This is a genomic window from Frigoribacterium sp. PhB24 (genome assembly GCF_003755185.1).
Lineage (GTDB): Bacteria > Actinomycetota > Actinomycetes > Actinomycetales > Microbacteriaceae > Frigoribacterium.
Window position 1 is genome coordinate 109,159 of the sequence record NZ_RKIC01000013.1, and the last position, 55,890, is coordinate 165,048.

Consider the following 55,890-nt stretch of genomic DNA (forward strand, 5'->3'; position numbering starts at 1 on the left):
ACGAGAGGGCGTTCAACTACTTCCTGGGGATCGCCACCCTGGCCTTCTTCACGTCGTACGTCCTGCAGACCATCGGCCTGCTCATCGCCGCGGTCAAGGGGCGCGTGCCCGAGGCCGAACCGGGCACCTTCACCCTCGGACGAGCCCGCATCCCGATCCTCATCGTCAGCCTGCCCATCTTCCTGGCCGTCGAGGGTGCCCTTCTCTTCCTCCCGGCCTTCGCCGGCAACGGCTTCGTCTTCGCGGGCATCGTGGCCCTGGCGTTCCTCTGGTGGATCATCGTGCTCCGCAAGCGACTCAGCACCGGATTCGCCGGGCCGAACTTCGCCCAGAACCACACGCAGGCGATCCCGACCGCCGAACTCGGTCACTGACCTCTTCGGGGCCGCTGTCGGTTTGGTCGACTCGTGTTGTGTGGGTTTTTCGGGCCGCGTGAGCGACGCGTGAGTCGATCGTCTCGAACTCGATCGGAGTGAGCCGGCCGGCACCCGAGAGGTATCGCATGACGTTCGTGCCGTCTCGGCTTGCTCCGAACACCTCACCCCGAGGAGGCGCGGTGCCAGCATGCAGGGAGCCGCGCAGACCTTGCCCGGCGTGGCCACCCCGGGCGACCCGCCGGCACCGTGCTCTTCACGCCCGAGCCCGCCTTCACGGGAACGGCGACGCCGGTGCCCCACGGGGTGGCCGACGCAGCCGAGGCGACCACCGCCTCCACCCTGACGCCCTCGGTGACCGAGGTCGCGAGGCCCGACACCTCGATCGTCGAGCAAGGAGTTCCCCGGCGTCTCGCCGTAACCGAAACCGACGGAGGCGCGGTGTCGGTCTCCCCCGCCACCCTCCGTCTCGTAGACCCCTCCGGTGTCGACGCCGCCACCGTGGTGGTGTCCGGTGAGGGCACCTGGACGGTGGACGTGCGGAGCTGGTGTTCACGCCCGATCCCACCTTCGTCGGCACGGCGACACCGGTGTCGTACCGGGTCGACACCGCCGCGGGCGACACGGTCGAATCGACGACGGCACGCGGCAGGTGCAGCCCGCCACGGGCCAGGTCACCTTCACGCCCTCCCCCACCCTCGTCGGCGACCCGCCCCCCTCACCTTCATCGCCGAGCGCACCGACGGGACTGGGGTGACGGGCCGCCACGTGGTCGACTACGTCGCGGCTGCCGGTCCAGCCCCGACGCCGGGGCCCGCGGCCGGTGTGGACGCCGCTGCTTCCGAGTTCGAGCGCCGGGCCGCGCCCTTCGCGGGGCAGGAGGCGCCCGCGGAACAGCCGGACCGACCGGCCGGTAGCGTCACGGTCATGGGGATCTGGTCTCGACTCGTCGGCGCGGCGTCGAACGACATGCCCGCGGAGCTCGTCGTCGTCATTGACCGCGAGAGCGTGTCGATGGGCGACGACGCCCAGTCGCACCGCAGCGAGCTGCGGCTCCAGGCCGGGTCGCTCCTCAGCGACTTGGTCGAGCGCAGCAGCCCCGACGTGCGCGTGCAGGGCTGGTCGTGGGTGGCCGTCGTCGACAGCACCGTCGTCGCGGTGTGGTCGGTCGACCACGGCGTCGTCCTGCTCGTCCCCGACCGGCCCCTCACAGTTTCGGACCCTGACGGGATCGTGCAGGTGCGCTTCCGCTTTCTCGGCCAGCTCGATCCGACGTGGCTGCACGCGCGCCTCGCCCAGGGCGCGCCGCTCGACCGGGAGGCGCTCACCGCCGAGCACGCTCCGCTCGCCCGGGCGGTGCTCGAGCACGAGCGCCGGGAGCGAGAGGCCGCGACGACCGCACGCCTGCTCGGCCCGACGTGCGTGCGGGCGCTGGAGCACCTCGGGGCGGTCGTCGACCTCCATTCCGACGTGCTCTGCCGGTTCGATATCGGCGGCGTCGCCTGGCAGGTCGAACGCCGCGACAGCATGACGGTCGTCTTTGGCCGGGGGCGCCAGTCGCCCCTGGCGTCGCTTCGCCCGGTCGGCCTCGCGGAACGCTGGGTGCTGGCGGTGCTCGCCGTCGACCGGCGCACCGCCGACGGCCTTGACCCGCTACCCGACGCGCCCGTGCGCGCCGGGGCCGAGCCAGTGCAGCTCATGGTCGCGGGCAGGGCCCGTGCCGTCGAGGGCTCGTCGGGCGCGGTCGTCGCGCAGCTGAGGGACGCACGAGACGTCGGGTCCCTCGACCTCGTCCTGGGCCGCGACCTCGACGAGGTGGTGGCCCTGTTCAGCCTCTCCGGCCCGGGTGCCTGAGGCACGCGTCGCGGCTCAGCCCGAGGCGCCACCGGCCGGTCCGACTGGGGGTTCGGTGAATTGCGCGCGTATGGTGATGGCCGCATCAGCGCTTGCTACTCGGGTGTTAGCCCCGGACCTCGAATTCGACCGCCTTCGCCGGTCCATCGCGGCACGGTGGTCACAGCGACAACCTGGGCAGCATTTCGACAAACTACGTCGCAGACGACGAGAGGAGCGTCAGCTGGGCATGTCCACGAAGCGGGAGAACATGCCGTGGAAGGCGACCGTGATGGTGTCGGTGGGACCGTTGCGGTGCTTGGCGACGATGAAGTCGGCCTCGCCCTGGCGGGGGTTGTCTTTCTCGTAGGCGGACTCGCGGTGCAGCAGGATGACCATGTCGGCGTCCTGCTCGAGCGAACCGGACTCGCGCAAGTCGCTGATCGCGGGCTTCTTGTCGGCACGCTGCTCGGGGCCACGGTTCAGCTGCGACAGCGCGATCACCGGCACCTGCAGCTCTTTCGCCATCAGCTTCAGCGCACGCGAGAACTCCGACACCTCTTGCTGACGGCTCTCGACCCGCTTGCCCGACGTCATCAGCTGCAGGTAGTCGATCACCACGAGCTTCAAGTTGTGCTGCTGCTTCAGCCGGCGGCACTTCGCCCGGATCTCGACCAACGTCATGTTGGGGGAGTCGTCGATGAACAACGGCGCATCGTTGATCCGCCCCCGCACCTGCGCGATGTTCGTCCAGTCACGCGCGTCGACCGTTCCTTTACGCATGTTCTGCAGCGGCACACTCGACTCCGCCGACATCAGACGCATCGCGATCTCGCTGCGCCCCATCTCGAGCGAGAAGAACACCGACGCCTGCCCGTGCTTGATCGACGCCGCCCGCGCCAGGTCGAGCGCCAACGTCGACTTACCGAGCGCCGGTCGCGCCGCCACGATGATCAGCTGGCCCGGGTGGAACCCGTTCGTCAGGGCGTCGAGCTGCGCGAACCCCGTCGGCACACCCGTCATCTGACCGTCACGACCCTTGGCCGCCTCGATCTCGTCGATCGCGACCGTCACCGCCTCGTTCAGCGGCACGTAGTCCTCGGTCTGCACCCCACCGGCCACGTTGTAGACCTCGGCCTGCGCGTTGTTGACCAGGTCGACGACCTCGCCCTCGCTCGCGTAACCCATCTGCACGATGCGGGTGCCCGCCTCGACCAGACGGCGCAGCACCGCCTTCTCGGCGACGATGGACGCGTAGTACCCCGCGTTCGCCGCCGTGGGCACGACGCCGGTGAGGGTGTGGAGGTACTCCGCGCCTCCTGCCCTCGACAGGTCGGCGGACTTCATGAGCTCGTCGCTGACCGTGATGACGTCGGTGGGCTCGCCGTGCGAGTACAGCCCCAGGATCGCGTCGTAGATGACCTCGTGCTTGGGCACGTAGAAGTCCATGCCGCGGACCGTCTCGATGACGTCGGCCACGGCGTCCTTGCTCAGCAGCATGCCGCCCAGCGCGCTCTGCTCGGCCAGGAGGTCGTGCGGCGGGACGCGGTCCATGTTGACGGGGCCACCACGGTCGCGATCGCGGTTGTTCGACGCATCGGGAGCGAGACCGAGATGGGCGATCGACATGGGTCCTCCAGCGAGAATCGGGTGGGTGCGGGCAGCACCGAAGACGCTCAAGGCAGTTCTACGACAGACCCCCGACATCCCCTTGCCGAACCACCGTGACCCACCCCTGATGAGCGCGGGTACACCTTATGGACACCGAGTTCTCCACAGCAAATGCACCTGTGGATAACTCTGGGGAGAACCGGTGAGCAACGCCGGACAACCCTGGGGAGAACTGTGGATCACGCTGTGGACAAAGAGATACTTCAGTCACATTAAGGGCCTGTGACCTGGGCTTTCGCGATTCCACACCTGTGTGGAGAAAATTGTCTAAACCGGGGGTTGAGACATCCGATTTGACATCCGCCTGTGCACAAGGGATTTGACTTCGGGGCACGAGAACCGATACCGACGCAGCCAGTGTTCAGCTTCTGGTAACCCCCCGAAGGCGGGCCCTGGGAAGAGCCTGGTCAGGGCGGTATCGGGGTCCGGCACCGCGCCTCCTGTCGGTCTCGGACGACGAAGAACCACGACGGGGACGATGCACCACGCCGGAGGGTGGTTCATCGTCCCCGTCGTGGTTCAGGGGAGCAGGTGCTCAGAAGGGGACGCCGCAGCGCAGCACGACGTTGGCGTACGGGGTCGCCTCACCCGTCCGGACGAGGAGGCGCGCCCCACCCGACAGCCGCTTGAGCTCGTCGTGCGACACGTAGGCCACCTCGTCGAAGCGGGACGTGATCCAGCCGCCGGCCTCGCGGCCCTGGCTCTCGTCGGCGGCCGTGCAGGCCTCGAACACCACGTCGGCCGTCAGTGCGTCCAGCACGTCGGCGAAGGCGGGCAGGCCGTGGACGACGGCGAGGTCGACCACCGGGACTCCAGGGGGGAGGGGGAGTCCGCAGTCGGCGACGACGACGAGGTCTCCGTGGCCGAGTCCGCTGACGGCGTGGTTCAGCTGGGCGTTGAGGAGGCCTCCGCGCTTCACGAGGTCACCCCCGCAGAAGCCGCCGGCAGCTCGTCGTCGAGCGTCGGGTACGACGCCTGCGTCCCCACACCCGTCACCGAGTACGCCCCGACGCGCACGGCGTCCCGAGCGGCCTCGAGCAGTGACGAACCCGCGGCCAGCCCGGCGGCGAGGGCGCCGACGAAGGCGTCACCTGCCCCGGACGAGTCGACGGCCGCGACGCGAGGCGAGGCGACGAGCACGGTGCCCGACGCGTCCGACACGATCGCCCCGGCGGCACCGCGGGTCATGACGACCGAGGTGACTCCCTGGGCGCGCAGGGAGGCGACGACCGACTCGTCGTCGACCCGCGCCTCCTCGTCCGATCCGTCCGAAGCCGCGCCCGCAGCCGAGCCAGCGCCCCACGCGGCCAGCAGCAGCCGCCCCTCGTGCTCGTTGACGACCAGCGGATCCGCGGCCTTCACCACGTCCGCCGGCACGTCGATCACCGGGGCGAGGTTGAACACCACGCGCCCTCCGGTGTGCTGCACGGCGGCGGCGATGCCGTCCACGGGGATCTCTCCCTGCAGGACGACCACCGCCGCGTCGGCCAGCACATCCGCATGCCCGTCGACGAACGACGCCGAGACCGCACCGTTGGCCCCGGGGACGACGACGATCGTGTTCTCGCTGTCGCCTCCGACGCTGACGATCGCCAGGCCGGTGGGCCCGGGCACGGTGTCGACGCCGCTGACGTCGACACCGCTCGAGCGGAGGTAGGGCAGGGCGTCGTCGGCACGTCCGTCGTCGCCGACCGCACCGATCATCACGGTGCGGGCGCCGCGACGAGCCGCCGCGACGGCCTGGTTCGCGCCCTTGCCGCCGGGGGAGAGGGTCATCGACGAGCCGATCAGCGTCTCGCCGGGCAGGGGTAGGCGATCGACGGTCACGACCTGGTCGACGTTGATCGACCCGACCACGACGACCGTGCCGGTCATGCCGACCCCGCCGGCGCCCTGCGATTCAGAACCACTCATTCGGTGAAGTCACCCACGTTCTCCTTCGTGACGGTGATGACCTCGACGGCCTGGTCCGAGGGGCCGTCGTCGCCGCTGCCGCCCTTGACGGCCTTGACCGCCTGGTCGACCGCGAGGGCGCCGAGCTCGGCGGGCTGCTGCGCGATGGTGCTCGAGAGCGTGCCCGCCTCGATGGCCTTGAGGCCGTCCTCGGTGCCGTCGAACGCCGCGACCTTGACGTCGGTGCCGGCGCGCGAGCCGAGCGCCTGGATCGCTCCGAGGCCCATCTCGTCGTTCTCGGCGAAGACGCCCACGGCATTCGGGTGCGCCTGCAGCAGGTTGGTGGTCACGTCGAGCGCGGTGGCGCGGTCGAAGTTCGCGGTCTGCTGCGCGACGACGGTGATGTTCGGGTACGCGGCGATGCCCTTGGTGAAGCCCTCACCGCGGTCGCGGCTGGCCGAGGTGCCCGCGACGCCCTGCAGGACGATGACCTCGCCCTGCTCGCCGATCGCCTCGGCGAGGGCCTTGGCGGCCTGCTCGCCACCGGCGACGTTGTCGCTCGCGACGAACGACGCGACGTCGGCACCGTTGACCGCGCGGTCGACGGCGACGATCGGCACGTCGGCCTGGTTGAGCGCCTTGGCGGCGGGGCCGGCAGCGTCGCTGTCCACGGCGTTCAAGATGACGGCGTCGGCGGTCGAGGCCGCGGTCGCCAGCTGGTTGGCCTGGGTGGCCGAGTCGTTCTGGGCGTCGACGATCTCGAGGTCGACGTTCTGCTTCTTCGCCTCGGCGGTCGCGCCGTCACGCAGCTCGACGAAGAACGGGTTGTTCAGGGTGCTGAGCGACAGGACCACCGTGGGGCGGTCCGCCTCTCCGGCGGGGGTGCGGTTGCAGCCGGCGGTGCCGGTCGCGACCAGGGCGGCGATCGCCGTGACGGTGGCGGCCTTGCGGAACGAGGTCAACTTCATCGTGTGTCCTTCGGGTTGGGTTGGGGTGGGTGTTCAGAAAAACAAGGAGGCGCGGGTCGGCCGGCTGAGGCCCGTCGCCTGGGCTGCGCTGCAGCCCCAGGGCCGGGCCCCGCAGCTGCCGCCGCTCCGCTGAGACGCGACGCCGCCCGTCCGGGCCGCACCGCGCCTCCTCGGCTCGGAGGCTGTCGGTGCGACCTAGCTGCTGCGCGTCTTGCGGCGCAGCACGTCGACGCCCACGGCGAGGGCGATGACGAGGCCGATGACGACCTGCTGCCAGAACGACGTGACGTTCAGCAGGTTGAGGCCGTTGCGGATGACGACGAGCACGAGGGCGCCGATGATGGTGCCCGAGATGCGGCCGACGCCGCCGGCCAGGCTCGCGCCGCCGATGACGACCGCGGCGATGGCGTCGAGCTCGTAGCCCGAGGCCGCCTGCGGCTGGGCCGAGTCGAGGCGCCCGGCGAGCAGCAGGCCGGCGAGGGCCGCGAACAGGCCGGCCAGGCCGAAGACCGTGACGACGATGCGCTTGACCGGCAGGCCCGAGAGGCGCGCGGCCTCGGCGTTACCGCCGACGGCGTACATCGAGCGGCCGATGACGGTGCGGTTGAGGATGAACGACGCGACGATCGCGGCCAGCACGAGCACGATGATCGGCACGGGCACCGGCCCGATGTTGCCGCCGAGGAACGACACGGCCGGGGGAGTCGCGATCGGGCGACCGTCCGAGACGACCAGGGTCAGGCCGCGTGCCACGCTCAGCATGGCGAGCGTCGCGATGAACGACGGCAGCTTGCCGTACGCGCTGGCGAACCCGTTGACCAGGCCGGCCACGAGGCCCGTGCCGAGCCCGAGCGCGAGCGCCAGGCCGCCGGGCAGCCCCGCCGTGGCGAAGAACCAGCCCGAGACCATCGCCGACAGGGCGGCGACCGAGCCGACCGAGAGGTCGATGCCGCCGGCGACGATGACGAAGGTCATGCCGAACGCCAGCACGGCGACGGTCGACACCTGGATGCCGATGTTGAGCAGGTTGCGGCCGGTCAGGAAGTCCGGGGTCGCGATGAACAGCGCCAGGCACAGCACGACGAGCCCGACGAGGGCCCCGTTCGCGGCCAGGAAGGTCTTGATGTCGAAGGAGCGTCGCTGCGCCTTCACGGTGGTGGTGGTCATGGGTGTCGTCCTCGGGTCCGTGCTTCTCGGGTCAGTTCGTCTCGACGACGTCGCGTGCCGCGAGCGTCATCAGCGTGTCTTGGGTGGCGTCGGCCGCGGCGACCTCGCCCGCGACGACTCCGTCGCGCATCACGAGGATGCGGTCGCTCATGCCCATCACCTCGGGCAGTTCGCTGCTGACCATCACGACCGCGCCTCCTGCGTCGGTGATGCGGTTCACCAGCTCGTAGATCTCGACCTTCGCGCCGACGTCGACGCCGCGGGTCGGCTCGTCGAGCAGCAGCACCGACGAACCGGCGATGATCCAGCGGCCGAACACGGCCTTCTGCTGGTTGCCGCCCGACAGCGAGCCGATCTCTTGATCGATGTCGCGCATGCGGATCCGCAGGGTCGAGGCGACCTCGTCGGCCTTGGCGCGCTGACCGGCGAAGTCGACCAGGCCGGCCTTGGCGCTGCTGGCGAGCGTCGCGTAGCCGAGGTTGTCGTTGACGGAGGCGCCCAGCACGAGCCCCTGCGCCTTGCGGTCCTCGGGAACGTGGCCGACACCCGCGGCGATGGCCCCGGCGACGTCGCCCTTCTTCAGGCGCTTTCCGCGCACGGTCACGGAGCCCGAGTCGTACTTGTCGACCCCGGCGATCGCACGGACGACCTCGGTGCGACCGGCGCCGACGAGGCCGGCGATGCCGAGCACCTCGCCCGCCCGCACCTCGAACGACACGTCGCGGAAGACTGACCCCGTCAGGCCCCGCACCTCGAGCACGACGGGGGAGTCGCTCTCGCTGCCGGGGGTGCGCGGGTACTGGTGCTCGATGTCGCGTCCGACCATCAGGCGGACGAGCTCGTCCTCGCCGGTCGACGCGGGCACCTCGGCGACGAACGCGCCGTCACGCAGTACGGCCACGGTGTCGCCGATCTCGGCGATCTCGTCGAGGTGGTGGCTGATGAACAGCATGCCGACGCCGCGGGCGCGCAGCTGCTCGACGACGCGGAAGAGGATCTCGGTCTCGTGCCGGGTCAGCGCCGCGGTCGGCTCGTCGAGGATCAGGATGCGCGCGTCGATGCTCAGCGCCTTCGCGATCTCGACCAGCTGCTGGCGGGCGATGCCGAGCTCGCCGACTTTCTGGTCGACGTCGACGTCGAGACCGATCAGGTCGAGGGCCGCACGGGCGCGCTTCTTGAGCTCTTTGCGGTCGACGAGGCCGAACCGCGTCGGGAACCGCCCCATCATCACGTTCTCGGCGACACTGAGCGAGGCGACGAGGTTCAGCTCTTGGTGGATCGTCGCGATACCGAGCTTCTCGGCGGCGTGCGTGTTCGGCAGGTGGACGGCCTCGCCGTCGACCAACACACGGCCGGCGTCGGGCTGGTACACGCCCGACATCATCTTGATCAGGGTGGACTTGCCGGCGCCGTTCTCGCCGAGCAGCACCTGCACGCGGCCGGGCCGGACGTGCACGGTGACGTCGTCGATGACCCGCACGGGGCCGAACGACTTGCTGACGTTCTCGAGCGTGAGCAGGGGACGATCGTCGTCGATCGAATGGGGCATGGGTCAGTTCCTGCCGAGGGGTCGGGGTCGGGTGGGGTGCGTCGGGTGCGTCGGGTGCGTCGGGTCTGTCGGGGACGAGGAGGCGCGGGTCGCGTCGCCCCCGGAGGCGCGGCTCGTCGACTCGCGCACGATCAGTTCGCTGGGCAGCACGACCGATTCGGGGGTGAACCCGTCGATGACCTCGTGCAGCAGCTGCACGGCGATGCGGCCCATCTCCTCGACGCTGTGCGAGATGACGGTGAGCGCCGGGTCGAGCAGCGAGAACCACTCGATGTCGTCGAAGGCGATGACCGAGACGTCGGCGCCCATGCGCTTGCCCAGCCGGTTGAGCATGGCGATGGCTCCGACGGCCATGAGGCTGTCGGCCGCGAGCAGCGCGGTCGGCGGCTCGTCGAGCTCGAACAGGGCGTGCACGGCGGCCGACCCGCTGGCGGACTGGAAGTCGCCGACGTAGACCAGGTCGGGGTCGGTGCTGAGGCCCAGCTCGGCGGCCGCGGCCGTCCACGCCTCGAGCCGCTCGCGCCCGGTGGACACGCTCTGCGGCCCGGCGACGTACCCGACGCGCTCGTGGCCGAGGTCGACCAGGTGCTGCACGGCGGCCCGGATGCCGGGGCGGCTGTCGGTCGTCACGCTCGGGACGTCGACGCCCGGGATCGTGCGGTCGACGAACACGGTCGGCACCTCGCGCGCGAGCAGCGAGTCGATGCTGGCCGAGTCGGTCCCTTGCGGGGCGACGATGACTCCGTCGACACGGCGTGAGATGAGGGTGTCGAGGTAGCGGTCCTGCTGCTCACGGTTCTCGTTGGCGTTGCCGAGCAAGGTGACGTAGCCGAGTTCGAGCAGCGACTGCTCGATGGTGTGGGCGAGGTCGGCGAAGAACGGGTTGCGGACGTCGGAGACGAGCAGGCCGACGGTGTCGGAGCGGGTCGAGCGCAGCGCCCGCGCCTGGGCGTTCGGACGGAAGTCGAGGTCGCGAGCGGCTCGTTCGACCTGGGCCCGGGCCTCGGGCGACGTGGCGGGGTTGCCCGACAGCACCCGTGATGCCGTCGCGGCCGAGACGCCGGCGCGCTGCGCCACGTCCCTGATCGTCACGGTGTTCATCGGCTCTACCTCGTCGTAGTGGTGCTGGTCGCAGGTCGTATCTGCACGTGGAATCGATTCCATGGAACCGATTCCACGACAGTAGACGACCGGCCCCACCCTGTCAACGCGAAGCCCCGAGGAGGCGCGGTCCCCGCCCCAGCCTTCCCGCGCCTCCTCGTCCCCCGCCTGCCAGCCCAACCCATGAACCCCGTTGCAACGGGGTTCATTGTCCGGAACGGGGTTCATCGCGACCCGCCCTCCCGGCACGCACGAGAGCGGCGGCCCCCCCGGGGGGGACCGCCGCTCTCGCGTACGGCAGGCGCCGAAGCGCCGAGGTGCTACTTGGCCGAGACGACCGTCAGCGTGATCGTCGCGATGACGTCCTCGCGCAGGCGGAGGGTGGCTTCGTGCTCACCCGTCACCTTGATGGTCGTGGGGATCTCGACCTTGCGCTTGTCGATCGTCGCGACGCCCTGGGCGGTCACGGCGTCGGCGACGTCGGCCGGACGGACCGAGCCGAACAGACGGCCGTCGGCACCGGTCTTCACCGTGAGGCGGATCTTCTGGGCCTCGAGGCGCTGCTTGAGGTCGTGGGCCTCTTCGATCGTCTTGAGCTCGCGGGTCTCGCGAGCCGTACGGATCTGAGCGACCTGCTTCTCGCCACCGCGGCTCCACGCCACGGCGAAGCCCTGAGGCACCAGGTAGTTGCGGGCGTAGCCGTTCTTGACGTCGACGACGTCACCGGCGGAACCGAGGCCGGAGACCTCGTGGGTCAGGATTACCTTCGACATGGTGGTCCTTCCGATCAGCGGCCGGAGCCGGCGTAGGGGAGGAGCGCCATCTCACGGGCGTTCTTCACGGCACGGGCGATGAGGCGCTGCTCCTGGACGGAGACGCCGGTGATGCGACGGGCGCGGATCTTTCCACGCTCCGAGATGAACTTGCGAAGGGTCGCGACGTCTTTGTAGTCGATGACACCGACGCGGATCGACTTCGCGGGAGCGGCGTTCTTGCCGCCCTTGCCGCGGAGGGGCTTGCGGCGGTCGCCGCTGCTCTTTCCAGCCATTGGTTTCTACTTTCGATGAATGAAGAAGTACTTGAAGGGGAACGACGACGCCTCGAAGGGCACTGAACCCTAGAAGGGCACTGGGCCTTAGAAGGGCGTCTCGTCGTTGTAGGTGCCGTTGCCACCGGGGGTGTTCCACACGTCGCCACCAGAGGTGTTGCCACCCTGCTGGCCGCCGGCGGGCTGACCCCACGGCTCTTGCGCCTGACCGCCGCCGACCTGGGCCGGCTGGCCACCACGGTTGCCGCCGCCGTTACCGCCCCCGAAGGAGCCACCACCGGCAGCACCGTCGCGGGACGAGGAGGCGCGGGTCACCTGAGCGGTCGCGTAACGCAGCGAAGGGCCGATCTCGTCGATCTCGAGCTCCATGCTGGTGCGCTTCTCGCCCTCTTTGGTCTCGTACGAGCGCTGCTTGAGCCGGCCCTGAGCGATGACCCGGCTGCCCTTGGTGAGGCTGCTGGCCACGTGCTCGCCGAACTCGCGCCACACGCTGGCACGGAGGAAGAGCGCCTCGCCGTCCTTCCACTCGTTCGACGCGCGGTCGAACGTGCGGGGGGTCGACGCGATGGTGAAGTTCGCGACCGCGAGCCCGTTCTGCGTGTACCGCAGCTCGGGGTCACTGGTGAGGTTTCCCACCACTGTGATGACGGTCTCGCCTGCCATCGGACTACTCGGCGGCCTTCTCGGCGGCGGGAGCAGCCGGAGCGGCGGCGGCGTTGGCGGCCTTGCGGGCGGCCTTCTCGTCGCTGACCTTCTTGGCGGCGGCGACCATGGCGATCGCCTCTTCGGCACGCAGGACCTTGGTACGCAGCACGGCCTCGGAGAGACCCAGCTGGCGGTCGAGCTCGACCGTGGCGGCCGAGTTCGAGGTCAGGTTGACGACGGCGTAGATGCCCTCGGTCTTCTTGTTGATCTCGTAGGCCAGGCGACGACGTCCCCAGATGTCCACGTTGTCGATCGTTCCGCCATCGTTGCGGATGACGTTGAGGAACTTGTCCAAGCTCGGGGCGACGGTGCGCTCATCGATCTCGGGGTCCAGGATGACCATCAGTTCGTACTGGTGCATGACTAACCCACCTCCTTCGGACTTAACGGTCACAGACGGTCTGTGACAGGAGGGTATTCATGTCGCGGCGCCGGCCGTGAGGCAGACGCAACCTTCCCAGCGTAGCCGAGCGCGCCTCCTGAATCAATGCCGCCGCAGCGGCCACCGGCCGTGCAGAGCCGAGGAGGCGCGGGACGACACCCGCAGGACGGGTTACGCGCCGGCACCCTCGCGTGCGTTCCACCAGGCGAGCAGCCGCTCGGTGGCGACCTCGGCCCCGAGCGGCCCCTCGTCGGTGCGCAACTCGAGCAGGAAACGGTAGGCCTCGCCGACCTCGCGGCTCGGGCCGATGGCGAGCACGCGTTGGATCTCGTCGCCGTTCAGGTCGGGCCGCAGCGAGTCGAGCTCTTCCCGTTCGCGCAGCTCGGCGATGCGGGCCTCGAGGTCGTCGTAGGCGAAGCCGAGCCGGTCGGCCTTGCGCCGGTTGCGCGTCGTGACGTCGGCGCGGGTCAGCATGTGCAACCGCTCGAGCTGGTCACCGGCGTCGCGGACGTACCGGCGGACGGCCGAATCGGTCCAGGCGCCCTCGGTGTAGCCGAAGAAGCGGAGGTGCAGCTCGATCAGGCGGTACACGGCGGCGATGGTGTCGTTGTCGAAGCGCAGCGCCTTCAGCCGCTTCTTGGCGAGCTTGGCGCCGACGACGTCGTGGTGGTGGAAGGTGACGACCCCGCCCGGCTCGAGACGACGCGTGGCGGGCTTGCCGCAGTCGTGCAGCAGGGCCGCGAGGCGCAGGGTGAGGTCGGGGGCGTCGCCCGGGTGGCGCTCGCGCTCGTAGCCGATGGCCTGGTCGAGCACGGTGAGGCTGTGCTCGTAGACGTCCTTGTGGTGGTGGTGCTCGTCGACCTCGAGGCGCATGGCGGCGAGCTCGGGCATGACGTGGTCGGCCAGACCGGTGTCGACCAGCAGCCGGACACCGTCTCGGGGGGTTTCGGTCTTGAGCAACTTCGTCAGCTCGTCGGCGACCCGCTCGACCGAGACGATCGACAGGGTCTCGGCCCGCGCCGTCATCGCGTCGCGCACCTCGTCGGACACGGTGAAGCCGAGCTGGGCCGTGAACCGTGCGGCCCGCATCATGCGGAGGGGGTCGTCACGGAACGAGTCGACCGCGGTGCCCGGGGTGGCGAGTCGCGCCCGCAGCAGGTCGTCGACACCGCCGGACGGGTCGACGAGCACGCGCTCGGGCAGGCGCAGCGCCATCGAGTTGACGGTGAAGTCCCGACGGACGAGGTCGCCCTCGAGGGTGTCGCCGAACTCGACGACGGGCTTGCGGGTCTCGCCGTCGTAGACGTCGCTGCGGTACGTGGTGATCTCGACGGTCTCGCCGTCGACGCGGGCGGCGATGGTGCCGAACGCGCGGCCGACGTCCCAGTGCGCCTCGGCCAGCGGCACGACGATCGCCAGGATCTCGTCGGGGTCGGCGTCGGTCGTGAAGTCGAGGTCGTTGACCGGGCGACCGATGAAGGCGTCACGCACGGGGCCGCCGACGAGGGCCAACTCGTGACCTGCCGCGGCGAACGCGGCGGCGAGCTTCTCGATGCGGGGGGTGGCGGCCAGATCGTCCAGTCGCTGCAGGGCCCGTGCGACGCTGTCCATGACGAAACAGCTTGCCACAGCCGAGGAGGCGCGGGCTGAGTCCCCGACGGCGCCTCGCGACCCCGTCCGCCCACCTCGCAGGCGCTTCGCCGCTGCTTCTTGGTCGGCGTTGCCTAGACTCGGCATGCTCGAACGGCCCCTGTCGCCGTCGACACCTGACGCCTATGAGACTCTTCTTCGCCCTGATCGCCGCCCTGTTGGCGGTGTTCGTCGTGTCGGCGGGTCTGCCGGCGACGGCGGCACGGGCGGCGTCCGCCCCCTCGGGCGACGGTGTCACGATGACCGTCGAGCCGGCCTCCGACGGCGTGCTGCGACCCGACGACGACCTCACCCTCGGCGTCACGGTGACGAACGACGCCGACGCCGACCTCGCGGCGACCACGGCCCGGGTCTACCTCGACCGAGAACCGTTCACCACGCGGACCAAGCTCGCGTCGTGGCTCGACCCCGACGACGTCTCGGGCGACGACTACCTCGGGCGGCAGCTCGTCGAGGTCGACGTGCCGGCGGTGCCCGCCGGGTCGTCCGTCGCCCTCGACACCGTCGTGGTCCCCGCCGATCGCCTGGGCCTGACCGGTCGCGCCTTCGGTGCGCGAGCCCTCGGGGCCCGCGTGCTCGACGCGTCGGGCAGCCAGGTGGCTCAGACCCGCAGCAGCGTGGTCTGGTACCCCGCCGACAGCTTCCAGCCGACCCGCGTCGCGGTCGCCGTGCCGATCACGACGCCCGAGAGCGAGACGGGCGTCCTCGACGCCTCCGCCCTGGCCGCCTACACCTCGGACGGCGGGGTGCTGCGCCGCGAGCTCGACGCCGTGGCCGGCACGGGGGCGACCCTTGGCGTCGACCCGATGATCGTCGCGTCGATCCGCCTGCTCGGCACCGAGGCCCCGCAGTCGGCCGTCGACTGGCTCGCCGAATTGCAGGCCCTGCCGAACGACATGTTCCCCCTGGCGTACGCCGACGCCGACCTCGCCGGGCTCCGACAGGCCGGCGCGACGACCGTCCCCGCGGTGACCTCGCTCGACACGCTGGTCGAACCCGATCGCTTCGAGGGCATGCCGGCGGCCACCGACGCACCCACCGAGGCACCGACCGACCCGACACCGGGGGCGAGTGGCGGTCCGGGCACGGGCGTCGCCGGCTCCGACCCCACGGCCCTCCCCACCGACGGGGCCACGGACGCGCCGACCGACGAGCCCACGCCCTCCGGGACGCCGGCCGACGGGGTGGTTCTGCCGACGACCGCGCAGCTGTTGGACTTCCCGTGGACGCAGCGCGACGTCGTCTGGCCGCGGGAGTCGTCCGTCGTGTCCGCCGACCTGACGGCGTTCGCCGCCGGCCCCTACACGTCGACCATCCTCTCGAGCGGCAACGTGGACGTCGACGGCGACTCGACCGAGAACTCCGCGGTGACGGTCGGTGGCGTCGCGGCCGTCGTCTCGGACGACCCGCTGTCGGTCCTCGTCACCCAGGCGGCCGAGGCGACGACCCTCGCCGAGTGGCAGGCCACGATGGCCCGGCTCTCCGCCACCGTCGCGACCGTCGCCTACGAACGACCGAGCGACGCCCGCACCGTGTTGACCTCGCTCGAGCGCGAGTGGCCGTCGACCGGGCAGTTCCTCACACGGACGCTCCAGGCCGTCGACGGCCTGCCCTGGGTCAGCGGCGCCACGCTGACCGACGTGCTGGCGAGCACCCCGTCGACGGCGACCGTCGTGGACCGTCCAGAGAGCGATGCCCGTCTCGACCGGTTGCGTGACCTGGTGGCCGCCGACGAGAGGGTCGTCGACTTCTCGACCGCCCTCGCCGAGCCACAGCTCGTCACCGAGTCGGCCCGACTGCGCACGATGGCCCTGGCCTCGCACGCCTGGCGTGACAACGTCGACGGCTTCCCCACCGAGGTCGCCTCGGCCGTGGCCGACGCGACCGCGACGTCGGGTCTCGTGGCCGTCGTCCAGGGCTCGCCGATCTCGATCCTCGGCGACCGCTCGGCCCTCCCCCTCTACCTCGAGAACAAAACCGACTCGGTCGCGACGGTGTCGTTGAACCTGACGCCCTCGAACTCCATCCTCTCGATCGAGCGCAGCCCCATCGAGGTGACGATCCAGCCGCAGTCCCAGACGCGGGTCAGCGTGCCCGTGCAGTCCGTCGCCAACGGGACGGTCTCGGTGCAACTCCAGCTGGTGAGCCTCTCGGGCGTGGCGATCGCGACCCCGGTCGACATCCCCCTCTCGGTGCAGGCCGGGTGGGAGACCGCCATCACCTGGATCTTCGGCGTCGCCTTCGCCGCCCTGTTCGTGGGTGGCCTCTACCGCACCTTCCGCAAGCGCCGCCGCGTGCGCGACGAAGCCCTGTCCTCCCGCGGCGGCCCGTCATCCGATGCGGCCGACCCGCCGCCCGTCCAGGAGTCCATGTGAGCAACCAGGGCGGTCTCGGTCGCGCCAGCATCCTCCTCGCGTCCGGGACGATGGTCTCGCGCGTCCTCGGCTTCGTGAAGGCGGCCGTGCTGGCCGCCGCGATCGGGCAATCGGCCAGTCGGGCGGCCGACTCGTTCGCCCTCGCCAACCAGCTGCCGAACAACATCTACGCGCTGATCGCGGGTGGCCTGCTCAGTGCCGTGCTCGTGCCGCAGATCGTGCGGGCGGCGACATCCGACGACGGAGGGCAGCGGTTCGTCAACAAGATCGTGACCCTGGGCACGATCGTCTTCGCGGCCGTCGGCCTGGCCGGCACGCTGCTCGCCCCCGTGCTCGTCCGGCTCTACGCCCAGCAGAGCTCGGACGGTGGGGCGGGGTTCACCTCGGACCAGCTCGCCCTGGCGACCGCCTTCGCCTACTGGTGCCTGCCGCAGATCTTCTTCTACGCCATGTACTCGCTGCTGAGCGAGGTGCTCAATGCCCGGCAGGTGTTCGGGCCGTTCACCTGGGCACCGGTGCTCAACAACGTCGTGGCCATCGCCGGCCTCGTCGTCTTCATGGTGATGTTCGGCGGGGCCGTCGAGAACTCCGCGGTCGACGTCTGGACCGGTGATCGCATCTTCGTCATCGCGGCCACGGCCACCCTGGGCGTCCTGGCTCAGGCGGCGTTCCTGCTCCTGTTCTGGCGCCGTGCCGGCCTCGGCTTCCGCCCCGACTTCCGGTGGCGCGGCGTCGGCCTCGGTGCCACGGGCAAGGCGGCCGGCTGGCTGTTCGGCATGGTCCTCGTCACCCAGCTGGCGGGGCTGGTGCAGAGCCGAGTCGCCACCCTGGGCAGCGAGGTGGGTGCCTCGAACGCGGTGCTCGCGAACGCCTGGCTGCTCTTCATGCTGCCGCACGGCATCATCGCCGTGTCGATCGGCACCGCGTACTTCACGCGCATGAGCGGCCACGCCTCGCGGGGCGACCTGCGGGCCGTCCGCGCCGACATGTCGCAGTCCCTCCGGGCCATCGGCATGTTCATGGTGTTCGCGGCCGTCGCCATGTGCGTCGTGGCCTACCCGTTCGCCCGGTTCTTCGAGGTCGACTTCGCCGGGTCGACCCGCACGGCCGAGGTGATCCTCGGCTACATGCCCGGTCTCGTCCTGTTCAGCGTGCTCTTCATCGTGCAGCGGGTGTTCTACTCGATGCACGACCAGCGCACGCCGTTCTTCCTCCAGCTCGTCCAGTCGGGCATCTTCGTCGCGGGCGTGGCGGTCTCGGCCGCGGTGGTGGCCCCGGAGCACATCGCGATGGCCATCGCCATCACGACGTCGATCGCGGGCTCGAGCCAGGCCGTCGTCGCGCTCTGGGTGGTCAAGAAGCGCCTGGGCGGCATCGACGGCCGCTGGGTGCTGCGGCGCTACGTCCAGTTCTTCGTCTTCTCGCTCGTCGCCGGCGCGGTGGGCCTCGTCGTCGTGACCGTCCTGGGCGGTTTCTCGGCCGACGGCTTCGCGCAGTCGGGCCGCGTACCGGGTGTGCTGACCGTCGTCGTGGCCGGTGCCGTCATGGGGCTGGTCTACGGAGCGCTGCTCTGGTTCGCACGGATCCCCGAGCTGCGGGTGCTGACCACGCCGGTGACGACACGTCTGGCACCCGCCGTCTCGCGCCTCCTGCGCCGCTGACCGCCCCTGCCAGGCCCGCGGGAATGCCCCGTCGGTAGGATGCGTTCCACCAGACGATCGAGGGATCCGACCGCCCGAGCCACCGCTCGCGGGTCGTCTTCCCGCTCGTGAAGTTCTCCTCCAGGAAGGTGCCCATGCGCCAGGTCATCATCATCGGTTCCGGCCCCGCCGGCTACACGGCCGGCATCTACGCCGCCCGGGCCGGTCTGCGCCCCCTCATCGTCGCGAGCTCGGTCGAGGCCGGCGGCGAGCTCATGAAGACCACCGAGGTCGAGAACTTCCCCGGCTTCCCCGACGGCATCCAGGGCCCAGAGCTCATGTTCAAAATGCAAGAGCAAGCCGAGAAGTTCGGCGCCGAGGTCCTTCTCGACGACGTCACCGCCGTCGACCTGACCGGCGACGTGAAGAAGGTCACGCTCGGCAACGGCACCGTCGAAGAGAGCCTCACGGTGATCTTCGCCACGGGCAGCGCGTACCGCAAGCTCGGCCTCGCGGACGAAGAGCGCCTGAGCGGCCGCGGCGTCAGCTGGTGCGCCACCTGTGACGGCTTCTTCTTCAAGGAGAAGGCGATCGCCGTCGTCGGCGGCGGTGACTCCGCGATGGAAGAAGCGACGTTCCTCACCCGCTTCGCCTCGAAGGTCTACGTGATCCACCGCTCGAGCAGCCTGCGCGCGTCGAAGATCATGCAAGACAGGGCGCACGCCAACGACAAGATCGAGTTCCTCTTCGACAAGCAGGTCACGGCGATCCTCGGCGGCGAGAAGGCCACCGGCGTCACGCTGACCGACACGGTCGACGGCAGCACGAGCGACCTCGACCTCGACGGCCTGTTCATCGCGATCGGCAACGACCCCCGCGTCCACTTGGTGCACGGTCAGGTCGACCTGACCTCGGACGGCACCATCGCCGTGCAGGGCCGCAGTTCGAAGACCAACCTGACCGGCGTGTTCGCCGCGGGCGACGTGATCGACGCCACCTACCGGCAGGCAGCCACCGCCGCAGCCTCCGGCACCGTCGCGGCGCTCGACGTCGAGCACTACCTGGCCTCGCTCGACCAGACCTTCCTGGCCGAGCAGACCGTCGGATCGGCCGAGGGCGTCGAGACGTCCGAGTCCGTGGTCGCCTGACCCGCGCCTCCCGACCCCCACCAGATCACCCTGACGAAAGGAACACCATGAGCAGCGCCAAAGCAGTGACCGACGCGTCCTTCGAGGCCGACGTCCTCAACTCCGACAAGACGATCCTGGTCGACTTCTGGGCCGAGTGGTGCGGCCCGTGCCGCGCCGTGTCGCCGATCCTCGACCAGATCGCCGCAGAGCACGGCGACAAGATCGAGATCGTCAAGCTCAACGTCGACGACAACCCGCAGACCGCCATGAAGTACCAGATCACGTCGATCCCGGCCATGAAGGTCTACCGCGGCGGCGAGGTCGTCAAGACCGTCATCGGCGCCAAGCCCAAGCCGGCCCTCGAGGCCGACCTGGCGGAGTTCATCGCGTAGTCGACACCGACACCACGACGAGAGCCCGCCCAGCACACGCTGGGCGGGCTCTCGTCGTCCCCGGCCCGGACGGGCATAGTCTTGACCGCATTACCCTCTGACAGAACAGGGACACCGATGAGCGACAAGGGCACCAACCTCGATCCGTGGTACGACTCGTACGCCGACCGTACGGCCGGCCTCAGCGCCTCCGAGGTCCGAGCCCTGTTCGCCGTCGCCTCCCGCCCCGAGGTCGTCTCGCTGGCCGGCGGCATGCCGTACGTGTCGGCCCTGCCCCGAGAGCTGGTCACCGGAGCCATCGACCGCGTCATGGCCGACGGGGGAGCGATGGCGATGCAGTACGGCAGCGGTCAGGGCACCCCCGCCATCCGCGAGCACATCATGCAGATCATGGCGATGGAGGGCATCCGCGGCAGCGCCGACGACGTGGTGGTCACGACGGGCTCACAGCAGGCCCTCGACCTCGTCACCCGCCTCTTCGTGAACCCCGGTGACGTCGTCCTCGCCGAGTCACCCAGCTACGTCGGTGCGCTCGGCGTCTTCAAGGCGTACCAGGCCGACGTCGTCCACGTCTCGATGGACGAGCACGGCCTCGTGCCCGAAGCCCTGCGCGAGGCCATCGCAGCCGTCAGGGCCCGTGGTGGTCGCATCAAGTTCCTCTACACGATCCCGAACTTCCACAACCCGGCCGGCGTCACGCTCACCTGGGCCCGTCGGGTCGAGATCCTCGAGATCTGCCGCTCGGCCGGCATCCTGGTCCTCGAGGACAACCCGTACGGTCTGCTCTACTTCGACCAGCCGGCCCCCCAGGCGATGCGCTCGATCGACGACGAGGGTGTCATCTACCTCGGGTCGTTCTCCAAGACGCTCGCGCCCGGATTCCGGGTGGGGTGGGCCCTCGCTCCGCACGCCATCCGCGAGAAGCTCATCCTCGCGAACGAGTCGGCCACCCTGTCGCCGAACTCGTTCGGGCAGTTCGTCATCACCGAGTACCTCGACCAGGCCGACTGGCGCGGGCAGATCGAGACCTTCCGCGCGTTGTACCGCGAGCGGCGCGACGCGATGATCTCGGCGCTGGGGGAGTACCTCCCGTCCCTCACCTGGAACGTCCCCGACGGGGGCTTCTTCGTCTGGGTCGGGTTGCCTCCCGAGCTCGACTCCAAGGCCATGCTGCCCCGAGCGGTCAAAGAGCTCGTGGCTTACACGCCCGGCACGGCGTTCTTCGCCGACGGCGACGGCCGACAGAACATCCGCCTCTCGTTCTGCTATCCGACGCCCGAGTCGATTCGCACGGGGGTCGCACGCCTCGCCAATGTCGTCAACGGCGAGATCGACCTGCTGCGCACGTTCTCCCCCGCGAGCCTGCCTCAGCCCGTCGCGCGCCCCCAGAGCGTCGCCGTGCCACCCCCGAACACCATTTGACCAGCACTTTATGCAATCTGCTGCCCCATAGTGCAGATGTCGACCCACCTGACATGAGGAAGAGACCCGGACCCCACCATGGCAACGAGTGAGCTGCGAACCGTCACCGTACTCGCCGGAGGGATCTCGCACGAACGCGACGTCTCCCTCCGATCCGGGAGGCGCGTGGTCGACAGTCTCGTCACCTACGGCATCGAGGTCGAGCTCCGCGATCCCGACGCAACCTTGCTCGGACACCTGGCGACGACTCGACCCGACGTCGTGTGGCCCGCGCTGCACGGTGCCAGCGGAGAGGACGGAGCCCTGCGCGGTCTCCTCGAGGCGCTCGACGTCCCCTTCGTCGGAAGCACGGCTGCCGCCGCACGATTGGCCTGGGACAAACCCACGGCGAAAGAGCTCGCTCGACGCGCCGGTGTGTCCACGCCACGGGGCATCACGTTGTCGCACGACGCCTTCCGTGAGCTCGGCGCAGTCGGCGTGCTGGCGGCGATCGCCGAAGAGCACCCGGTGCCCGTCGTCGTGAAGCCGGCGCGAGGCGGGTCGGCCCAGGGTGTCACGGTCGTCGACGACATCGGCGCCCTGCCCAGGGCCATGGTCGACGCGTACACCTACTGCGACGACGTCATCGTCGAGCAGAAGATCACCGGCACCGAGGTCGCCGTCGGTGTCATCGACACGGGCGACGGCCCCATCGCCCTCCCGGCCGTCGAGATCGTGCCCCGCCAGGGGTTCTACGGGTTCGAGGCTCGCTACAACGCGGGGGAGACCACGTTCTACACACCCGCTCGACTCGCCCCGTCGGCTGCAGAAGCCGCCGCGCACGCCGCTGTCGCCGTCCATGAGGCCCTCGGGTTGAGGCATCTGTCGCGTGTGGACCTCATCGTCGACGCGACAGGGACGCCGTGGTTCCTGGAAGTCAACGTGTTGCCCGGCCTGACCGAGACGTCGCTCGTCCCCATGGCCCTGGAGTCCGCAGGCTACGAACTCGGCATGTTCTACGCCGCCCTCGCAGAGAAGGCCGTGGCTGACCACCACCGCTGATGAGCGCCGAGTCAACGTTTCACGTGAAACGTTGGCAGGGTGCTGCGGGGCCTCGATCACGACAGCTCGATGTCGAAGTAGTGAGAGGCGCGATACCTACCGTTCAACCGATGCAGTGATGTCTCACCACCCACTGACCGAGATTATGGGACACCACAAGATCTCGACGACCTGGTTCAGCCACCACGGACCACGTGTGAAGACACCCCCCTCGCACCCAATGACATCAGCTGCCACCCAACGACCATACTGCACGCGAATGGCCCTTGACCGGGTATTGCTCTACTCCGCTTGATTGACACTGATGGGTCTGGAATCAGGCGTCCACAGTCACGACAGTAGGTGCGGCTTCTCTCCGACTGACGAATGGTCTCGACTCCGCGTTCCAGTTCGAAGTCGCAGGCCGATGGACGGCAGCGGAGTAGGAGTAGCAGCCGGATCTACGGAGACGGTCAACCGATTCACCGCCCCCGGGCACCACTCGACGCCCATCGGCATGCTTCGTTCGGTCCGTGCCCCGAAGGGTGATCGGCTGATGCCCCCTCTGGCACTCGACACGGCCGTCCGCACTCTGCACCTGCCGGTGGCTAGAGGCAAGAGTCTCGGCTGACCGCAGGACTCGTCACTGACCCGTCATGCGTCAGGCCTGCACCTCGGACCTCGGGCCGTGTCCGACACGGTATCGACCGCCTGGGGTACGACACCCCCGACAGAGGAGGCCTCGGCACATTGGCAGCCGGATAACTGAAGGCGAATTAGAGACTGGGACCGGAAGGCGAGCCAGGACTCAGCTGCCCAGATCCCGTTTCACGTGAAACATCGCCCCTGTGGCACACCTTCGGCCATGGACACGTGCATCCTGCCGCAGAGCGACAGGAGTGCGACGTTTCACGTGAAACCGTCCAGATAGGGGGTAGAGGTGGGAACTAATCCTCCTGCTCGTGTCCCAACTGGCCCAGAATGCGATTCAGATCTTGCATGGAGGCGAAGTCGATGGTGATGGAGCCCTTTCGGGCACCCAGTGACACTTTGACCCGCGTCTCGAATCGATCACCGAGACTCTCCGCCACCTCGTCGAGGTGAGCCTGGTGTTTACCGGGCGTCCCCGTGCGAGTGGTCTTGGGTTTTGCGCTGCCCCCCGCCGCGATCGCCTCGGCCGCGCGAACGCTCAGGTCTTCGTTAACGATGCGGTCTGCCAAGCGAGCCATCAGCACCGGGTCACCCGTGCTCAGAATGGCTCGAGCATGGCCCGCCGTCAGAACTCCGGAGGCGACCCGACGCTGGACGGCCGCCGGCAGCCGCAGCAACCTCAGCGTGTTCGTGATCTGGGGACGACTTCGACCGATACGCGTCGCCAATTCGTCCTGCGTGATGCCGAAATCGGCAAGAAGTTGCTGATAAGCCGATGCTTCTTCGAGCGGATTCAGTTCGGCGCGGTGCAAGTTCTCGAGCAGCGCGTCCCGCAACATGGCATCGTCAGCCGTGTCCTTGACGATGGCCGGGATCGTCGCGAGCCCGAGTTCTTTCGTGGCCCGGAGGCGCCGCTCACCCATCACCAGCTCGTACTGTGCCGCGCCCTTGCCGGCCTTCTTGACGGGACGAACGACGATCGGCTGCAGCACCCCCACCTCGCGAATGGACGTCACCAGCTCAGCGAGTTCTTCGGGACGGAACTCCGCCCGCGGCTGCTGCGCGTTCGGAGTGATGTCCAGCGGGTTGAGATTCGCCAGCCGGGCACCCGGCACGGCGATGAGCTCGTCTGCCGTCTGCTGTGCCGTGGGGAAGAACACGTCGACCGGGCGGTCCTGGCTCTCGTCGGAGACGGGGATGAGGGCGCCGATTCCACGCCCAAGACCGGTTCGCTTGGTTGCCATTACTGGGGTGCTCCTCGACGTGCTAGTTCGGCGGCCGCCTCGAGGTACGAGATCGACCCGGGGGAGTTGGTGTCGTAGCTGATGACCGTCTGGCCGTATCCGGGTGCTTCACTGATGCGAACGGAGCGGGGGATCAGCGTATTGAGAGCCTCAGCAGGAAAATGCTCGCGCACGTCGGCGACGACCTGCTGAGCGAGGTTCGTCCGTCCGTCATACATCGTCAGCAGGATGCTCGAGACCTTCAGCTTCGGATTGAGGTGCTTCTCGATCAGTTGGATGTTCCGCAGCAGCTGGCTCAAACCCTCGAGCGCGTAGTACTCGCACTGGATCGGGATGAGGACTTCACTGGCGGCGACGAACGCGTTGATGGTGAGCAGTCCGAGCGACGGTGGACAATCGATGAAGACGTAGTCGTATCGTTCACCGGCCTTCTCGGTGGTGGCGAGGTACTCCGAGAGAGCTCTGCTCAGTCGCTGCTCGCGGGCGACCAGCGACACGAGTTCGATCTCGGCGCCGGCGAGGTGGATGGTCGCAGGAATGCAGAACAGAGTCTCGAACTCGGGGCTCTTCTGCACGACGTCCGCGACCTGGCCGTCGTTCACGACGACGTCGTACACGCTCGGGGTCTCGGCTCGGTGTTCCACGCCGAGGGCTGTCGACGCGTTGCCCTGGGGGTCGAGATCGATGACCAGAACCCTGGCACCACTTCTCGCCAGAGCGGCCGACAGGTTCACGGTGGTGGTCGTCTTGCCGACGCCACCTTTCTGGTTCGACACGGTGATGACACGCGTCGAAGCCGGTGCCGGCAGTGGCTCGCGGGACAACGCCTGCTTACGGCGATTCAAGTCGGCAAGTTCTCGAGCCAGGGGAGTGCTTCTGTCGTCGTCAGCCGAGGAACTCACTGAAGGGGTCTCCGTATCGCCATGTTTCACGTGAAACGACCTACCCGGAGGAGTGACCACACCACGCATGAGCGGCTCGGTGGTCATCGGGGATCGAAGACCGAGTCTATCGGCAGGGTCCGACAAAGAAAGGGAACTCAGATCCGCGTGGCCCGCGTCACCCTCGACACGATTACCTCAGCAAAGTGATCGATGCATCAAAAGACCTGGACAGATGCACTTTCCGGTCACCGCTGTTGCTCATCTAGTCGAGGGTCGCGATGAACACCCGGGTCGTCTCGTCCACGAGCCCCACGCCGAGCTCTCGGGCCTCGACGTCGATCAAGTGATGACGGGCGATGACCTTGCGAGCCGCCGCGATCTCGTCGTCGACCCGTGCGCCCTTCATCAACAGCAGTTGCCCACCCGTCTTCACCAAAGGAGCTGTCAACGGGATCAACTTCGAGAGGGCGGACACGGCGCGAGCCGTCGCCTGATCGAGCCAGCCGTCGAGTTGCACGTCTTCGGCGCGAGCGCGGACGACCTCGACGTTGTCGAGTCCCAGGCGCTCGGCCTCGGCCGTCAACCAGTCCACACGTCGCTCCATGGGCTCGATGAGCACGAGCGTGGAATCCGGCCGCGCCGCCGCGAGCACGAGCCCCGGCAATCCGGCACCCGATCCGATGTCGCCGACGCGTCCGGGGACGAGCAGCGGTGCCAGCAGGCCACAGTTCACCACGTGACGCGTCCAGAGCCGGGGCAACTCGAGCGGACCGATCAGGCCGAGTTCTTCGCCGTACTGGGCGAGGTCGGCCACGTATCGGCGGACGACGTCGAGCCGGTCACCGAAGATCGTCGACGCGACGGCGGGCTCGGCCTCGAGGCTCTGCGGAGAGGTCACGGCAGCAGGCTCAGGGACGCGTGATGACGGTGTGGCGGTCGCGGCCTTCGCCCTCGGACTTCGAGGTGAAACCCCGGGCCGCCACGATGTCGTGGACGAGCTTGCGCTCGTAGGACGACATGGGCGGGAGCGCGGCCGACGTGGCGCCCTCCTCGAGCTTGGACACGGCGTGGTCCACCAGGCGTCCGAGTTCGGTCTCGCGCGTGGCACGCGAACCGCCGATGTCGAGGATGAGCCGGGAGAACTCACCCGTCTTGGTCTGAACCGCGATCCGCGTCAACTCTTGGAGGGCGTTGACCGTCTCGGGCTTCGACAGAACGTTCAGCTTCTGTTCTCCACTCGAATCGACCGAGATGTACGAGCGGCCACCTCGGACCTCGATGTCGATGTCGCCGTCGAAATCGCAGATGTCGAGGAGTTCTTCGATGTAGTCCGCTGCGATGTCGCCCTCGTCGAGGACGTCGGTCGCGTCGTCGGAGGCGACCCGCGCCTCCTCGGTGTCGCTCGAGGCGACGACGGCGTCGCCCTCGGCAGCGGGCTCGACGATGTCGGTCGTGGAGTCGTCAGAGGTCATTTCTTGGGGCCGTTCTGCTTCTTGGAGCGGTTCTTGCCGACGGGCTGCGTCCGCTGGGTCGTCTTGGGCACGGCAGGAGCCGACTCGATCTCGGTCACGGTGATGCTGGGCAGACCCTTGCGCTGCTGCCGACGGGCGAGTCGCTCCTCACGGGCGAGGGCCGCCTCGCTGCCGGGCGTGGGCATGTTGCGGATCACCAGGAACTGCTGAGCCATCGTCCAGACGTTGGAGGTCAGCCAGTAGAACATGACGCCGAGGGGGAACGACAGACCCGAGAAGACGAACACGAGGGGGAGGAAGTACAAGAGCATGCGCTGCTGCTTGAACATCGGGCTCGCCTTGGTCTCGGGCGACATGTTCTTCGACACGATCTGCAGCTGGGTGATGAACTGCGATGCGGTCATGATGACGACCATGGCGCCGGCCATGAGGCGGACCTCCCAGGTGGTCGCGCCGAGGAACGTCTCTTTCAGCGGTGCGCCGAAGAGCGCGGACTCGCCGAACGAGTTCGAGAGGGCCGCGTTGAGCAGGCCGATGCCGACCTTCTCTTGCTGGGCGTTGTGGAGCACGGTATAGAGGCTGAAGAAGATCGGCATCTGGATCAGCAGGGGGAGGCAGGAGCTGAGCGGGTTGGTACCGGTGTCCTTGTACAGCGCCATGGTCTCGCGCGACATGGCCTCGCGGCTGAACTGGTCGCGCTTGCCCTTGTACTTGTCCTGGATCTTCTTGAGCCGGGGCGCGATCTCCATCATGCGGCGCTGGCTCTTGATCTGCCGCACGAAGATCGGGATGAGGCAGGCCCGCACCACGAGGACCAGGCCGACGATCGAGAGCACCCAGGTGCTGCCGGCCGCGGTGTCCATGCCGAACGCCGTGAGGACGTTGTGGAAGCCGACGAGGATCGCCTCGACGACCCATCTCAGGGGCCAGAGGATGGTGCCGATGAAGTCCATGGTGTTCGGGTCAGCCCTTTCCGTGGCTCTGTGCGACGATCCGACCTGATCCGACGAAGTCGGGGGTGGCGGTCCGGGATCGCGGTGTCACGAAGCCGGACTTCGTGACGTGGTACTTCTGTGTACGGGGCTCGGGAACGTCGTCGACGCCCCCCGCGGCCCAGGGGTGGCACCGGGCGATCCGCCAGCTGCCCATGGCCACGCCACGCATGACGCCGTGAAGCTGGATGGCCTCGAGGGCGTACCTCGAACACGACGGGTAGTAGCGGCAGACGTCGCCGTAGAGCGGTGACACGACGGCACGGTAGACGCGGAGCACGGCCACGCACGCGTTGCGAGGAAGCAACGCGACGAACTGCACCGCTCTTGTCACGCCTTCACGCCCCTGTCGACCACCTCGGAGATGTCCGACAGCAGGGTAGACCACGCAACGTCAGGGCTGCCTGGCAAGGCTCTGATCACGACGTCGAGCCCTCGGGGGAGCGTCGGCAGGAGTTCGTGGCACACACCCTTGAGCCGGCGACGGACCGTGTTGCGCACGACCGCGTTGCCGACCGTCTTGGCCACGATGAAACCGAACCGGATCATGTCGTCGTCGCGACGACGCACGTAGACGACCGAATGCGCCGTGCCCGACTTGCGGCCACGGCGCACGGTGGTTCGGTAGTCGTCTGCGCGGACGATCCGGTTGGCTCGGGCCAACACGGAGGTGGCTACGCCGAGAGCTCGGTGCGGCCCTTGCCACGGCGGGCGGCGAGGATGGCGCGACCGGCGCGGGTACGCATACGAGCACGGAAACCGTGCTTCTTGGCGCGACGACGGTTGTTCGGCTGGAACGTTCTCTTGCTCATGGTGGTCCTCCAGGAAAGCGGACCAGGCCTGTTGCCACGATCCGAGAAGTCTTGTACAGCCAACGCGGCTGAAATCAACTGATTAAAAGTACGCGTGATCGGAGCCCTGGTCAAACGGCCTCGTCGGAAGGCGTTTGTCCACACTGTTGAAAACTCCGGTTGCGGACTCCACACCCGGTCGAACTAAGGTGGGTACTTCTCGCGGTACTTCCGCGTGACGACGGGGAACACGCAGCGATCCCGGCCCGAACGGCGCCAACCGATCGGTGGAGAAAGCTGTGCATAACTCGTCCCGCACTCGTACCCTTCGAACACCAGCGGGTGACGGCGACCCGCACGCGGAGGCGGCCGGATCCGCCGCCGTACCGCGAGAAAGAGACTCCCAGTGGCGCACACCGTCGACCCGGTCCAGGACCTGTGGCGTTCCGTCCTCGCGACGCTGACGACCGACGACCGCATCACGCCGCAGCTGCACGGCTTCATCAGCCTGGTGGAGCCCAAGGGCGTCCTCGGCGGCACCCTCTACCTCGAGGTGCCCAACGACCTGACCCGGGGGATGCTCGAACAACGGATCCGGGAGCCGCTCCTCGACTCCATCGCCGGGCTGGGCGACACCTCGGTCTCGAGCTTCGCCATCACCGTCAACCCCGACATCACCCCCGACACCCTCACCCAGCAGGTCGAGCAGTCCGAGCCGGTCCACTACATCGAGGCGCCGTTCGTGCCCGCACCGGTCGAGACGAGCGCGAGCGGCAAGCGCAACGATTCCCGACTGAACCCGAAGTACAGCTTCGACAACTTCGTCATCGGCGCGTCGAACCGGTTCGCGCACGCCGCGGCCGTCGCCGTCGCCGAGGCCCCGGCCAAGGCCTACAACCCGCTCTTCGTCTACGGCGAGTCGGGGTTGGGCAAGACCCACCTGTTGCACGCCATCGGCCACTACGCCGAGACGATGTACCCGGGCATCCGCGTCCGCTACGTCAGCAGCGAGGAGTTCACGAACGACTTCATCAACTCCATCGCCAACAACCGTTCGAGCCTCTTCCAGCAGCGGTACCGCGAGATCGACATCCTGCTGATCGACGACATCCAGTTCTTGCAAGGCAAGGACAGCACCCAAGAGGCCTTCTTCCACACCTTCAACACCCTGCACGACCACGACAAGCAGCTGGTGATCACCAGTGACCTGCCGCCGAAGCACCTCACAGGCTTCGAGGACCGCATGCGGTCGCGCTTCGAGTGGGGTCTGATCACGGACGTGCAGGCTCCCGACCTCGAGACCCGCATCGCCATCCTGCGCAAGAAGGCCCAGAGCGAGAAGCTGCAGATCCGCGACGAGGTGCTCGAGTTCATCGCGACCAAGGTGTCGAGCAACATCCGCGAGCTCGAAGGCACGCTCATCAGGGTCACGGCCTTCGCCAGCCTCAACCGGACGGCCGTCGACCTGGCCCTCGTGCAGACGGTCCTCAAAGACCTCATCACGCTCGACGAGGACAACATCATCGCGCCGGTCGACATCATCAACCACACGGCGGACTACTTCAAGCTCACGGTCGACGACCTGTACGGCTCCTCCCGCTCACAGGCCATCGCGACCGCACGACAGATCGCCATGTATCTGTGCCGCGAACTGACGAGCCTGTCCCTGCCCAAGATCGGGCAGCTCTTCGGCAATCGCGACCACACGACGGTCATGTACGCCAACAAGAAGATCAGCGAGCTGATGAAAGAGCGTCGGTCGATCTACAACCAGGTGACCGAGCTGACCAGCCGCATCAAGCAGGACACCCGCTACAAGTGACGGGTCGGCGGGCCAGGCCGGCCCGTCCGCCACGACCGTCCCGTTCGGGCGCCGACCACGTGTCGGTGCCCGTTCGTCGTACCAGGAGGCGCTCGGCGTGTCTCGAGGCAGCTTCAGGAGACGCGTTCCACACAGTGTGGATAACTTGTGGAAACTCGTGGATAACCGCGACGACGTTGTTCACGGATCCGGCGGGCCTGTGGGATCCCGCTCGGCGGCGAGGGGTGACCACCACGATTCTTGTCATTCCGTTCCACACGCCGTCCACAAGTCACACGCGTGTAGTTCCCCCGGGCCACGGGGTTTTAAACAGGTTATCCACACTGTGCACAACGGTTAAGACTGTTAATCCTGGTTACAAGAAATTGATCGAGAGACAACCTTGTGGATCGATCGGGGGCCGAAGCCCTCGGCTCGCCCCTTCCGGAAGGGCTCAGCCCGATGCTGTGCCACTATTAACCGGCCATCCACGAGAGCGAAGTCGATAGGGGTCCCCGCGTGAAGTTCCAGGTCAACCGTGACGTCTTCAGCGATGCGGTCTCCTTCGCCGTCAAGCTGCTGCCCCAGCGCACCACCTTGCCGATCCTCAGTGGGGTGTTGATCGAGGCCGACGCCGACGGGCTGACCCTGTCGTCGTTCGACTACGAGGTCTCGGCACAGACGAGCATCCCCGCCGAGATCGACGAACCGGGCACGATCCTCGTCTCGGGCCGGCTCCTCGCCGACATCGCCAGTCGCCTGCCCAACGCACCGGTGACCTTCTCCACCGAAGAGAACCGCATCGCCGTCAGCTGCGGATCCGCGAACTTCTCCCTGTTGAGCATGCCGGTCGAGGAGTACCCGACCCTGCCCACCGTGGGCGACCGCTCGGGCGTCGTCCCCGGCGACTCGTTCGCCCTCGCGGTCTCGCAGGTCGCGGTCGCCGCGTCCCGCGACGACGTCACCCCGGTCATCACCGGCGTGCAGCTCGAGGTCACCGAGAACGCGCTTTCGCTCGTCGCGACCGACCGCTACCGCGTCGCCGTCCGCGGCATCGAGTTCGACCCCGGCACCGTGGCCAGCACGACCACGACCACGGCTCTCGTCCCGGCGCGGACGCTGCAAGAGGTCGGCAAGACCTTCGGCAACGCCGGCACCGTCTCGGTCTCGATCACCGGATCCGACGAGCGAGAGCTCATCGCGTTCCAGGCCGACAACAAAACCGTCACCTCGTTGCTCATCAAGGGGAACTTCCCCCCGGTGAAGCGTCTCTTCCCCGACACCGTCGAGAACTACGCCGTGATCAACACGGCCGAACTCGTCGAGTCGGTCCGCCGTGTCTCGCTCGTGCTCGAGCGCGAGGCGGCCCTCAGGTTCACGTTCTCGATCGACGGCCTCACCCTCGAGGCCATCGGAAGCGAACAAGCGCAGGCGTCAGAGTCGATCGATGCGTTGTTGACGGGAGAGGACACGGTGGTCTCGTTGAAACCGCAGTTCCTCCTCGACGGTCTCGGAGCGGTTCATTCCGAGTTCGTCCGCATCTCCTTCACCAAGACGGAGAACCCGAACAAGCCCGGTCCCGTGCTGATCACCAGTCAGTCCTCGAAAGACCAGGCCGGCGCTGACAGCTACAAGTACCTGCTGCAGCCCAACCTCCTCCTGCGCTAAGAGCGCTCTGCACGCAACGGTGCCGCCTTCGGGCCCCACCGCCACGAACAAAGGATCCTCATGCACATCGGCCTCGTCGGTCTCGGCAAAATGGGTAACAACATGCGCGCCCGCCTGCGCGACAACGGCATCGAGGTGACCGGTTACGACGCGAACCCGGCCGTCTCCGACGTCGCCAGCCTCGCCGAACTCGCCACCACGCTCCCCGCTCCCCGCATCGTCTGGGTCATGGTGCCCGCGGGCGACATCACCGCCGGCGTCATCGAAGAACTCTCGAACGAGCTCTCCGAGGGCGACCTGGTCATCGACGGCGGCAACTCGAAGTTCACCAGCGACTTCGCCAACGAGAAGCTGCTCGGCGGCAAGGGCATCAAGTACGTCGACGCCGGCGTCTCGGGCGGTGTCTGGGGCAAAGACAACGGTTACGGCCTGATGGTCGGCGGCTCCGCCGAGAACGTCGCCCTGGCCCAGCCGATCTTCGACGCGCTGCGTCCCGAAGGTCCCCGCGACGAGGGCTTCGTCCACGCCGGTGACACCGGTGCCGGTCACTACGCCAAGATGGTCCACAACGGCATCGAGTACGCCATCATGCAGGCCTACGGCGAGGGCTACGAGCTGCTCGAGGCCCGTAGCGACCTGATCAAGGACGTCACCGGAACCTTCAAGGCCTGGCAGCGCGGCACCGTCGTGCGCTCCTGGTTGCTCGAGCTGATGGTCCTCGCCCTCGAGGCCGACCCCAAGCTGGCCGAGATCTCGGGTTACGTCGAAGACAGCGGCGAAGGCCGCTGGACCCTCGAAGAGGCGATCAACCACGCCGTGCCGATGCCGACGATCAGCGCCTCGATCTTCGCGCGTTTCGTCTCGCGTCAGGGCGAGGGCTCGCCGACCATGAAGGCCGTCGCCGCACTGCGCAACCAGTTCGGCGGCCACGCCGTCAAGAAGGCCTAGCGCCTCCACCGGCCCGCGTGCGAGTACTGCATCTCAGCCTGACGGACTTCCGCAACTACACGTCTGCCGAAGTCAGCCTCGCGCGCGGGCCGAACCTCTTCGTCGGCAGCAACGGCCAAGGAAAGACCAACCTCGTCGAATCCCTCGGCTACCTGTCGAGCCTCGGATCCCACCGGGTCTCGTCCGACGCGGCGCTCATCCGCCAGGGTCGGGACTCGGCCGTCGTCCGGGCCCGACTGTTGGCCGACGACCGCGAACTCCTGGCCGAGGTGCAGATCAACCGGTCGTCGCCGAACCGGGCGCAGGTCAACCGCGGCGCCATCAAGCCCCGTGAGCTGCCGCGCTACTTCACGAGCGTCCTGTTCGCTCCCGAAGACCTCGCGCTGGTCCGGGGCGAGCCCTCCGGACGTCGACGCTTCCTCGACGAGCTCCTGGTGGCCCGGTCGCCCCGGTTCGCCGGCGTCCAGACCGACTACGACCGGGTGCTCAGGCAACGCAACACGCTCCTCAAGTCGGCCCGCGCCTCCGGGGTGAAGGCCGGCCAGCTCGGCACCCTCGACATCTGGGACGAACGGCTCGTGGCCCTCGGCAGCGAGCTCGTCGTCGCCCGGGACCGACTCGCGGCCGACCTGGCGCCCGAGGTGGCTCGCGCCTACGCGGCGGTGGCCGGCGCCGACCACGCCGCGCGGCTCTCGACCGTGCTCAGCATCCGGGGCGCGACACCCGACGACGAGACGGCCGCGGCCGAGGGGCCGACCGAGTCGATCCCCGCCGAGCAGGTGCCCGAGGTCTTCCGCCAGGCCCTGGTTCGCGTCCGACCGACCGAGCTCGAACGGGGACTCACGCTCGTCGGACCGCACCGCGACGACCTCTTCCTGTCGCTCAACGGTCTCCCCGCGCGCGGTTACGCGAGCCACGGCGAGTCCTGGTCGTTCGCCCTGGCCCTCAAACTGGCCTCGGCCGCCGTGGTGAGGGTCGACTCGCCGACGGGCGACCCGGTGATCGTGCTCGACGACGTCTTCGCCGAGCTCGACGGGTCCCGTCGCGAACGCCTGGCCGACGCGGTCGCCGACTACGAGCAGGTGCTGATCACGGCTGCGGTCGAGGGCGACGTCCCCTCTCGGCTCAAGGCCCACACCGTCCGCATCGCCAAAGGGACGATCCTCGACGACGACGAGCGGCCGGACGAGGCCGACACCGAGGAGGCGCGGTGAACGTCGACGACGGACCGCAGCCCCCGGCGTCCACGCCACCCGCGCCTCCTGAACCCGAGGCGCAGCCCGACAGCGAGGCCCAACGGGTCTACCTGCGGTTCCGCAGCGTGTTCGGCGACCCCAACTCGCGGTCACGGGACGCTCGGAAGCGCAAGTCGATCAAGCTCGGCTCGCCGAGTCAGCCGTTCGGCACGGGACGTGAGCCACGGGGCATCGCCGACGTGCTGTCCGCCGTCACCAACGAGCTCGGCTGGAACAGCCCGCTGGCGCAGTCCGAGCTGATGACGGCGTGGCCCGACATGGTGGGTGCCGAACTGGCCGCGCACTCGGATCCGGTGTCCATCGACGACGGCACGCTGACCGTGCAGTGCGACTCGACGGCCTGGGCGACGCAGCTGCGGCTGATGCGCACGCAGGTCACGACGACCATCGTCCAGCGATACCCGGACGCGGGCATCCAGTCGGTGCGTTTCCTGGCACCCAACGCCCCGACCTGGAAACGCGGCCCCAGATCGGTTCCAGGGCGGGGCCCTCGCGATACTTACGGATGACGAGGGTGAATCGTCCAAGTGCAGTGGGAAAATCCGTCTGAGGGCGGATTTCGCCCCGTGGTGGACGGGCCTGCGGTAGACTCGGAAGGTCGTCCGAAGGCCGCCGAGACAGCGGTCGAGACCGGTCGGCACACCTTCGTCCCGTCCGGCAGGAGCCCCTACGCACATGTCAGCTGATCCCACCGACGCCCAGCCCGACGACACCTACGGCGCCAGTGCGATCCAGGTCCTCGAGGGTCTCGAGGCCGTGCGCAAGCGCCCCGGCATGTACATCGGCTCGACGGGCCCCCGTGGTCTGCACCACCTGGTCTACGAGATCGTCGACAACTCGGTCGACGAGGCCCTCGCCGGTCACTGCGACCACATCGAGATCACCATGCGCGAGGACGGCGGCGTGCGCGTCGTCGACAACGGCCGTGGCATCCCGGTCGACGTCCACCCCGTCGAGGGGCGGTCGACCGTCGAGGTCGTCCTGACCGTGTTGCACGCCGGCGGCAAGTTCGGCGGCGGCGGCTACGCGGTGTCCGGTGGCCTGCACGGCGTCGGCAGCTCGGTCGTGAACGCGCTCTCGAGCGAGCTCGACGTCGAGGTCCGCCGGCAGGGCAACGTCTACCGTCAGAGCTTCACCGACGGCGTCCCCGTCGCGCCGCTGGCCAAGGGCGAAGAAGACGACACCACGGGCACCACGATCACCTTCTGGCCCAACGCCGAGATCTTCGAGACCGTCGAGTTCGACTACGAGACGCTCCGCACCCGCTTCCAGCAGATGGCGTTCCTCAACAAGGGCCTCCGCATCGAGCTCAGCGACGAGCGCGTCCAAGAAGACGACGCCGAGCCCCGCCACGACGTCTTCCACTACGACAAGGGCCTCGTCGACTACGTCGAGTACCTGAACACGACCAAGAAGGTCGAGACGGTCCACGACGACATCATCGCCTTCGAGCAAGAAGACACCGAGAAGAAGATCTCGCTCGAGGTCGCGATGCAGTGGAACACCTCGTACCAAGAGAGTGTGCACACCTACGCGAACACGATCAACACGCACGAGGGCGGCACCCACGAAGAAGGCTTCCGCGCGGCGCTCACGACGCTGATCAACCGCTACGCGCGCGAGAAGAACCTGCTCAAGGAGAAGGACGACAACCTGTCGGGCGACGACGTCCGCGAGGGTCTGACGGCGGTCATCTCGATCAAGCTCGGCGAACCGCAGTTCGAGGGTCAGACCAAGACCAAGCTCGGCAACACCGAGGCGAAGTCGTTCGTGCAGAAGGTCGCCGGTTCGCAGCTGAACGACTGGTTCGACCGCAATCCCAAGCAGGCCGCCGAGATCGTCCGCAAGGGCATCCTGGCCTCGCAGGCCCGTCTCGCCGCTCGCAAGGCGCGCGAGCAGACCCGCCGCAAGGGCGTGCTCGAGTCGAACGGCATGCCGGGCAAGCTCAAGGACTGCCAGAGCAAGGACCCCTCGCGCAGCGAGATCTTCATCGTCGAGGGCGACTCGGCCGGCGGCTCTGCCGTGCAGGGCCGAAACCCCGAGACACAGGCGATCCTGCCGCTGCGGGGCAAGATCCTCAACGTCGAGAAGGCTCGTCTCGACCGCGCCCTCGGTAACAACGAGGTGCAGGCCATGATCAAGGCCTTCGGCGCCGACATCGGAGAAGACTTCGACCCCGACAAGGCGAGGTACCACAAGATCGTCCTGATGGCCGATGCCGACGTCGACGGACAGCACATCACCACGCTGTTGCTCACCCTGCTCTTCCGCTACATGCGTCCCCTCATCGACCTCGGCTACGTGTACCTCGCGCAGCCCCCGCTCTACAAGCTCAAGTGGAGCAACGCCAGCCACGAGTACGTCTACAGCGACGCCGAACGCGACGCCGTGCTCGTGTCGGGTCGGGCGGCCGGCAAGCGCATCCCGAAAGAGAACGCGATCCAGCGCTACAAGGGCCTCGGCGAGATGGATTACAAAGAGCTGTGGGAGACCACGATGGACCCTGACACCCGCACGCTGTTGCAGGTGACCCTCGAGGACGCCGTGGCCGCCGACACCATCTTCGACACCCTGATGGGCGAGAACGTCGAGTCGCGCCGCAACTTCATCCAGCAGAACGCGAAAGACGTCCGCTTCCTCGACATCTGATGCGCGCCTCCGGCTGAACCGGAGCACGCCCGCGCCCCGACGAGCACCACGGGGCAGACCACGACAAACGGAGAATCATGGCCGACGAGCCGACAGACACCCCCGAGGGCACCGACGCCGAGGGGGCCCAGACCTTCGCCGAGGCGCCCAAGCGCGACAGCATCGAGCAGGTCGACCTGCAGCTCGAGATGCAGCGCTCGTACCTCGACTACGCCATGAGCGTCATCGTCGGTCGGGCCCTGCCCGAGGTGCGTGACGGCCTGAAGCCCGTGCACCGTCGTGTCATCTACGCGATGTACGACGGCGGCTACCGCCCCGACCGTGCCTTCTCGAAGTGCTCGCGCGTCGTCGGCGACGTGATGGGCCAGTTCCACCCCCACGGCGACACGGCGATCTACGACGCGCTCGTCCGTCTCGTCCAGCCGTGGAGCCTGCGCTACCCGCTCGCGCTCGGCCAGGGCAACTTCGGCTCGCCCGGCAACGACGGCGCGGCCGCCCCGCGGTACACCGAGACCAAGATGGCTCCCCTCGCGCTCGAGATGGTGCGCGACATCGACGAGGACACCGTCGACTTCCAGGACAACTACGACGGTCGCACTCGCGAGCCGGCGATCCTGCCCAGCCGGTTCCCCAACCTTCTGGTCAACGGCTCGGTCGGCATCGCCGTCGGCATGGCGACGAACATCCCCCCGCACAACCTGCGCGAGGTCGCCTCGGGTGCCCAGTGGTACCTCGAGAACCCGACCGCGACCCGCGAGGAGCTGCTCGAGGCGCTCATGCAGCGCGTCAAGGGTCCCGACTTCCCGACGGGGGCGCAGATCCTCGGTGTCCGCGGCATCCAGGACGCCTACCGCACGGGACGCGGTTCGATCACGATGCGCGCGGTCGTCAACGTCGAAGAGATCCAGGGCCGCACCTGCCTCGTCGTGACCGAGTTGCCGTACCAGGTCAACCCCGACAACCTCGCGATCAAGATCGCCGAGCTGGTCAAGGACGGTCGCATCGGCGGCATCGCCGACATCCGGGACGAGACCTCGGGTCGCACCGGCCAGCGCCTCGTGATCGTGCTCAAGCGCGACGCCGTGGCCAAGGTGGTGCTGAACAACCTCTACAAGCACACGAGCCTGCAAGAGAACTTCGGCGCGAACATGCTCGCGATCGTCGACGGCGTGCCCCGCACCCTCGCGCTGGACGGCTTCATCTCGGCGTGGGTCGACCACCAGATCGACGTCATCCAGCGCCGCACCCGTTTCCGTCTGAAGAAGGCCGAAGCCGACGCGCACATCCTGCGTGGCTACCTGAAGGCTCTCGACGCCCTCGACGAGGTCATCGCGCTCATCCGTCGGTCGCCGACCGTCGAGGAGGCGCGCGCGGGTCTCATGGACCTCCTCGACGTCGACGAGATCCAGGCCTCGGCCATCCTCAACCTGCAGCTGCGACGCCTGGCCGCCCTCGAGCGTCAGAAGATCCAGGACGACGCCGACAAGCTCGAGCGCGAGATCGCCGACTACCAGGACATCCTGGCCAAGCCGGAGCGCCAGCGCACGATCGTCAGCGAGGAGCTCGCCGAGATCACCGACAAGTTCGGCGACGGCCGCCGCACCGAGATCATGTTCGGCTTCGACGGCGACATGAGCGTCGAAGACCTGATCCCCGAAGAAGAGATGGTCGTCACCATCACGCGTGGCGGGTACGTCAAGCGCACCCGCAGCGACAACTACCGCAGCCAGCACCGTGGTGGCAAGGGCGTCCGTGGTGCCCAGCTGCGCGCGGACGACGTCGTGGACCACTTCTTCGTGACCACGACCCACCACTGGTTGTTGTTCCTGACGAACAAGGGTCGCGTCTACCGCGCCAAGACGTACGAGCTGCAAGAAGCCGGCCGCGACGCAAAGGGTCAGCACGTGGCCAACCTCCTCGCCATGCAGCCCGACGAGCAGATCTCGCAGGTGCTCGACATCCGCGACTACGAGGTCGCCGACTACCTCGTCCTCGCCACACGCGACGGCCTGATCAAGAAGACGGCGCTCACCGAGTACGACACGAACCGCACCGGCGGGATCATCGCGATCAACCTGCGCGACGACGACGAGCTCGTCTCGGCGCTGCTCGTCGACGAGCACGACGACCTCCTGCTCGTCTCCCGTCACGGCATGTCGTTGCGATTCACGGCGACCAACGAGTCGCTGCGCCCCATGGGCAGATCGACCTCCGGCGTGAAGGGCATGACCTTCCGCGACGACGACACGCTGCTCAGCGCCTCCGTCGTGGGCGAAGAGGGCTACGTCTTCGTCGTCACCGAGGGCGGTTACGCCAAGCGCACCGCCGCCGACCAGTACCGTGTCCAGAACCGCGGCGGTCTCGGCATCAAGGTCGCCAAACTCGCGGAGGCGCGGGGCGACCTCGCCGGCGCCCTGATCGTCGGCGAGGACGACGAGGTGCTCGTGGTCCTGTCCGGAGGCAAGGTGGTCCGATCGGCCGTCTCCGAGGTCCCGGCCAAGGGCCGCGACACGATGGGCGTCGTCTTCGCCAGGTTCGCGAGTGACGATCGCATCATCGCGGTGGCCCGCAACAGCGAGCGCAACCTCGCGGCCGAGGTCGACGAGAGTGCGGACGCCGTGGCCGAGGCCGTAGTGTCTGTCGAGTCCGTCGAGTCCGTCGACGCCGACAACGAGATCCCCACGACCGACGACACGTCGGTCGAAGCCGAGTCGACCGACGACGAGGCCACCGGAACCGCCGGAGAGGAAACGAACAATGAGTAGTGTCGCCGAGAGACTCCAGAAGAAGGCGAAACGACCGTCCGGCACCAAGCAGGTCCGCCTCAAGCTCGTCTACATCGACTTCTGGTCGGTCGTGAAGCTGGCCTTCCTGATTTCGGTCGCGATCGGCATCATCACGGTCGTCGCCACCTTCCTGATCTGGGCCATCCTCAATCAGACCGGCATCTTCGACGACCTCGACGCCCTGTTGCGCGACATCCTCGGCGACTCGAGCTTCTCGATCCAGGACACGTTCAACGTCGGTCAGATCATGCTCTTCTCGATCGTGGTGGCCATCCTCAACGTGGTCGTCGGCACGGTCCTCGGCGCGATCGTCGCCGTGCTCTACAACCTGAGCGTGCGCATCACCGGCGGTCTGCTCGTCGGTTTCACCAACAACTGATCCACCGCTCGGGTCGGCGCGAACCGTCGATTCGAGTTCGCCGTCGTGGTGCTGTAGGCTTTACGACGGTCCGGGGGCTATAGCTCAGGCGGTTAGAGCGCTTCGCTGATAACGAAGAGGTCATAGGTTCAAGTCCTATTAGCCCCACGCAGTACCGGTCTCGTCTTCCACTCGTCTTCTGACGGGAACGAGGGTGAGATCGTGCTCGTTCCCCCGGTGACCGGGGGGTCGGGGCCTTAGCTCAGTTGGTAGAGCGCCTGCTTTGCAAGCAGGATGTCGGGAGTTCGATTCTCCCAGGCTCCACTCGATTGCTCTGCCCCTGCTCGCTGACGACATCAGCGAGCAGGGGCACTTCTCATTCTGTGCTCTTTGCTGCGCCGCCGCCCCTGCGGCGCAGGGGCGGTGTGATGGTCTAAGTCCCTCCGGGCCCGTGTCGGCTTCGCCGACGTGCATGCGACGTTGGGCCAAGGGTGGGGCCGGGCCGGGGCCGGGGCCGCGCGCTGCAGTCGCAGGGCTGTGGACGACGAAGGGCCCGCCTCCGGGGGGAGGCGGGCCCTTCGTGGGGTGCGGGGGTCAGGCCTTGGTGTCGGCGTCGTCGTCGGCGACCCAGAGCTCGTCGTCGGCGCGCAGGGTCTGCACGGCCGCGAAGACCAGCGCACCGAGGGCGACGACGCCCACGCCGATCAGTAGGACGCCACCGACGCCGGGGCCCGACTTCTGCTGACGCGGCACGTACTTCGCCGCAGCCTTCTTGCCTTGCTTCTTGGCGTTCTTGACGGCCTTCTTGACCTTCGGGTCGTTGGCGAGGTCGAGGTTGCCGAGAGCTGACGAGAACGCCGGGTACACGTCGTGCTTGAAGCGGTCCTGAGCGACCGACGCGTAGTGCGACCCGGTCGAGAGTCCCTGCGAGACCACGGGACAGACGTTGGAGTCCACCGCGTGCTTGATCTGGGGGACGACCTTCTTGTTCGCGATCTTGACGGCGTCGTCGCGGTAACCACCGATGACCTTGCCGGCGTGGTCGATCACGCCGCGCTGCTCACCCCACACCGCCGCAGCGTGCTTCTTGAACTTCTTGAGTTCTTTCTTCTGCTTGCGTGACAGGGCCATGAACGTTCCTCCAACGAGTAGGCAGTGGAGCCAGCGTCGCTGGCCCGTCCCAGTGTGGCACGGAGGTTCCTGACAGGTCACGGAACGGTCCCTGGGGAGTCGCTGGTGTGCCGAGGTGGCTGTGGGAGAATGACGACATGTCAACGCACACCGCTGTCGCAACCCTCACGACCAACCACGGCACCATCAAGGTGAACCTCTTCGGCGACCACGCCCCGAAGACCGTCGCGAACTTCGTCGGCCTGGCCACCGGCACCAAAGAGTGGACCCACCCGGCCACCGGCAAGGTCAGCACCGACAAGCTCTACGACGGCGTCGTGTTCCACCGCATCATCAAGGACTTCATGCTGCAGGGCGGCGACCCGCTCGGGCAGGGCGTCGGCGGGCCCGGCTTCCAGTTCGACGACGAGATCCACCCCGAACTGAACTTCAACGCCCCCTACATCTTCGCGATGGCCAACGCCGGCACACGTGGCGGCAAGGGCACGAACGGTTCGCAGTTCTTCATCACCACGGTTCCGACCCCGTGGCTGCAGGGCAAGCACACCATCTTCGGTGAGGTCGCCGACGACGAGTCCAAGAAGGTCGTCGACGCGATCGAGGCCGTCAAGACCGACGCGCGTGACAAGCCGCTCGACGACGTGGTGCTCGAGAGCGTCACCATCGACGAGGTCTAGGTGACCGATCCGCACGATCGGTCGAACTTCTGCTACCGGCACCCCGACCGGCAGAGTTTCGTCCTGTGCCAGCGGTGCGGACGCACCATCTGCGGTGAGTGTCAGACGCCGGCCGCGGTGGGCGTGCACTGCCCGGAGTGCGTGAAGGAGGCGCGGGGCAACGCACCGCGCCTCCAACCGCAGGTCGTCGGTCGGGTCCGCAGCGCCTCACGGCGCGGAGCACCCGTCGTCACCTACGGCATCATCGCCGTGACCCTCGCGGTCTTCCTGCTGCAGCTCGTGACCGGTACCGGCAACGGAGTCGTCACGAGGGCCCTGGCCTTCTACCCACCGCTCGAGATCGTGCAGCCCTGGCGTGCCGTGACGACGATGTTCGTCCACGGAAGCATCCTGCACATCCTCTTCAACATGTACTCGCTGTACATCTTCGGAGCAGAACTCGAACGCCAGCTGGGTCGAGGTCGGTTCGCCGCGCTCTACTTCCTGTCGGGCATCGGGGGCTCCGCGGCCGTGGCCCTGCTGGCCCCGGGCAGTTTTGTCGTCGGCGCGTCCGGCGCGATCTTCGGTCTGATGGCGGCGTTCTTCGTGATCGCGCGCAGCCTCGGTGGCCGGAGCATCCAGCTCCTGGTGCTCGTCGGCATCAACCTGGCGATCGGCTTCATCGTGCCCGGCATCGCCTGGCAGGCTCACCTCGGCGGCATCGTCGTGGGCGGGGCCATCGCGTTCCTCTTCTCGAAGACCCGTCATCGCTCCAAGCACGCGCTGCAGATCGCAGTGCTCGTCGGGATCGGCGTCATCGTGGTGGCGGCGCTCCTGGCCCGATCGGCTCAACTCGTGGGTCTGCTCTGAAGCGAACGATCCATGGACGACGAGAGGCGGCTCCCCATCGGGGAGCCGCCTCTTCTCGTCGGCCGACGCGTTCTCACCTGGTCAGGTTATCCACAGGGGAGTTATCCACAGGGTTTCCCACATTGGGGATAGTTACAGCCGTGTAAGTTCGAAGGTGCGTTCTAGCGCCACCGCGTCGTCATCAGGAACCCGATGAACATGATGCCGAAGCCGACCAAGATGTTCCACGAGCCGAGAGATGACACCGGAAGGGTGCTCTGGCTGACGTAGAACACCACGATCCAAGCGAGGCCGACGAGCATGAAGCCGAACATGACCGGCTTGAACCACACGGGGTTCGGCGCGTCCTCGGCGGTGCGGGCGGGCTTCGTGCTGCGGTTCGTGTCTTTGGCCATGGCGCACAGTGTACCGTGAGGCCCTTTTCGGGCCTGGGAGGGACATCACGGCCGTTCCCGGTCGCGGACGCGTTCTCCACATCCTCTCCACATGTTGTCCACCGAGGTGTCCCGCCGTCTCGGAGGCACGGGACGCCGCCTAGGATCGAATCATGACGGTCCACGGGGGCGAGGCCCCGCTCTCGCCGCGCACGACGCGTCGGCGACGATCGCGCGCCTCCTTCATCAGCGTCCTGGGCGAGCTGCTGATCACCGCCGGGGTGCTCGTGCTGTTGTTCATCGGGTGGCAGCAGTGGTTCAACGACCTCGTCGTGGCCGACGCCTACAAGGGCGACGCTGCTCGACTGAGCGAACGGTTCGAGCAGGCCGCGACTCCGGCCCCCGAGCCTTCTGCCGACGGCTCGTACGGCGAACCGCCCGCGGGGGCGACTCCTGCCGAGGCCGAGACGTTCGCCAACTTCTACGTTCCGCGGTTCGGCGCCGACTACGCCGTCCCGATCGCCGGGGGCACGAGCACCGTGCGCACCCTGAACAAGATCGGCATCGGCCACTACGACGAGACCCAGATGCCGGGGCAGGTCGGCAACTTCGGCATCGCCGCGCACCGGACCACGTACGGAGCACCGTTCAACAAGATCGCCGACCTGCAAGAGGGCGACAAGATGTACGTCCAGACCCAGGACGGATGGTTCACCTACTCGTTCCGTAACTTGCAGTACGTCCAGGCCACGCAGGTCTCCGTGCTGCAGCAGGTGCCCGACGCCCCCGACGTGTCGGCGACCTCGGGCGACCGGCTGATCACCCTGACGAGCTGCAACCCGATGTTCACCGCGCAAGAACGCATCGTCGCCTACGGTGTGTACGACTCGTGGCAGCCGCTGTCGGCCGGGGCCCCCGCCGAGCTCGCCGCCGCCGGAATCGGAGGCTGATCGTGTACTCCGCCCTCTGGCGCATCTTGCCCGGCCCCTGGTGGGTTCGGCTCGTGCTCGTGCTCGTCCTGATCGCCGCCGTGCTGTTCGCCCTCTTCGAGTGGGTCTTCCCCTACGTGAACGAGCTCCTGCCCACCCCCGACGTCACCGTGGAGCAACCATGACGCGCATCCTGGTCCTCGATAATTACGACAGCTTCGTCTACACCCTGAACGGGTACCTGCAGCAGCTGGGGGCCGAGACGGACGTCGTCCGCAACGACGCCTTCGACGCGGCCGACACCGCCGATCGCATCGCCGAGTACGACGCCGTCCTGCTGTCGCCCGGCCCGGGCACACCGGCGGCTGCCGGCGTCTCCGTCGACGTCGTGCACGCCGCTCTGGCAGCCGACAAGCCGCTGCTGGGCGTCTGCCTCGGGCATCAGGCCATCGCCGAGGCCCTCGGGGCCACGGTCACGCACGCCGACGAGTTGATGCACGGCAAGACGTCGAAGGTCGAGCACGACGACAGCGCGTTCTACGACGGGGTGCCCCAGCCGTTCACCGCGACGCGCTACCACTCGCTCGCCGTGGTCGACGAGACGGTTCCCGAGACGCTCGAGGTGACGTCGCGCACCACGGGCGGCGTCATCATGGGCCTGCGCCATCGGTCATCGCCCGTCTACGGGGTGCAGTTCCACCCCGAGTCGGTCCTGACGCAGGGTGGCTACCAGATGATCGGCAACTGGCTGTCGGTCGCCGGCCTGCCGGGCGCGGCCGAGACGGCCAGAGGGCTCGACCCGCTCATCCACCTCGGCTGAACGCAGGCCCCTGGGTACCCGGCTCTCGGCGCCGACCGTCTCGCCCTGAACGGGTTCAGCCGGTGCAGATGCGCAGGGTGACCGCCGAACCCTGAGCGACGTCGCCGGGCGGAACACTCATGCCCGACACGGTCTCACCGCTGCAGCCCGGGTCGGACTGCGGGGTGACCGTCAGACCGAGTTGGTCACGGAGGGTCGTGATCGCCTCTTCAGAGGGCTGCCGGGTGACGTCGGGGAGCTGCACGAGCCCGTTGGACACCACGAGGTCGACACCGGAGCCGAGGGCGACCTGCGAGGCCGCTGCCGGCTCTGACGTGAGGACGGACCCCTCGGGCACCGTCGACGAGTAGTCGGAGCTCTGCTGACCCCGTTCGAGACCGGCGTCGGTGATCGCCTGCCACGCGGCGTCGACGGTCTGTCCGGCGACGGAGGGCATCGCGACGAGTTGTGGCCCCGACGAGACCGTCACCGTGACGGCGAACTCTTTCGGGACCGACGTGCCGGGCTGTGGGTCGGTGGAGATGATGTCCCCGGCGTCGATCGTCGGACTGGTCGCCTCGGCACGCACGGCTGTCAGGCCCAGTTCGTCGAGGCGGGCGGACCCGGTCTCGAAGCTGACCCCGACGAGGTCGGGGATGCGGGACGACTGGGCGTTGTCGACCGTGGGCGGGGAGAGGTTGACCACCCAGAACACGACGGCCACGATGACGACTGCCACGAGCACGATGCCGGCCCAGATCCAGGCCACGGGGGGCCGGGTCTGCGTTCGTTGCGGACGTCCCGTGTCGTCGGACTGCAACTCTTTCAACGCCGCCTCGCTGCCGGCGTTCGAGTGCGGGTTGACGCCGAAGAGCGTGGAGCCGGCGTCGACCGTGTGGGGTCGACGGGCCGGGGCACGACCGGCACCGGCTGCCTCGAGGTCGTCACGGAACTCGGCTGCGCTCTGGAAACGGTCGAAGCGGTCTTTGGTCAGGGCGTGCAGGACGACGGCGTCGAGCGCCGGACTGACCGCTCGCTCGACGGTGCTCGGCGGAACGGGAGGCTCGCTGACGTGGCGGTAGGCGACCGCGACGGCGCTGTCGCCCGTGAAAGGCGGTCTGCCCGTGAGTAACTCGAAGAGCATGACGCCGGTCGAATAGAGGTCGGTGCGGGCATCGACGGTCTCGCCACGCGCCTGTTCGGGACTGAAGTACTGGGCGGTGCCGAGGATGGCGGTGGTCTGCGCGACGGTGGCCGCCGAGTCGCTGATGGCTCGGGCGATACCGAAGTCCATCACCTTGACCTGACCGGAGTTGGTCAGCATGACGTTGCCGGGCTTGATGTCGCGGTGGACCACGCCCGCACGGTGCGAGTACTCGAGAGCCGTCAGCACGCCTGCGGTGACCCGGACGGCCTCGTCGGGATCGAGCGGGCCCTCGGCGACGATGTCTTTGAGGAGGCGCCCCTCGACGTACTCCATGACGATGAACGGGACGACCACGTCGAGACCGCGGCTGTCGCGGACGACCTCTTCGCCGGCGTCGAAGACCCGCACGATGGTCGGGTGCGCCATGCGGGCGGCGGCCTGGGCCTCTTGGCGGAAGCGCGAGCGGAAGGCCGGATCGGTGGCCAGGCTGGGCTTCATCAACTTGACGGCGATCTTGCGACCGAGCCGGGCGTCGGTGCCGACGTGGACGTCGGCCATGCCACCGCGGCCGATCAGGTCACCGATCTGATACCGGTTGGCGAGGAGATGGATGCTCTCTCTCACACCTTCAGCCACGCCTGTTCTCCCAACGACCCACCCCTGTCTGGCGTCACGGTCGGAGCCAGTGTACCGGGGCGGACTCCCCCGGACTGGGTACGGACCTAGGCCGGAGGGATGATTGTCAGGGCTTCGTGACCCCGGTCGTCTGCACGACCGGGGTCACGACCACGTCATCGAGCGGGCGTGTCGGTGGGCTCGGGTTCAGCGCTCGTGGCCGGGGCCGTCACCGTGATGGTGACGCCCGGCGAGGGCTCGGACGCGATCTGACCGCAGTTGGCCACGTAGCTGACCGTCAGGTTGCCGGCGGCGGTCGCCGTCACCGTGAGGGACGTCGCGTTCGCGCCGAGGCCACCGGAGGCCTGGCCCGAGGTGTCGGTCCCACCGGTGATCGTGTACGAGTAGCCGGTGAGCGAGTAACCGGTCGGGCACCCCGCGTAGGCAGGCCAGTTGATGGTGGCGTCCTCGCCCGCCGCGATCTGCCCGGGGGTCGCGGTCGGCGTCGACGGCTGGGCGGGGGTCGGGGCGGCGCGGTAGATGTAGATCGTCACCGAGGAGCCCTTCTGGAGCGCCCCCGTGGGATCGATGCTCGCGACGGTGCCGACCTGGTCGGGGCTCGGCGCACTCGACCCGGCGTCCGCCGAGTCGACCTGCAGGCCGAGGTCTTCGAGGGCGGCGCGCGCTGCGGCCTCGGTCAACCCCACGTAGTCACCCGAAGAGACGGTGACCGACGTCGGTGTGGGCGACGGGGTGACCGTCGTGCGGCTCGGTGACGGCGTCGAGCTCGACGTCGTCGGAGCCGGCACCGGGTCGTCGGCGTTGCCCACCGCGAAGACGATGCCGACGACGAGGGCGATCACGGCCAGGACGGCCAGGACGATGAGAGGCCAGAACCAGGGGCTGCGTTTCTTCTCGTCGACGGGATCGTGGTCGCCGTCGCGCAGGGCGTCGGGGTCGGCGGAACCGGCCACGTAGCCCGCCGCCGCACCGCCCGCGGCGCTCTGCGCCCGGGTGGCCATCGGATCGAAGAGCTGGGTCGTGGCGTCCTGGGCGTTGAAGGCCTGGGTCGCCGTGTCGGCTGGCGTGTTGGCGGCCGCACCGATCGCCGGCACGGCGATGGTCGCCGCGGCGACGTCGCCGCGGCGGAGGGCTCGGGCGGCCTGGGCGAGGGCCGACGCGGTCGCGGGTCGTTCACCCGGCTTCTTGGCGATGCACGACAGGACCAGGCGACGCACGGGTTCGGACACCGTCGACGGGAGGTCGGGCGGCTGCTCGTTGATCTGCGCCATCGCGATGGCGACCTGCGACTCACCCGTGAACGGGCGACGGCCGGCCAGGGCCTCGTAGGCGACGATGCCCAACGAGTAGATGTCGGTGCTGGGCGACGCCGGGTGGCCGCTGGCCTGCTCGGGCGAGAGGTACTGGACGGTCCCCATGACCTGACCGGTGGCCGTCAGGGGCACCTGGTCGGCGATGCGCGCGATGCCGAAGTCGGTGATCTTCACCCGGCCGTCGGGCGTGACGAGCAGGTTGCCGGGCTTGATGTCGCGGTGCACGAGCCCCGCGGCGTGGGCCGCCTGCAGCGCCGACGCGGTCTGCGCGACGATGTCGAGGACCTTGTCGGTGGGCAGGACGCGATCGCGCTCGAGGACGGTGGACATGGCCTCGCCGGGGACGAGCTCCATCACCAGGTAGGCGCTGCCTTCTTCTTCGCCGTAGTCGAAGACGTTGGCGATGCCCTCGTGGTTGACGAGTGCGGCGTGACGCGCCTCGGCGCGGAAGCGCTCGAGGAAGCCCGGGTCGCCCAGGTACTCGTCCTTGAGGATCTTGATGGCGACCGTGCGGCCGATGACGAGGTCGGTGGCTTCCCAGACCTCGCCCATGCCGCCGATGGCGACTCGGGTCGACAGCTGGTAACGCCCACCGAAGGTGACTCCGCCGGATGGTCTCATTTGTTCAGCACCGCCTCTAGTACTTTCTTCGCGATCGGTGACGCGACACTGTTGCCGAATGCGGACTGGCCCTGTCCGCCGCCGTTCTCGACCACGACGGCCACCGCGACCTCGGGATCAGCAGCAGGCGCGAACCCGGTGAACCAGAGGGTGTACGGATCGCCGGGGCCGTTCTCGGCCGTTCCTGTCTTGCCGGCGACGTCGACGCCGTCAATTCTTGCATTGCTCGCCGCACCGTTCGCGACGTCCTGCACCATCATGTCGGTCATCGTGGCCGCAGTCTGGGAGCTGATCGGTTTGCCGTACTCGGACGGCGAGAAATCTTCGACGGGGCTCAGGTCGGGGTTCAGGACGCTCTCGATGAGCGTCGGGTTCATCTCGGTGCCGCCGTTGGCGATGGCGGCCGAGACCATGGCCATCTGCAAGGGAGTGACGCGGTCCGACCCCTGCCCGAACGACTGGAGCATGAGGGTCGCGTCGTTGATGGCCTGGCCCTTGGAGTCCTCGATGGGGAACTGGCTCGGGGTGACGGCCTGGGGGACGCCGATCGACTTGTCGCCGAAACCGAACTTCTTGGCCTGTTCTTGCAGTGCCTTCGCCCCGAGGGCCTGGCCGAGCTGGGCCATGGGGATGTTGCACGACAGTCGCAGGGCCGTGGCGATCGTGGCCGTCTCACCACCGCCGCAGCTTCCGCCCTCGGCGTTGTTGATGTCGGTGCTGGTGCCGGGCAAGGTCAACGTCGCCGGGTTGGGGAACTCGCTGTCGGGCGTGTAGTCGCCGCTCTCGAGCGCCGCGGCCGTCGTGATCAGCTTGAAGGTCGACCCCGGTGCGTAGAGGTCGCCCTGGATCGCCCGGTTCTGCAGCGGTGCCGAAGGGTCGGCGATGAGCGAGTCGTAGGCGTCGGTCACGGTCTGACGGTCGTGGCTGGCGAGCGGGTTGGGGTCGTAGCTGGGCTTGGAGACCATGGCGAGGATCTTGCCGGTCTTCGGGTCCATCGCGACGACCGAGCCCGAGTTCGAGCCGAGGGCGTCGTACGCCGCCTGCTGCACCGCCGGGTCGAGGGTGAGGTTGACCGTGGCCCCCTCGGGGTCCTGACCCGTGAGCAACGAGTTGACCTGGTCGAAGAACTGCGAGTTGGCGTTTCCCGTCAGGTACCGGTTCATGGCGTCCTCGATGCCCCGTGCCCCCTGGCCCAGCGTGTAGTAACCGGTGACGGGCGCGTAGAGATCGGGCTGCGAATAGGTGCGCTGGAACTCGTACTGGTCATCGACCGGGGTGGACTGGGCGACCGCCTGCCCGCCGACCAGGATGGGGCCACGTTGGGCCGAGTAGCTGGCGAGCAGAGCCCGCGAGTTGCGGGCGTCGGCGTTGAGCGCGTCGGCCTGGAACGCGGTGATGTAGGTCGTCGAGAGGAAGAGCGCGACGAACATGGCGAGCACCACGTAGCTCACGCGTCGGAGTTCTTTGTTCATCAGCCGATCACCAGCCTCGGTTGGTTGCGCACGGAGTCGGACAGTCGCAGGAGCAGGGCCACGATGATCCAGTTGGCCACGAGCGACGAGCCGCCCGCGGCGAGGAAGGGAGCGGTGAGGCCCGTGAGCGGGATGACCCGGGTCACTCCACCCATGACCACGAAGACCTGGAGGGCCACGACGAACGCCACGCCGACGCCGAGCATGCGACCGAAGTCGTCCTGCCCCACGAAGCCGATGCGGAAGCCGCGCGACACGAGCAGCAGGTAGAGGGCCAGGATCGCGAAGAGCCCGGCCAGGCCGAGTTCTTCACCGAGCGACGCGAAGATGTAGTCGCTCTCGGCGAGGGGCGTGGTCTGGGGCCGACCCTGGCCGAGCCCCGTCCCGATCAGTCCACCGTTGGCGAGGCCGAAGAGGCCCTGGACGAGCTGGAAGGACCCGCCCACGGCGTCGTACTCGGACTGCGCGAACGGGTTCAACCAGGCGGCGAAGCGACCTTGCACGTAGCCCAGGAAGGTGCTCGCGATCAGGGCGCCGCCGAGGAAGAGCCCGACGCCGAGGACGATCCAACTGGCCCGCCCCGTGCCCACGTAGATCATGACGAGGAACAACCCGAAGTAGAGCAGCGAGGTGCCGAGGTCGCGCTGGAAGATGAGCACGCCCATGGCCACGAGCCAGACGATGAGGATCGGTCCGAGGTCGCGCGGTCGGGGGAACCGCATGCCGAGGACCTTCGGCCCCATCAGCGAGAGGTTGTCGCGGGCGGTGACGAGGTAGCCGGCGAAGAAGATCGCGAGCGTGATCTTGGCGATCTCGCCCGGTTGGAACGAGAACGGACCGATGTCGATCCAGACGCGGGCGTTCAGTCCCTCGCGGCCGATGCCCGGCAGCAGAGGCAGCAGGAGCAGCACGATCGAGACGAACATGGCGATGTACCGGTAGCGCGAGAGCACCCGGTAGTTGCGGATCACGAGCAGCACGGCGAGGGCGATCACCATCGCGAGGACGGTCCAGACCATCTGCTTGATGCCCAGCGCTCCCCAGCCCTCGCGGCCCTCGGCCAGGTCGAGCCGGTAGATCATGGCGATGCCGATGCCGTTCAGGGTGACGGCGATCGGCATGACGAACGGGTCGGCCTCGCGGGCGACGACCCTGAGCACCACGTGGAAGATCAGGGCCAGGCCGAGCACCATCGACCCCGCGATCAGCACGGTGGGGTCGACCTCGCCGGTCGCGCCGAGCTGGACGAGCACCATCGCTCCGGCCGCGACACCGCAGGCGATCAACAGCATGAGCAGTTCGAGGTTGCGCAGCCGCGCGGGTTCGCGCAGTCGCAACGAGATCGCCTGCGTCATGTTCGTGGGACGCGACGCCTTCGCGGACGGCTTGCGCGCGCCTCCTACGCGACCGATGACCTCGGTCGCGTCGCCGCCGGGTGCGTCAGGGGTTGCTGGCATCGGCCAACCTCTCGACGATCGCCCGGGCGTCCGCGAGGGAGCCGGCGTTGATGGTGTCTTCGACGGTGGTCTGCGTGTAGTTCGGCAGGTCGTCGACCTGGACGTCGGTGGTCTCGTAGACGCTCGAGAGGCCGATGGGCCCGAGGCTCTGCTGGACGCCCTTGTAGATGACGACCGTGCCCTGCTCTTCGCCCACGTAGTAGTGGTCTTGCGTCCACTGGTAGGTCAGCACGAGCCCTGCCACGAGTGCGGCGATCGCCACGACGAGGGCGGTCAGCCAGGTGATCCGGCGACGGCGACGCCGGCGCTTGTCCTCGGCGATGAGTTCGGCGAGGTACTCGTCGCTCTCGGGCTCGAAGTGGCTGTCTTCCGGCGTCGTGGCGACCTTGAGGGGGTGCAGCAGGATCGTCGGCAGACGCAGTTGCTTGCGGCCGGCGTCGCTGTCGAAGCTGAGGGGAACCGCGGCGGAGCCGACCGTGACGGGTTCGTCGAGGGCCGAGTCGTCCGACTCGTCGACGTCGACGATGACGACGGTGACGTTGTCGGGGGCGCCGTGGTCGAGCGTCTCTTTGACGAGGCGCCTGGCTGTCTGCTCGGCGTCGAGACCCATGGCCAGGGCCTTCTTGATGCGTTCTTCGGCGAGGTAGCTGCTGAGGCCGTCCGAGCAGATCAGCCAGCGGTCGCCGGGCTGCGTGCCGAGGGTCGCCGTGTCGATCTCGGGGGCCGCGTCGACGTCGCCGAGCACGCGCATGAGGACGCTGCGCCTCGGGTGCACGGCCGCCTCTTCGGGCGTGATGCGCCCGCTGTCGACCAGGCGCTGGACGAAGGTGTGGTCGGCCGTGATCTGGCTGAGCTCGCCCTCGCGGAACAGGTAGATGCGTGAGTCGCCGATGTGGGCGATCGCCATGCTGTCACCGACGCGCAGCATGGCGCTGACGGTGGTGCCCATGCCGGTCAGCTCTTGGTGCTCGAACACGGTCTCGGCCAGCAGCTGGTTCGCCGCGATCAGCGACGACTGCAGGGCGAACTCGGCATCACCCGGCGAGGTGTAGACCCGGTCGGTCTCGCGGATCCGCCGGATCGCGATGGCCGAGGCCACGTCGCCGCCCGCGTGCCCGCCCATGCCGTCGGCCACGACGAACAACTGCGTTCCGGCGTAGCCGCTGTCCTGGTTGTTGGACCGGATCTTGCCCACGTTGGACAGAGCGGCACTCTTGGCGTGCGTCGTCATGAGGGCCTACCGCCGGAGCTCGAAGCTCGTCTGCCCGATCGTCACGGTCGCGCCCGTGGGCACGGGGGTGGGGACCGACACGCGCTCGCCGGCGAGGAACGTGCCGTTGGTGGAGTCCAGGTCTTGGACGACCCAGCGGCCGTTCCAGAGCATGAGACGCGCGTGGTGGGTCGAGGTGTAGTCGTCGCGGATCACGAGGTTGCTCTCTTGCGATCGGCCGATGGTGAGCGGCCCGTCGCCGAGCGGCATCTCGAGGCCCGCCTTGGCGCCCTTGGTGATGACGAGGCGTGTGGCGCGGCCATCACCCTGCGGGGTCGGCGCCGGCGCGGCGGGCGCGGCGCGCGGGGCGGGCGCAGGAGGCGCGGTGGCGGTCGAGCTCGCCTTGCCGGGTGTGCCGTCGGCGGGCATCTTGCGTGCCCGCTGCCCGAACAGGTCGCTTCTCAGCGCGAACACGATCACGAAGACGAACAGCCACAGGACGGCCAGGAAGCCGAAGTGGAGCACCAGCAGGGTGAGGGCTGAGGTCATCGTCGGCCACCCGTCGAGTCGGGCCCGTCGAAGGGTTCGGGCGTCGAGGACTGGGGGAGCACGCGGAACACGATACGCGTACGACCGATCTGGATCACCGAATCGGGCTGCAGCGGCGCCTTCGTCAGCGGGTTGCCGTTGAGCTTGGAGCCGTTCGTCGAGCCGAGGTCGCGGACCTGGGCGCGGGATCCGTCCCACAGGATCTCGACGTGCTGACGGGACGTCCCCGTGTCTTGCACGGTGATGTCGGCGTCGCTGCCGCGGCCGATGATCGTACGGGCACCGCTGAGCTCGCGACGCTTGCCGTCGATCTCGACGAACGGCCTCCACTGCACCTCGCCGCGCAGGTTGCGAGAGTCGACGGTCATGATGCCGACGCTCAGCGAGTCGTCTTCTCGCAGACGGATGCCGAGCGGGCCGGCGAACTGGTACCCCTGGGCCGTGGCGTGACGTTGGGTGAGCTGGGTGAGCTCGTCGATCAGGGCCGGACCGATGCCCGACATCTTCTCGTAGTCGATGGGGGCGAGGCGCACCTGGAGCTCGTTGGGCACGAGGATGCGGTCACGCGAGACCACCGCCGCCTTGGTGTCGAGCTCGCGGCGCAGGGCGTTCGTGATCTCGAGTGGTTGCACGCCCGAACGGAACGTCTTGGCGAAGGCACCGTTGACGGCACGCTCCAACTCGCGTTCGAAATTGTCGAGCAGTCCCATGGGTCTCCAGGTTCGGGGTCTCTGGTCGCCCGATCTTAGCCCGAACGAGTGAAAGGTACTCACCGGTGCTCTTTCGGGCGTCCGACGCGTGCTAAAGTCTACGAGTTCGCGCGAGTGGCGGAATTGGCAGACGCGCTGGCTTCAGGTGCCAGTGCTCGAAAGGGCGTGGGGGTTCAAGTCCCCCCTCGCGCACGAACGTGAAGGCTCACCTCCGGGTGGGCCTTTTCACTTTCCCGGGCCCGCTTCCGGCCCGTTTCCGGGCCTGCTCAATTGCCTGTAGGTGCTTGGCTGGTGCGATGAGCCAGCAGAGCGGTGTCGTGTTCGAGTTCGACGAGGTGCTCTTCGACGAGTTCCCGAAGGCCCCGTGGGTGCCGCGCAACCAGCGCATCGTCGTCGACTCCGACCGCCGCGTGGTGGGTCGCCGCGACGGCGTCGTGGCCAGCGTGACCGACCTGCCCCCCGTGTATGCGCACGCCGACATCGGGCCGAGGATCAGCAGCATGCAGTCCTTCGTCACCGTCGGCGACTACGTCTCGTGGATCGTCCGGACCGTCGAGGGCACGCGGTTCACCTCGTCCGCCGACGACCTCGACGAGGAGGCGCGGCTCGAGATCGCGAGGGACGCCACCCTCCACGGGTTCCTCGACGACCTCGAGTGCATGGTCATCGCCGACCTGTCGGACATGCGATTCGGACAGGACCGCGAACTGACGCGCTGCCGTCTCGAGGTGACCCGCGCCTCCGGGGGGCCGGTCGCCTGGGCGCTCGTCGTCGCGGGCACGGGGCACCGGATCGAGTCGGACACGGTCGAGGCCGCGGAGTTCGTCGGCCGACAGCTCAACGACATCGCCATCGACGGTGACCCGCTCGCCCTCGAGGCCGTGCTGCCGCTCTGAGGCGTCTCGGCCCGATCAGCCCGTGAGGCCGGTCACGGAGAGCCTCCGGCCGATCGCGAGGCGATGACGGCGGCGAGCCAGCCAGGGATCGCCTCGGCGGGCCGTGGGTACGACTCGAGATCGTCGAGGTAGGCCTGGTCGTCGATCCAGGTGTGAGGAGCGCGGTGGTCGAAGTCGAACGAGGTGCCGAGCTTGCCGGCGGCGGTGACCCGAAAGCGGGCGCTGAACCACGTTCCGACGTCGGCTCGGTACATGAGCCGTCGGAGGTCGGAGGCGGCGGCGCCCGCCTCGTCCGTGTCGGGAGTGGACGACTCGTGACCGGCTTCGTCGAAGAAACCCACGGATGCCACCCGGACGCCTCCGACCTCGGAGAAGTCGAACTCTGCCCGGACGGAGCCTCGAGGCATCATGCGGTGGACGGCGAGACCCACCCGACGGAGGGCGTCACGCTCGGTCGGGACGCCGCCGCCGACGGTGTCGTGTTCGCTCATCGCTCGGCCTCACCCCCACCGTCGGCTCGGCCGGCCAGGTCGTGGCGGGTCGGGGCGCCGGCGAGGATGGCAGCCAGCCAGTCGGGGGTGTTCTCGGGGGTGCGGGGGAATCGATCGAGGTCGGCCCTGTAGGCATCCGCGGAGAAGTGCCCCAACTCCGGCTCGTGGTCGTAGTCGTACGACGCGCTCATCTTGCCGACCGCCGTGACCGTGAACACCGCGGTGAACCAGGTCCCCGAACCGGGTCGGTGCATCGCCTTCCGGAGGTCGCGTGCCGCCCGGAAGGTCGTCTCGTCGGGCAGCGCGTAGTCCTCGCTCCCGTCTATGTGGAGCAGGACCGTCTCACCGGCCATGACGCCCCCAGCGATGCTGGTCTTCATGACGATCCGGTCGAAGCCGGTCGGGAGCAGGCCGTACAGCTGCCGGCCGATGTCTCGGAGGATCGTGCGCTCGGCTTCGATGCCGGTCGTCGATGGGCCGTCGGACATGCGTGTACCTCTTCAGTCATCGATCACGTGCGGTCGTGGCGGGTCGGGGCGCCGGCGAGGATGGCAGCCAGCCAGTCGGGGGTGTTCTCGGGGGTGCGGGGGAACCGATCGAGGTCGGCCCTGTAGGCATCCGCGGAGAAGTGCCCCAACTCCGGCTCGTGGTCGTAGTCGTAGTCGTACGACGCGCTCATCTTGCCGACCGCCGTGACCGTGAACACCGCGGTGAACCAGGTCCCCGCATCTCGTCGGTGCATGGCGTCGCGGAGGACTTCGGCCGGCGAGGACGCCGCCAGCCACGCTGACCTGCATCTCGACACGGTC

54 protein-coding genes and 3 tRNA genes (2 of these 57 cut by a window edge) are annotated in these 55,890 nt (G+C 68.2%); 25 read left to right on the plus strand and 32 right to left on the minus strand.

Annotation, left to right across the window (positions count from 1 at the left end):
* Positions 1-374 carry the end of an APC family permease gene (locus tag EDF50_RS12200; RefSeq protein WP_123519820.1) on the plus strand. Its footprint begins 1,153 nt before the window's first position, so the window shows 374 of its 1,527 coding nt (coding positions 1,154-1,527); the start codon falls outside the window, past its left edge; it ends in the stop codon at positions 372-374.
* Positions 375-1,301: 927 nt separating this feature from the next.
* Positions 1,302-2,228, plus strand: coding sequence for a hypothetical protein (locus tag EDF50_RS12205; RefSeq protein ID WP_148076834.1), 927 nt, complete (start codon positions 1,302-1,304; stop codon positions 2,226-2,228).
* A gap of 219 nt (positions 2,229-2,447) precedes the next feature.
* Here the strand turns inward: EDF50_RS12205 and dnaB are convergent, their stop codons facing one another.
* From dnaB to EDF50_RS12265, 12 genes are all read right to left on the minus strand, one after another.
* The gene (dnaB, locus tag EDF50_RS12210) at positions 2,448-3,836 is read right to left on the minus strand and encodes a replicative DNA helicase (protein ID WP_054145742.1); all 1,389 of its coding nucleotides are present in this window, start codon (positions 3,834-3,836) and stop codon (positions 2,448-2,450) included.
* A gap of 577 nt (positions 3,837-4,413) precedes the next feature.
* Positions 4,414-4,797: a D-ribose pyranase gene (gene rbsD, locus EDF50_RS12215; protein WP_123519822.1), complete on the minus strand. Its 384-nt coding sequence runs from the start codon at positions 4,795-4,797 to the stop codon at positions 4,414-4,416.
* Positions 4,794-5,792 (minus strand): ribokinase, encoded by a 999-nt coding sequence (locus EDF50_RS12220; protein ID WP_233570619.1) that lies wholly within the window; start codon positions 5,790-5,792, stop codon positions 4,794-4,796. Before EDF50_RS12220 ends, rbsD begins: the two co-directional genes overlap by 4 nt.
* Positions 5,789-6,739 carry a substrate-binding domain-containing protein gene (locus EDF50_RS12225; protein ID WP_123519823.1) on the minus strand — a complete coding sequence of 317 codons (951 nt, stop codon included), beginning with the start codon at positions 6,737-6,739 and terminating at the stop codon, positions 5,789-5,791. Before EDF50_RS12225 ends, EDF50_RS12220 begins: the two co-directional genes overlap by 4 nt.
* A gap of 195 nt (positions 6,740-6,934) precedes the next feature.
* On the minus strand, positions 6,935-7,906 hold the full coding sequence (locus EDF50_RS12230) for an ABC transporter permease (protein WP_043595333.1): 972 nt from the start codon (positions 7,904-7,906) through the stop codon (positions 6,935-6,937).
* Between the two features lie 31 nt (positions 7,907-7,937).
* Complete coding sequence (locus EDF50_RS12235; RefSeq protein WP_123519824.1) at positions 7,938-9,455, minus strand: sugar ABC transporter ATP-binding protein; 1,518 nt, start codon at positions 9,453-9,455, stop codon at positions 7,938-7,940.
* Positions 9,456-9,458: 3 nt separating this feature from the next.
* A complete protein-coding gene (locus EDF50_RS12240) occupies positions 9,459-10,556 on the minus strand; it encodes a LacI family DNA-binding transcriptional regulator (RefSeq protein WP_123519825.1) in 1,098 nt (365 codons plus the stop codon).
* Positions 10,557-10,876: 320 nt separating this feature from the next.
* Positions 10,877-11,329 (minus strand): 50S ribosomal protein L9, encoded by a 453-nt coding sequence (gene rplI, locus EDF50_RS12245; protein WP_043595329.1) that lies wholly within the window; start codon positions 11,327-11,329, stop codon positions 10,877-10,879.
* A 14-nt stretch (positions 11,330-11,343) separates the two neighbouring features.
* Positions 11,344-11,604 (minus strand): 30S ribosomal protein S18, encoded by a 261-nt coding sequence (gene rpsR / locus EDF50_RS12250; protein ID WP_043595327.1) that lies wholly within the window; start codon positions 11,602-11,604, stop codon positions 11,344-11,346.
* Between the two features lie 87 nt (positions 11,605-11,691).
* Positions 11,692-12,267, minus strand: a complete 576-nt coding sequence (locus EDF50_RS12255; RefSeq protein ID WP_123519826.1) for a single-stranded DNA-binding protein — start codon at positions 12,265-12,267, stop codon at positions 11,692-11,694.
* 4 nt (positions 12,268-12,271) lie between these two features.
* Positions 12,272-12,670, minus strand: coding sequence for a 30S ribosomal protein S6 (rpsF, locus tag EDF50_RS12260; protein WP_054145729.1), 399 nt, complete (start codon positions 12,668-12,670; stop codon positions 12,272-12,274).
* Between the two features lie 192 nt (positions 12,671-12,862).
* The gene (locus EDF50_RS12265; protein ID WP_123519827.1) at positions 12,863-14,302 is read right to left on the minus strand and encodes a CCA tRNA nucleotidyltransferase; all 1,440 of its coding nucleotides are present in this window, start codon (positions 14,300-14,302) and stop codon (positions 12,863-12,865) included.
* A gap of 164 nt (positions 14,303-14,466) precedes the next feature.
* Here EDF50_RS12265 and EDF50_RS12270 point away from each other — a divergent pair, with 164 nt between their 5' ends.
* The 6 genes from EDF50_RS12270 to EDF50_RS12295 all read left to right on the plus strand — a co-directional run bounded on the left by EDF50_RS12270 (position 14,467) and on the right by EDF50_RS12295 (position 22,341).
* Positions 14,467-16,716 carry a DUF6049 family protein gene (locus tag EDF50_RS12270; protein ID WP_123519828.1) on the plus strand — a complete coding sequence of 750 codons (2,250 nt, stop codon included), beginning with the start codon at positions 14,467-14,469 and terminating at the stop codon, positions 16,714-16,716.
* Positions 16,713-18,377: a murein biosynthesis integral membrane protein MurJ gene (gene murJ / locus EDF50_RS12275; protein ID WP_123519829.1), complete on the plus strand. Its 1,665-nt coding sequence runs from the start codon at positions 16,713-16,715 to the stop codon at positions 18,375-18,377. The genes EDF50_RS12270 and murJ overlap by 4 nt, the downstream gene beginning before the upstream one ends.
* A 134-nt stretch (positions 18,378-18,511) precedes the next feature.
* Complete coding sequence (trxB, locus tag EDF50_RS12280; RefSeq protein ID WP_056260239.1) at positions 18,512-19,504, plus strand: thioredoxin-disulfide reductase; 993 nt, start codon at positions 18,512-18,514, stop codon at positions 19,502-19,504.
* Positions 19,505-19,551: 47 nt separating this feature from the next.
* Positions 19,552-19,878, plus strand: a complete 327-nt coding sequence (trxA, locus tag EDF50_RS12285) for a thioredoxin (protein WP_043595317.1) — start codon at positions 19,552-19,554, stop codon at positions 19,876-19,878.
* Between the two features lie 117 nt (positions 19,879-19,995).
* Complete coding sequence (locus EDF50_RS12290) at positions 19,996-21,300, plus strand: PLP-dependent aminotransferase family protein (RefSeq protein WP_123519830.1); 1,305 nt, start codon at positions 19,996-19,998, stop codon at positions 21,298-21,300.
* A 78-nt stretch (positions 21,301-21,378) separates the two neighbouring features.
* Complete coding sequence (locus EDF50_RS12295) at positions 21,379-22,341, plus strand: D-alanine--D-alanine ligase (RefSeq protein WP_123519831.1); 963 nt, start codon at positions 21,379-21,381, stop codon at positions 22,339-22,341.
* 926 nt (positions 22,342-23,267) lie between these two features.
* Here EDF50_RS12295 and EDF50_RS12300 read toward each other — a convergent pair.
* From EDF50_RS12300 to rpmH, 8 genes are all read right to left on the minus strand, one after another.
* Positions 23,268-24,215, minus strand: a complete 948-nt coding sequence (locus tag EDF50_RS12300; protein WP_123519832.1) for a ParB/RepB/Spo0J family partition protein — start codon at positions 24,213-24,215, stop codon at positions 23,268-23,270.
* Positions 24,215-25,186 carry a ParA family protein gene (locus EDF50_RS12305; protein WP_123519954.1) on the minus strand — a complete coding sequence of 324 codons (972 nt, stop codon included), beginning with the start codon at positions 25,184-25,186 and terminating at the stop codon, positions 24,215-24,217. The genes EDF50_RS12300 and EDF50_RS12305 overlap by 1 nt, the downstream gene beginning before the upstream one ends.
* 175 nt (positions 25,187-25,361) lie before the next feature.
* Positions 25,362-25,997, minus strand: coding sequence for a 16S rRNA (guanine(527)-N(7))-methyltransferase RsmG (gene rsmG / locus EDF50_RS12310; RefSeq protein ID WP_123519833.1), 636 nt, complete (start codon positions 25,995-25,997; stop codon positions 25,362-25,364).
* Between the two features lie 10 nt (positions 25,998-26,007).
* Entirely contained in the window at positions 26,008-26,571 is a 564-nt protein-coding gene (locus tag EDF50_RS12315; RefSeq protein WP_123519834.1) for a R3H domain-containing nucleic acid-binding protein, read from the minus strand.
* Entirely contained in the window at positions 26,568-27,524 is a 957-nt protein-coding gene (yidC, locus tag EDF50_RS12320) for a membrane protein insertase YidC (RefSeq protein WP_123519835.1), read from the minus strand. Before yidC ends, EDF50_RS12315 begins: the two co-directional genes overlap by 4 nt.
* A gap of 10 nt (positions 27,525-27,534) precedes the next feature.
* A complete protein-coding gene (yidD, locus tag EDF50_RS12325; RefSeq protein ID WP_123519836.1) occupies positions 27,535-27,897 on the minus strand; it encodes a membrane protein insertion efficiency factor YidD in 363 nt (120 codons plus the stop codon).
* Positions 27,894-28,229, minus strand: a complete 336-nt coding sequence (gene rnpA, locus EDF50_RS12330) for a ribonuclease P protein component (protein WP_123519837.1) — start codon at positions 28,227-28,229, stop codon at positions 27,894-27,896. The genes yidD and rnpA overlap by 4 nt, the downstream gene beginning before the upstream one ends.
* 8 nt (positions 28,230-28,237) lie before the next feature.
* On the minus strand, positions 28,238-28,375 hold the full coding sequence (rpmH, locus tag EDF50_RS12335; RefSeq protein ID WP_043595303.1) for a 50S ribosomal protein L34: 138 nt from the start codon (positions 28,373-28,375) through the stop codon (positions 28,238-28,240).
* A 385-nt stretch (positions 28,376-28,760) separates the two neighbouring features.
* On the opposite strand from rpmH, the gene dnaA reads away from it, so the two are divergent.
* From dnaA to EDF50_RS12385, 10 genes are all read left to right on the plus strand, one after another.
* A complete protein-coding gene (gene dnaA, locus EDF50_RS12340; protein WP_123519838.1) occupies positions 28,761-30,176 on the plus strand; it encodes a chromosomal replication initiator protein DnaA in 1,416 nt (471 codons plus the stop codon).
* Positions 30,177-30,674: 498 nt separating this feature from the next.
* Positions 30,675-31,823, plus strand: a complete 1,149-nt coding sequence (gene dnaN, locus EDF50_RS12345; RefSeq protein WP_123519839.1) for a DNA polymerase III subunit beta — start codon at positions 30,675-30,677, stop codon at positions 31,821-31,823.
* 60 nt (positions 31,824-31,883) lie between these two features.
* Positions 31,884-32,771: a phosphogluconate dehydrogenase (NAD(+)-dependent, decarboxylating) gene (gene gnd, locus EDF50_RS12350; protein WP_123519840.1), complete on the plus strand. Its 888-nt coding sequence runs from the start codon at positions 31,884-31,886 to the stop codon at positions 32,769-32,771.
* Positions 32,772-32,788: 17 nt separating this feature from the next.
* Positions 32,789-33,985 carry a DNA replication/repair protein RecF gene (recF, locus tag EDF50_RS12355; protein WP_123519841.1) on the plus strand — a complete coding sequence of 399 codons (1,197 nt, stop codon included), beginning with the start codon at positions 32,789-32,791 and terminating at the stop codon, positions 33,983-33,985.
* Positions 33,982-34,536, plus strand: a complete 555-nt coding sequence (locus EDF50_RS12360; protein WP_123519842.1) for a DUF721 domain-containing protein — start codon at positions 33,982-33,984, stop codon at positions 34,534-34,536. The genes recF and EDF50_RS12360 overlap by 4 nt, the downstream gene beginning before the upstream one ends.
* A gap of 166 nt (positions 34,537-34,702) precedes the next feature.
* Positions 34,703-36,676 (plus strand): DNA topoisomerase (ATP-hydrolyzing) subunit B, encoded by a 1,974-nt coding sequence (gene gyrB, locus EDF50_RS12365; RefSeq protein WP_123519843.1) that lies wholly within the window; start codon positions 34,703-34,705, stop codon positions 36,674-36,676.
* A gap of 77 nt (positions 36,677-36,753) precedes the next feature.
* A complete protein-coding gene (gene gyrA / locus EDF50_RS12370; protein WP_123519844.1) occupies positions 36,754-39,441 on the plus strand; it encodes a DNA gyrase subunit A in 2,688 nt (895 codons plus the stop codon).
* The gene (locus EDF50_RS12375) at positions 39,434-39,841 is read left to right on the plus strand and encodes a DUF3566 domain-containing protein (protein ID WP_043595295.1); all 408 of its coding nucleotides are present in this window, start codon (positions 39,434-39,436) and stop codon (positions 39,839-39,841) included. The genes gyrA and EDF50_RS12375 overlap by 8 nt, the downstream gene beginning before the upstream one ends.
* A 73-nt stretch (positions 39,842-39,914) precedes the next feature.
* Positions 39,915-39,988: transfer RNA gene (locus tag EDF50_RS12380), tRNA-Ile, on the plus strand.
* A gap of 83 nt (positions 39,989-40,071) precedes the next feature.
* Positions 40,072-40,144: transfer RNA gene (locus EDF50_RS12385), tRNA-Ala, on the plus strand.
* 270 nt (positions 40,145-40,414) lie between these two features.
* Here EDF50_RS12385 and EDF50_RS12390 read toward each other — a convergent pair.
* Positions 40,415-40,951 carry a hypothetical protein gene (locus EDF50_RS12390; protein ID WP_123519845.1) on the minus strand — a complete coding sequence of 179 codons (537 nt, stop codon included), beginning with the start codon at positions 40,949-40,951 and terminating at the stop codon, positions 40,415-40,417.
* A 137-nt stretch (positions 40,952-41,088) separates the two neighbouring features.
* Between EDF50_RS12390 and EDF50_RS12395 the strand changes: the two genes are divergently transcribed.
* Both EDF50_RS12395 and EDF50_RS12400 read left to right on the plus strand, forming a co-directional pair.
* Complete coding sequence (locus tag EDF50_RS12395; protein WP_123519846.1) at positions 41,089-41,628, plus strand: peptidylprolyl isomerase; 540 nt, start codon at positions 41,089-41,091, stop codon at positions 41,626-41,628.
* Positions 41,629-42,477 (plus strand): rhomboid family intramembrane serine protease, encoded by an 849-nt coding sequence (locus EDF50_RS12400; protein WP_123519847.1) that lies wholly within the window; start codon positions 41,629-41,631, stop codon positions 42,475-42,477.
* 161 nt (positions 42,478-42,638) lie between these two features.
* Here EDF50_RS12400 and EDF50_RS12405 read toward each other — a convergent pair whose 3' ends face one another.
* Positions 42,639-42,872, minus strand: coding sequence for a cell division protein CrgA (locus EDF50_RS12405; protein ID WP_123519848.1), 234 nt, complete (start codon positions 42,870-42,872; stop codon positions 42,639-42,641).
* A gap of 152 nt (positions 42,873-43,024) precedes the next feature.
* On the opposite strand from EDF50_RS12405, the gene EDF50_RS12410 reads away from it, so the two are divergent.
* The 3 genes from EDF50_RS12410 to EDF50_RS12415 are packed head-to-tail and all read left to right on the plus strand — an operon-like array spanning position 43,025 to position 44,600.
* Positions 43,025-43,801 carry a class E sortase gene (locus EDF50_RS12410; RefSeq protein WP_123519849.1) on the plus strand — a complete coding sequence of 259 codons (777 nt, stop codon included), beginning with the start codon at positions 43,025-43,027 and terminating at the stop codon, positions 43,799-43,801.
* Positions 43,802-43,803: 2 nt separating this feature from the next.
* Positions 43,804-43,965 carry a hypothetical protein gene (locus tag EDF50_RS16845; RefSeq protein WP_199738779.1) on the plus strand — a complete coding sequence of 54 codons (162 nt, stop codon included), beginning with the start codon at positions 43,804-43,806 and terminating at the stop codon, positions 43,963-43,965.
* Positions 43,962-44,600, plus strand: coding sequence for an aminodeoxychorismate/anthranilate synthase component II (locus tag EDF50_RS12415; protein ID WP_123519850.1), 639 nt, complete (start codon positions 43,962-43,964; stop codon positions 44,598-44,600). The genes EDF50_RS16845 and EDF50_RS12415 overlap by 4 nt, the downstream gene beginning before the upstream one ends.
* Positions 44,601-44,655: 55 nt before the next feature.
* On the opposite strand, the gene pknB is transcribed toward EDF50_RS12415, so the two are convergent.
* From pknB to EDF50_RS12450, 7 genes are all read right to left on the minus strand, one after another.
* Entirely contained in the window at positions 44,656-46,362 is a 1,707-nt protein-coding gene (gene pknB, locus EDF50_RS12420; RefSeq protein WP_123519851.1) for a Stk1 family PASTA domain-containing Ser/Thr kinase, read from the minus strand.
* Between the two features lie 155 nt (positions 46,363-46,517).
* Positions 46,518-48,296: a protein kinase gene (locus EDF50_RS12425; protein ID WP_123519852.1), complete on the minus strand. Its 1,779-nt coding sequence runs from the start codon at positions 48,294-48,296 to the stop codon at positions 46,518-46,520.
* Entirely contained in the window at positions 48,293-49,768 is a 1,476-nt protein-coding gene (locus EDF50_RS12430) for a penicillin-binding protein 2 (protein ID WP_123519853.1), read from the minus strand. The genes EDF50_RS12425 and EDF50_RS12430 overlap by 4 nt, the downstream gene beginning before the upstream one ends.
* The gene (locus tag EDF50_RS12435) at positions 49,768-51,123 is read right to left on the minus strand and encodes an FtsW/RodA/SpoVE family cell cycle protein (RefSeq protein ID WP_123519955.1); all 1,356 of its coding nucleotides are present in this window, start codon (positions 51,121-51,123) and stop codon (positions 49,768-49,770) included. Before EDF50_RS12435 ends, EDF50_RS12430 begins: the two co-directional genes overlap by 1 nt.
* 85 nt (positions 51,124-51,208) lie before the next feature.
* Entirely contained in the window at positions 51,209-52,456 is a 1,248-nt protein-coding gene (locus EDF50_RS12440) for a PP2C family serine/threonine-protein phosphatase (RefSeq protein WP_123519854.1), read from the minus strand.
* Between the two features lie 6 nt (positions 52,457-52,462).
* Positions 52,463-52,984 carry an FHA domain-containing protein gene (locus EDF50_RS12445; RefSeq protein WP_123519855.1) on the minus strand — a complete coding sequence of 174 codons (522 nt, stop codon included), beginning with the start codon at positions 52,982-52,984 and terminating at the stop codon, positions 52,463-52,465.
* Complete coding sequence (locus EDF50_RS12450) at positions 52,981-53,694, minus strand: DUF3662 and FHA domain-containing protein (protein ID WP_123519856.1); 714 nt, start codon at positions 53,692-53,694, stop codon at positions 52,981-52,983. Before EDF50_RS12450 ends, EDF50_RS12445 begins: the two co-directional genes overlap by 4 nt.
* A 108-nt stretch (positions 53,695-53,802) precedes the next feature.
* On the opposite strand from EDF50_RS12450, the gene EDF50_RS12455 reads away from it, so the two are divergent.
* Together EDF50_RS12455 and EDF50_RS12460 are read left to right on the plus strand one after the other, a co-directional pair.
* Positions 53,803-53,886 (plus strand) — tRNA-Leu (locus EDF50_RS12455).
* A 104-nt stretch (positions 53,887-53,990) separates the two neighbouring features.
* The gene (locus EDF50_RS12460) at positions 53,991-54,590 is read left to right on the plus strand and encodes a hypothetical protein (protein WP_123519857.1); all 600 of its coding nucleotides are present in this window, start codon (positions 53,991-53,993) and stop codon (positions 54,588-54,590) included.
* Between the two features lie 32 nt (positions 54,591-54,622).
* Here EDF50_RS12460 and EDF50_RS12465 read toward each other — a convergent pair whose 3' ends face one another.
* The 3 genes in view from EDF50_RS12465 to EDF50_RS12475 are tightly spaced (at most 23 nt apart) and all read right to left on the minus strand, a layout consistent with a single transcriptional unit that may run on beyond the window.
* Positions 54,623-55,081, minus strand: coding sequence for a hypothetical protein (locus tag EDF50_RS12465; RefSeq protein ID WP_123519858.1), 459 nt, complete (start codon positions 55,079-55,081; stop codon positions 54,623-54,625).
* On the minus strand, positions 55,078-55,569 hold the full coding sequence (locus EDF50_RS12470; RefSeq protein ID WP_123519859.1) for a hypothetical protein: 492 nt from the start codon (positions 55,567-55,569) through the stop codon (positions 55,078-55,080). Before EDF50_RS12470 ends, EDF50_RS12465 begins: the two co-directional genes overlap by 4 nt.
* Positions 55,570-55,592: 23 nt before the next feature.
* Positions 55,593-55,890, minus strand: the 3' portion of a protein-coding gene (locus tag EDF50_RS12475) for a hypothetical protein (RefSeq protein ID WP_233570621.1). Its footprint extends 2 nt past the window's final position; only the last 298 of its 300 coding nucleotides appear in the window; its start codon straddles the right edge of the window (only 1 of its three bases is visible, at position 55,890); the stop codon is at positions 55,593-55,595.

Excerpts from the sequence above, each read along its gene's own strand:
- EDF50_RS12375 (WP_043595295.1), top strand. The coding sequence starts at position 39,434 with ATGAGTAGTGTCGCCGAGAGACTCCAGAAGAAGGCGAAACGACCGTCC.
- EDF50_RS12450 (WP_123519856.1), bottom strand. The coding sequence starts at position 53,694 with ATGGGACTGCTCGACAATTTCGAACGCGAGTTGGAGCGTGCCGTCAAC.
- EDF50_RS12240 (WP_123519825.1), bottom strand. The coding sequence starts at position 10,556 with ATGAACACCGTGACGATCAGGGACGTGGCGCAGCGCGCCGGCGTCTCG.
- yidC (WP_123519835.1), bottom strand. The coding sequence starts at position 27,524 with ATGGACTTCATCGGCACCATCCTCTGGCCCCTGAGATGGGTCGTCGAG.
- EDF50_RS12390 (WP_123519845.1), bottom strand. The coding sequence starts at position 40,951 with ATGGCCCTGTCACGCAAGCAGAAGAAAGAACTCAAGAAGTTCAAGAAG.
- EDF50_RS12255 (WP_123519826.1), bottom strand. The coding sequence starts at position 12,267 with ATGGCAGGCGAGACCGTCATCACAGTGGTGGGAAACCTCACCAGTGAC.
- gnd (WP_123519840.1), top strand. The coding sequence starts at position 31,884 with ATGCACATCGGCCTCGTCGGTCTCGGCAAAATGGGTAACAACATGCGC.
- EDF50_RS12440 (WP_123519854.1), bottom strand. The coding sequence starts at position 52,456 with ATGACGACGCACGCCAAGAGTGCCGCTCTGTCCAACGTGGGCAAGATC.
- EDF50_RS12470 (WP_123519859.1), bottom strand. The coding sequence starts at position 55,569 with ATGTCCGACGGCCCATCGACGACCGGCATCGAAGCCGAGCGCACGATC.
- EDF50_RS12395 (WP_123519846.1), top strand. The coding sequence starts at position 41,089 with ATGTCAACGCACACCGCTGTCGCAACCCTCACGACCAACCACGGCACC.
- rplI (WP_043595329.1), bottom strand. The coding sequence starts at position 11,329 with ATGTCGAAGGTAATCCTGACCCACGAGGTCTCCGGCCTCGGTTCCGCC.
- EDF50_RS12410 (WP_123519849.1), top strand. The coding sequence starts at position 43,025 with ATGACGGTCCACGGGGGCGAGGCCCCGCTCTCGCCGCGCACGACGCGT.
- EDF50_RS12225 (WP_123519823.1), bottom strand. The coding sequence starts at position 6,739 with ATGAAGTTGACCTCGTTCCGCAAGGCCGCCACCGTCACGGCGATCGCC.
- rpmH (WP_043595303.1), bottom strand. The coding sequence starts at position 28,375 with ATGAGCAAGAGAACGTTCCAGCCGAACAACCGTCGTCGCGCCAAGAAG.
- EDF50_RS12235 (WP_123519824.1), bottom strand. The coding sequence starts at position 9,455 with ATGCCCCATTCGATCGACGACGATCGTCCCCTGCTCACGCTCGAGAAC.
- EDF50_RS12315 (WP_123519834.1), bottom strand. The coding sequence starts at position 26,571 with ATGACCTCTGACGACTCCACGACCGACATCGTCGAGCCCGCTGCCGAG.
- EDF50_RS12415 (WP_123519850.1), top strand. The coding sequence starts at position 43,962 with ATGACGCGCATCCTGGTCCTCGATAATTACGACAGCTTCGTCTACACC.
- EDF50_RS12445 (WP_123519855.1), bottom strand. The coding sequence starts at position 52,984 with ATGACCTCAGCCCTCACCCTGCTGGTGCTCCACTTCGGCTTCCTGGCC.
- EDF50_RS12265 (WP_123519827.1), bottom strand. The coding sequence starts at position 14,302 with ATGGACAGCGTCGCACGGGCCCTGCAGCGACTGGACGATCTGGCCGCC.
- EDF50_RS12465 (WP_123519858.1), bottom strand. The coding sequence starts at position 55,081 with ATGAGCGAACACGACACCGTCGGCGGCGGCGTCCCGACCGAGCGTGAC.
- EDF50_RS12295 (WP_123519831.1), top strand. The coding sequence starts at position 21,379 with ATGGCAACGAGTGAGCTGCGAACCGTCACCGTACTCGCCGGAGGGATC.
- rpsR (WP_043595327.1), bottom strand. The coding sequence starts at position 11,604 with ATGGCTGGAAAGAGCAGCGGCGACCGCCGCAAGCCCCTCCGCGGCAAG.
- EDF50_RS12425 (WP_123519852.1), bottom strand. The coding sequence starts at position 48,296 with ATGAGACCATCCGGCGGAGTCACCTTCGGTGGGCGTTACCAGCTGTCG.
- EDF50_RS12290 (WP_123519830.1), top strand. The coding sequence starts at position 19,996 with ATGAGCGACAAGGGCACCAACCTCGATCCGTGGTACGACTCGTACGCC.
- trxA (WP_043595317.1), top strand. The coding sequence starts at position 19,552 with ATGAGCAGCGCCAAAGCAGTGACCGACGCGTCCTTCGAGGCCGACGTC.
- EDF50_RS12220 (WP_233570619.1), bottom strand. The coding sequence starts at position 5,792 with ATGAGTGGTTCTGAATCGCAGGGCGCCGGCGGGGTCGGCATGACCGGC.
- EDF50_RS12300 (WP_123519832.1), bottom strand. The coding sequence starts at position 24,215 with ATGGCAACCAAGCGAACCGGTCTTGGGCGTGGAATCGGCGCCCTCATC.
- EDF50_RS12230 (WP_043595333.1), bottom strand. The coding sequence starts at position 7,906 with ATGACCACCACCACCGTGAAGGCGCAGCGACGCTCCTTCGACATCAAG.
- dnaB (WP_054145742.1), bottom strand. The coding sequence starts at position 3,836 with ATGTCGATCGCCCATCTCGGTCTCGCTCCCGATGCGTCGAACAACCGC.
- trxB (WP_056260239.1), top strand. The coding sequence starts at position 18,512 with ATGCGCCAGGTCATCATCATCGGTTCCGGCCCCGCCGGCTACACGGCC.
- EDF50_RS12435 (WP_123519955.1), bottom strand. The coding sequence starts at position 51,123 with ATGACGCAGGCGATCTCGTTGCGACTGCGCGAACCCGCGCGGCTGCGC.
- EDF50_RS12430 (WP_123519853.1), bottom strand. The coding sequence starts at position 49,768 with ATGAACAAAGAACTCCGACGCGTGAGCTACGTGGTGCTCGCCATGTTC.
- EDF50_RS12305 (WP_123519954.1), bottom strand. The coding sequence starts at position 25,186 with ATGCGTGGTGTGGTCACTCCTCCGGGTAGGTCGTTTCACGTGAAACAT.
- EDF50_RS12405 (WP_123519848.1), bottom strand. The coding sequence starts at position 42,872 with ATGGCCAAAGACACGAACCGCAGCACGAAGCCCGCCCGCACCGCCGAG.
- EDF50_RS12460 (WP_123519857.1), top strand. The coding sequence starts at position 53,991 with ATGAGCCAGCAGAGCGGTGTCGTGTTCGAGTTCGACGAGGTGCTCTTC.
- rpsF (WP_054145729.1), bottom strand. The coding sequence starts at position 12,670 with ATGCACCAGTACGAACTGATGGTCATCCTGGACCCCGAGATCGATGAG.
- EDF50_RS12205 (WP_148076834.1), top strand. The coding sequence starts at position 1,302 with ATGGGGATCTGGTCTCGACTCGTCGGCGCGGCGTCGAACGACATGCCC.
- gyrA (WP_123519844.1), top strand. The coding sequence starts at position 36,754 with ATGGCCGACGAGCCGACAGACACCCCCGAGGGCACCGACGCCGAGGGG.
- gyrB (WP_123519843.1), top strand. The coding sequence starts at position 34,703 with ATGTCAGCTGATCCCACCGACGCCCAGCCCGACGACACCTACGGCGCC.
- EDF50_RS12270 (WP_123519828.1), top strand. The coding sequence starts at position 14,467 with ATGAGACTCTTCTTCGCCCTGATCGCCGCCCTGTTGGCGGTGTTCGTC.